40 protein-coding genes and 5 pseudogenes are annotated in these 48,944 nt (G+C 62.1%); 39 read left to right on the top strand and 6 right to left on the bottom strand.

The genetic code is table 11. The features are described from left to right. Nucleotides 1-900: 900 nt before the first annotated feature. The 15 genes from HV744_RS37780 to HV744_RS31450 all read left to right on the top strand — a co-directional run bounded on the left by HV744_RS37780 (nt 901) and on the right by HV744_RS31450 (nt 15,299). Nucleotides 901-1,548 (top strand): tyrosine-type recombinase/integrase, encoded by a 648-nt coding sequence (locus tag HV744_RS37780; RefSeq protein WP_246279283.1) that lies wholly within the window; start codon nt 901-903, stop codon nt 1,546-1,548. A gap of 164 nt (nt 1,549-1,712) precedes the next feature. After that, nucleotides 1,713-2,708, top strand: coding sequence for an IS5 family transposase (locus tag HV744_RS31515; RefSeq protein WP_175153231.1), 996 nt, complete (start codon nt 1,713-1,715; stop codon nt 2,706-2,708). 570 nt (nt 2,709-3,278) lie between these two features. Then, on the top strand, nt 3,279-3,728 hold the full coding sequence (locus tag HV744_RS31510; protein ID WP_175153230.1) for a RidA family protein: 450 nt from the start codon (nt 3,279-3,281) through the stop codon (nt 3,726-3,728). Nucleotides 3,729-3,742: 14 nt separating this feature from the next. Beyond that, on the top strand, nt 3,743-4,282 hold the full coding sequence (locus HV744_RS31505) for a 3-hydroxyanthranilate 3,4-dioxygenase (RefSeq protein ID WP_175153229.1): 540 nt from the start codon (nt 3,743-3,745) through the stop codon (nt 4,280-4,282). 203 nt (nt 4,283-4,485) lie between these two features. After that, nucleotides 4,486-6,087, top strand: a complete 1,602-nt coding sequence (locus HV744_RS31500) for an MFS transporter (protein WP_175153228.1) — start codon at nt 4,486-4,488, stop codon at nt 6,085-6,087. A gap of 36 nt (nt 6,088-6,123) precedes the next feature. After that, nucleotides 6,124-6,774 (top strand): flavin reductase family protein, encoded by a 651-nt coding sequence (locus tag HV744_RS31495; RefSeq protein WP_175153227.1) that lies wholly within the window; start codon nt 6,124-6,126, stop codon nt 6,772-6,774. 139 nt (nt 6,775-6,913) lie between these two features. Next, the gene (locus tag HV744_RS31490) at nt 6,914-7,876 is read left to right on the top strand and encodes a LysR family transcriptional regulator (protein ID WP_175153226.1); all 963 of its coding nucleotides are present in this window, start codon (nt 6,914-6,916) and stop codon (nt 7,874-7,876) included. Between the two features lie 109 nt (nt 7,877-7,985). Next, nucleotides 7,986-9,476 carry a 2-hydroxymuconic semialdehyde dehydrogenase gene (locus HV744_RS31485; protein WP_175153225.1) on the top strand — a complete coding sequence of 497 codons (1,491 nt, stop codon included), beginning with the start codon at nt 7,986-7,988 and terminating at the stop codon, nt 9,474-9,476. Continuing rightward, nucleotides 9,476-10,306, top strand: a complete 831-nt coding sequence (locus HV744_RS31480; RefSeq protein WP_175153224.1) for a 2-keto-4-pentenoate hydratase — start codon at nt 9,476-9,478, stop codon at nt 10,304-10,306. The genes HV744_RS31485 and HV744_RS31480 overlap by 1 nt, the downstream gene beginning before the upstream one ends. Further along, complete coding sequence (locus tag HV744_RS31475) at nt 10,300-11,241, top strand: acetaldehyde dehydrogenase (acetylating) (protein WP_175153238.1); 942 nt, start codon at nt 10,300-10,302, stop codon at nt 11,239-11,241. The genes HV744_RS31480 and HV744_RS31475 overlap by 7 nt, the downstream gene beginning before the upstream one ends. A 12-nt stretch (nt 11,242-11,253) precedes the next feature. After that, nucleotides 11,254-12,297 (top strand): 4-hydroxy-2-oxovalerate aldolase, encoded by a 1,044-nt coding sequence (dmpG, locus tag HV744_RS31470; RefSeq protein ID WP_175153223.1) that lies wholly within the window; start codon nt 11,254-11,256, stop codon nt 12,295-12,297. Further along, nucleotides 12,294-13,064: a 2-keto-4-pentenoate hydratase gene (locus HV744_RS31465; RefSeq protein WP_175153222.1), complete on the top strand. Its 771-nt coding sequence runs from the start codon at nt 12,294-12,296 to the stop codon at nt 13,062-13,064. The genes dmpG and HV744_RS31465 overlap by 4 nt, the downstream gene beginning before the upstream one ends. Nucleotides 13,065-13,131: 67 nt before the next feature. Then, complete coding sequence (locus tag HV744_RS31460) at nt 13,132-14,154, top strand: amidohydrolase family protein (protein WP_175153221.1); 1,023 nt, start codon at nt 13,132-13,134, stop codon at nt 14,152-14,154. A 31-nt stretch (nt 14,155-14,185) separates the two neighbouring features. Continuing rightward, nucleotides 14,186-14,680, top strand: a complete 495-nt coding sequence (locus HV744_RS31455; RefSeq protein WP_175153220.1) for a 4-hydroxylaminobenzoate lyase — start codon at nt 14,186-14,188, stop codon at nt 14,678-14,680. A 43-nt stretch (nt 14,681-14,723) separates the two neighbouring features. Next, complete coding sequence (locus HV744_RS31450; RefSeq protein ID WP_175153219.1) at nt 14,724-15,299, top strand: NADPH-dependent FMN reductase; 576 nt, start codon at nt 14,724-14,726, stop codon at nt 15,297-15,299. 240 nt (nt 15,300-15,539) lie between these two features. Here the strand turns inward: HV744_RS31450 and HV744_RS36880 are convergent, their stop codons facing one another. Next, a complete protein-coding gene (locus HV744_RS36880) occupies nt 15,540-16,361 on the bottom strand; it encodes a hypothetical protein (RefSeq protein ID WP_217469178.1) in 822 nt (273 codons plus the stop codon). Continuing rightward, nucleotides 16,316-17,017: a hypothetical protein gene (locus tag HV744_RS36875; RefSeq protein WP_217469177.1), complete on the bottom strand. Its 702-nt coding sequence runs from the start codon at nt 17,015-17,017 to the stop codon at nt 16,316-16,318. Before HV744_RS36875 ends, HV744_RS36880 begins: the two co-directional genes overlap by 46 nt. Before the next feature lie 1,383 nt (nt 17,018-18,400). Between HV744_RS36875 and HV744_RS31440 the strand changes: the two are divergent. The 6 genes and pseudogenes from HV744_RS31440 (at nt 18,401) to HV744_RS31415 (ending at nt 24,656) form a co-directional block, all read left to right on the top strand. After that, nucleotides 18,401-18,971 (top strand): annotated as a pseudogene (locus HV744_RS31440) (cupin domain-containing protein). Nucleotides 18,972-19,180: 209 nt separating this feature from the next. After that, nucleotides 19,181-20,797, top strand: coding sequence for a peptide ABC transporter substrate-binding protein (locus HV744_RS31435; RefSeq protein WP_175153218.1), 1,617 nt, complete (start codon nt 19,181-19,183; stop codon nt 20,795-20,797). Nucleotides 20,798-20,813: 16 nt separating this feature from the next. Beyond that, nucleotides 20,814-21,752, top strand: a complete 939-nt coding sequence (locus HV744_RS31430; protein WP_175153217.1) for an ABC transporter permease subunit — start codon at nt 20,814-20,816, stop codon at nt 21,750-21,752. A 3-nt stretch (nt 21,753-21,755) separates the two neighbouring features. After that, nucleotides 21,756-22,670, top strand: coding sequence for an ABC transporter permease (locus HV744_RS31425; protein ID WP_281363685.1), 915 nt, complete (start codon nt 21,756-21,758; stop codon nt 22,668-22,670). Between the two features lies 1 nt (nt 22,671). After that, nucleotides 22,672-23,664, top strand: a complete 993-nt coding sequence (locus tag HV744_RS31420) for an ABC transporter ATP-binding protein (protein WP_175153216.1) — start codon at nt 22,672-22,674, stop codon at nt 23,662-23,664. Beyond that, nucleotides 23,661-24,656 (top strand): ABC transporter ATP-binding protein, encoded by a 996-nt coding sequence (locus HV744_RS31415; protein ID WP_175153215.1) that lies wholly within the window; start codon nt 23,661-23,663, stop codon nt 24,654-24,656. The genes HV744_RS31420 and HV744_RS31415 overlap by 4 nt, the downstream gene beginning before the upstream one ends. Nucleotides 24,657-24,777: 121 nt before the next feature. Here HV744_RS31415 and HV744_RS31410 read toward each other — a convergent pair. Next, nucleotides 24,778-25,260, bottom strand: a pseudogene (locus tag HV744_RS31410) (transposase); the annotation flags it as partial. 69 nt (nt 25,261-25,329) lie between these two features. Between HV744_RS31410 and HV744_RS31405 the strand changes: the two are divergent. The 18 genes and pseudogenes from HV744_RS31405 to HV744_RS37770 all read left to right on the top strand — a co-directional run. Further along, a pseudogene (locus HV744_RS31405) lies at nt 25,330-26,055 on the top strand (IS3 family transposase); the annotation flags it as partial. Nucleotides 26,056-26,835: 780 nt separating this feature from the next. Next, nucleotides 26,836-27,344 (top strand): annotated as a pseudogene (locus tag HV744_RS31400) (helix-turn-helix domain-containing protein); the annotation flags it as partial. 368 nt (nt 27,345-27,712) lie between these two features. Beyond that, complete coding sequence (locus HV744_RS31395) at nt 27,713-30,457, top strand: TonB-dependent receptor plug domain-containing protein (protein ID WP_175153214.1); 2,745 nt, start codon at nt 27,713-27,715, stop codon at nt 30,455-30,457. Nucleotides 30,458-30,646: 189 nt separating this feature from the next. Next, nucleotides 30,647-31,345: an energy transducer TonB gene (locus HV744_RS31390; protein ID WP_175153236.1), complete on the top strand. Its 699-nt coding sequence runs from the start codon at nt 30,647-30,649 to the stop codon at nt 31,343-31,345. A 75-nt stretch (nt 31,346-31,420) separates the two neighbouring features. Beyond that, nucleotides 31,421-32,332, top strand: coding sequence for a MotA/TolQ/ExbB proton channel family protein (locus HV744_RS31385; RefSeq protein ID WP_175153213.1), 912 nt, complete (start codon nt 31,421-31,423; stop codon nt 32,330-32,332). 3 nt (nt 32,333-32,335) lie between these two features. Beyond that, nucleotides 32,336-32,758, top strand: a complete 423-nt coding sequence (locus HV744_RS31380) for an ExbD/TolR family protein (RefSeq protein WP_175153212.1) — start codon at nt 32,336-32,338, stop codon at nt 32,756-32,758. Nucleotides 32,759-32,766: 8 nt separating this feature from the next. Next, nucleotides 32,767-33,195 carry an ExbD/TolR family protein gene (locus tag HV744_RS31375; RefSeq protein ID WP_175153211.1) on the top strand — a complete coding sequence of 143 codons (429 nt, stop codon included), beginning with the start codon at nt 32,767-32,769 and terminating at the stop codon, nt 33,193-33,195. Nucleotides 33,196-33,211: 16 nt separating this feature from the next. Continuing rightward, nucleotides 33,212-34,414 (top strand): tetratricopeptide repeat protein, encoded by a 1,203-nt coding sequence (locus HV744_RS31370; protein WP_175153234.1) that lies wholly within the window; start codon nt 33,212-33,214, stop codon nt 34,412-34,414. 133 nt (nt 34,415-34,547) lie between these two features. Next, nucleotides 34,548-36,464, top strand: coding sequence for an extracellular solute-binding protein (locus HV744_RS31365; protein ID WP_246279282.1), 1,917 nt, complete (start codon nt 34,548-34,550; stop codon nt 36,462-36,464). Nucleotides 36,465-36,472: 8 nt separating this feature from the next. Further along, complete coding sequence (locus HV744_RS31360) at nt 36,473-37,525, top strand: microcin C ABC transporter permease YejB (RefSeq protein ID WP_091795321.1); 1,053 nt, start codon at nt 36,473-36,475, stop codon at nt 37,523-37,525. Further along, the gene (locus tag HV744_RS31355) at nt 37,479-38,594 is read left to right on the top strand and encodes an ABC transporter permease (protein WP_175153210.1); all 1,116 of its coding nucleotides are present in this window, start codon (nt 37,479-37,481) and stop codon (nt 38,592-38,594) included. The genes HV744_RS31360 and HV744_RS31355 overlap by 47 nt, the downstream gene beginning before the upstream one ends. Beyond that, a complete protein-coding gene (locus tag HV744_RS31350) occupies nt 38,591-40,258 on the top strand; it encodes an ABC transporter ATP-binding protein (protein ID WP_175153209.1) in 1,668 nt (555 codons plus the stop codon). The genes HV744_RS31355 and HV744_RS31350 overlap by 4 nt, the downstream gene beginning before the upstream one ends. Beyond that, nucleotides 40,251-41,687 carry a TldD/PmbA family protein gene (locus HV744_RS31345; protein WP_175153208.1) on the top strand — a complete coding sequence of 479 codons (1,437 nt, stop codon included), beginning with the start codon at nt 40,251-40,253 and terminating at the stop codon, nt 41,685-41,687. Before HV744_RS31350 ends, HV744_RS31345 begins: the two co-directional genes overlap by 8 nt. Further along, nucleotides 41,684-43,048 carry a TldD/PmbA family protein gene (locus HV744_RS31340; RefSeq protein WP_425497892.1) on the top strand — a complete coding sequence of 455 codons (1,365 nt, stop codon included), beginning with the start codon at nt 41,684-41,686 and terminating at the stop codon, nt 43,046-43,048. Before HV744_RS31345 ends, HV744_RS31340 begins: the two co-directional genes overlap by 4 nt. A gap of 4 nt (nt 43,049-43,052) precedes the next feature. Continuing rightward, nucleotides 43,053-43,634 (top strand): GNAT family N-acetyltransferase, encoded by a 582-nt coding sequence (locus HV744_RS31335; protein ID WP_175153207.1) that lies wholly within the window; start codon nt 43,053-43,055, stop codon nt 43,632-43,634. A gap of 4 nt (nt 43,635-43,638) precedes the next feature. Next, a complete protein-coding gene (locus HV744_RS31330; protein ID WP_175153206.1) occupies nt 43,639-44,181 on the top strand; it encodes a GNAT family N-acetyltransferase in 543 nt (180 codons plus the stop codon). Between the two features lie 13 nt (nt 44,182-44,194). Further along, nucleotides 44,195-47,398: a multidrug efflux RND transporter permease subunit gene (locus HV744_RS31325; RefSeq protein ID WP_175153205.1), complete on the top strand. Its 3,204-nt coding sequence runs from the start codon at nt 44,195-44,197 to the stop codon at nt 47,396-47,398. Nucleotides 47,399-47,617: 219 nt separating this feature from the next. Next, nucleotides 47,618-47,854 carry a hypothetical protein gene (locus HV744_RS37770; protein ID WP_246279281.1) on the top strand — a complete coding sequence of 79 codons (237 nt, stop codon included), beginning with the start codon at nt 47,618-47,620 and terminating at the stop codon, nt 47,852-47,854. On the opposite strand, the gene HV744_RS31320 is transcribed toward HV744_RS37770, so the two are convergent. The 3 genes and pseudogenes from HV744_RS31320 to HV744_RS31310 all read right to left on the bottom strand — a co-directional run. Next, nucleotides 47,822-48,160 carry an IS110 family transposase gene (locus HV744_RS31320; protein WP_246279280.1) on the bottom strand — a complete coding sequence of 113 codons (339 nt, stop codon included), beginning with the start codon at nt 48,158-48,160 and terminating at the stop codon, nt 47,822-47,824. The two genes, HV744_RS37770 and HV744_RS31320, sit on opposite strands and share 33 nt — an antisense overlap. A 316-nt stretch (nt 48,161-48,476) precedes the next feature. Then, nucleotides 48,477-48,620, bottom strand: a complete 144-nt coding sequence (locus tag HV744_RS38345; protein ID WP_343056487.1) for a hypothetical protein — start codon at nt 48,618-48,620, stop codon at nt 48,477-48,479. Nucleotides 48,621-48,834: 214 nt separating this feature from the next. Beyond that, nucleotides 48,835-48,944 (bottom strand): annotated as a pseudogene (locus HV744_RS31310) (IS6 family transposase); the annotation flags it as partial.

Here is a 48,944-nt window from a genome sequence, read left to right as displayed (position 1 = left end):
GGTAAGCGCGCGGGTCGATGCCATTGAGTTTGCACGACGCGATCAGCGAGTACATCGCCGCCGCCCGCTCGCCACCGCTATCGGAGCCGGCGAAGAGGAAGTTCTTGCGACAATGTACATAATTGCATTGTCGCAATAATGTGCAGCCGGAAATTATGCGAAGTTTGCTTAGTACGGCACGTCACGGGTGTCAGTGCGCCGCGCCTTGCGTGGATCGTTGGGTAGCAGCAAACTGCACATAAAAAAGTGCTTTCCTGTTTGGGTTGTTACCCATTCAGGAGAATCCTCATGGTCGGCTTGGTTCCTCTTCGTCCGCAGCCTCAGGCGTGGTTGTGGCGTAGCGTCCTTTGTCCTTTCGCAGAGCGCTACTGCGAGTATCTTGTTGAGACCGGTTACGCGGCCGGCACCGTCAACCGCTACGTGAGGTGCGTCGCGCACTTCGCGCATTGGCTTACAAAACATCGTATAGATGTCGCTCGCGTCGATGAACGAATTGTCTGCCGCTTCGTGAACGACCATTTGCCTCGATGCACCTGCCCGGATCCTATTCCAAGGAGTCGGACAGACGTCAGTGCGGCACTTCAGCATCTGCTGGTCGTCTTGGCTGCGCGCGCTGTTCCCCGGTTTCTGTGGACAGAACCGGATTCGGTCCAACAGGAGGTGTGTCGTTTCACTGAGTACCTTAAGGACGTTTGCGGCTTGGCCGATGGCACGTGCTATCAGCGTGGCCGAATCGTCCGCGATTTCTTGCATCAGCACTTTGAGCGAAGACGCGTCGACGTCGCGCAGTTGAGCATTCAGTCAATCCGTCGATTCGTGACGCGTTATCCTGGTGGGTGCAAAGCTGGAACAGCTCACGTAGCCTGCGTAACGTTGCGCAGTTATCTGCGATTCAGGAGCATGCAATATAACGACCGGGTCGAGGAGCTGATCGCGGCGGTGCCGAACGTAGCCGGATGGAGGTTGGCGGGTTTGCCCGAAACGCTGTCGGAAGCAGAAATCGAGCAGTTTCTGAGTTCCTTCGAGCGCGTAACGGCGTCAAGCTTGCGTGACTACGCAATGGCGCGCTGTCTGGCAGATCTTGGGTTGAGGGCTGCGGAAGTTGTGCGAATACAGCTCGACGATTTGAACTGGCGCGAAGGCACGCTCCAGATCCGTCGTACCAAATCGCGACGGGCGTACGTCATTCCACTGCCGGAACCTACCGGTCGCGCGATCGCCGACTACGTCCGGTTAGCCCGCAGGTCAACGACAACTTCCCGCTCTCTCTTTGTACGGCATTACGCACCTGCTGACGTTCCCTTGGGAACCGGTCGCGTCCATCAGGCGGTGCATGCCGCATATGTTCGCTGTGGTTGGACGGAGCAATCTGGAACTCATCTTCTGAGGCACAGCGTTGCCAGACGGCTGCTCCGTTCCGGCTCGTCGCTGAAGGAGGTTGCTGATGTACTGTGCCATCAAAGCATCGACACCACTGCAATCTACGCGAAGATCGACCTGCGAAACCTGGAGGCCGTGGCACTTCCCTGGCCGGGGAGCAGATCATGAAGCGGCCCATGAAATTGCCACGCACAATGCAATTGCTGGCGGAAACGTATCTCGCCGAGCGACGCAGTCTTGGCTTCGACCTTGAGATCTCAGGGCAGGCTTTGTTCGGAAGGGGGGCGCTTGTTATAGAATCGTAAGATCAAGGGGCGCGTGGAACAAAGCGGATGCCGTACAAAGCCAGACTCAAAGCAGGTCGGGAGCGTAAGCGCGAGAAGCCCGGCTACCGGGTAACGAACTGTCGTGAATATAACCAGAGCCTGAAGAAGCGCGGGAAAATCAGCCTCTATTTTCCCGAGGGCGATCTCAAGGCGCAATTCATCACCGCGTCGCCGTATGTGCGCGGAGTGTCTGGACGGCTGCCGTCGTACAGCCGGCCGTACGTTGAACTGATCTATACGTTCTACCGGCTGTTCGGCTGGGGAATGCGGCAGATCACCGGCTATATGGAAGATTACTGGACCACCCAGGGGCTGGACATTCCGGTGCCCAGCTTTGGCCATCTGAGTGATCTGTTTGCCGCGCTGGACGTCAAGGTCACGCAACGCTGCGAACGACTGGCGAGGCGGCTGGCCGACGGCGAGGACGTGAGCCTCATCATCGACAGCACGGGGATGAGTTTTGGCCGGGCCAGTGAGTGGTACGAGCAGAAGTACGGTAAAACAACGACGAAAACGCCGTGGCGCAAGATGCACCTGTCGATCGACGCTGCCATGAACGTGCATGCGATTACCATCACCGGCACAGACGTTTCGGATAGCGAAGGGATGGAGCGCGTGCTGCCCGCCGATCTCCCGGTTGACCGCGTGATTGCAGATGGTGCCTACTACAGCATCGAGCGGGCCGAGGCGCTGTCCCGCTCAGGCGTGCTCCCCATTATTCCACCGCCTTCTCACGCGGTGGTCCACGGCGAAGAACAGACGCAATGGCACGACGAGGTCGTTGGCTACATCAGGGAGAAAGGCATTTATGCATTTCACAAGAAATACGGCTATGGGCAGCGCTCGCTGGTTGAAGCGCAGATCTCCCGGATCAAGCGATGCATCGGCCCGACCCTGCTGACACGAAAAGTCGGGGCGCAGGAACGCGAGGGCGTGATCATCGCGAACATCCTTAACCGGTGGAACTCGTTTGGCAGGCCCGTTTCCATCAAAAATGGATAGTTGCGTCCGCAGTACGGAAATTCGGACCCTTCCGAACAAAGCCCCTACGATCAGGCATTCCAGAAGTTGCAGGGTCTCGCCGAAGCGTATGAAAACGCCAGGCGGGATGCCGTATTCCGGCGTCGTCTGGCGCAATTGATGTCGAGTCATGGCAAGCGGGGAGCCTGGCTTGCCCGGCTGCAAAAAGCGGGGTATTTGTGGCAACCCAAGTCTGAGTGCCTCCCTGGCCTGACCTGCTGAATCATTTCCGCAAATCTGGGATGAACACTGAGCCCAGATCGCACGCCCGGCATATATGCCAATTTTCGGCGATTTGACCAAGTCATAATAACTTGGACGCCTATGATAGGAAATTGTGCTTACCTTGTTCGCCCCCCGTGGGGGCGTCCATTCCATTAGTTGGTAGAGGGCTCGACTGCCGCCACACCGGTATTCCCAAATGTAATAGCGGTCGCCCAACGTTTGATTATCCTGCCGTCCGGCTACTGTCTAGACTCCATAACGTCAGGCGGAGCGGCGTCACCGCGAGCGGCGCTGTGCACACTTCAAAGACTGTCACAGGATAACGATATGGATCAGATAACTCAGAGTCGCGTGGTGGCCGGTAAGGCAACGCCGCGCGGGCGTTTTCCGCATGTGGTTCGCGCGGGCGATTTCCTGTTCGTGTCGGGAACCAGTTCGAGGCGACCCGACAACACGTTCATCGGCGCGTCGGCGGACAGCTTCGGCACCGCCAAAGTCGACATTCGCGAACAGACTCGTGCGGTGATCGAGAACATCCGCGATATCCTGCGTGCCGAGGGCGCGGACCTGTCCAATCTCGTCGAACTGACCACCTTCCTCGTCAACATGAACGACTTCGGCGGCTACAATGAGGTCTATGGCGAATACTTCGACGAAACCGGACCGACGCGCACAACGGTTGCGGTGCATCAGTTGCCGCATCCATTGCTGGCGATCGAAATCAAGGCGGTCGCTCATCTGCCGCCCGTGGACGCCGCGAGCAGCGGTAAAGCATAACCAGGAGAACGTGCATGTTGAAATACGGCAAGCCGTTCAACTTTCCGCGCTGGATCGAGGAGCATGCGCATCTGCTGAAGCCGCCGGTCGGCAACCAGCAGGTCTGGCAGGACAGCGACCTGATCGTGACGGTCGTTGGCGGTCCGAACCATCGCACTGATTTTCACGACGATCCGTACGAGGAATTCTTTTATCAGATTTCCGGTAACGCCTACCTGAATCTGATCGTCAACGGAAAGCGCGAACGCGTCGAACTGCGCGAGGGCGACGTGTTTCTGTTGCCGCCGCATATGCGTCACTCGCCGCAGCGGCCCGAAGCGGGCAGCGCCTGTCTGGTGATCGAGCGGCAGCGTCCGCTGGGCGCAATCGACGGGTTCGAGTGGTACTGCGGCAACTGCAATCAATTGGTGCATCGCGTCGAAGTGCAGTTGAAGAGCATTGTCACGGATCTGCCGCCGTTGTTCGCTGCGTTCTACGAGTCTGAAGAAAAGCGCCGGTGTCCGCATTGCGGCACCGTCCATCCGGGCCGCGATGCGGTTCCCCCGGCGCACTGATGACCCAGGCCGGCGCGTTCCCGCGCCGGCCATTTCCTCCTTTCCCGCGCCGCCACGCGCCGGTATTCCAGATTTGAATACCAGGCGGCCTATCTTTGATTACCGCATCTTTTTTCCTCTTCCTAGACTCCGCTCATGAGACGTACGGCGTGCTGCTTCAGCCGGATCATCGATGGACCAGAGATAAAGTAGAGAGGAGACTTATGAATGCTGAACTGGTAGCCCACGACGCGCCATACCGTGCGACACGGCGTGAAGAGATCAAGGTGGTGGCGGGCGCATCCGTCGGCACGGTGCTCGAGTGGTACGACTTCTTTCTGTACGGCAGCCTCGCGGTCTTCTTCAGCTCGCACTTTTTCCCGGCCGGCAGTGCGACGGCCGGGTATCTCGCATCGCTTGCGACGTTCGGCATCGGTTTCGTCATCCGGCCGCTCGGCGCGGTGCTGTTCGGCCGCTTCGGCGACAAGGTCGGGCGCAAGGCGACTTTCCTCGTCACGATCACCGTGATGGGCCTCGCCACCGTCGGGATCGGCGTGCTGCCCTCGTATCAGAGCATCGGCTGGGCGTCGCCGGCGCTGCTCATTGCGTTGCGGCTGCTTCAGGGTCTCGCGCTCGGCGGCGAGTATGGCGGCGCGGCGACCTACATCGCCGAGCATACGCAGCCCGGTCGACGTGGCCTCGCCACCGGTTGGCTGCAGACGACGGCGACGGTCGGCTTCCTGCTGTCGCTCGCGGTCACGCTCGTGTGCCGCGCGTTTGTATCCGGCGATGCGTTCGCGTCGTGGGGCTGGCGCCTGCCGTTTCTGGCTTCGCTGATCCTGCTGGCGATATCGGTCTATATCCGCACGACGCTGTCTGAATCGCCCGTATTCGCGAAGATGAAGAGCGAACACCGGCTGTCGGATTCACCGCTGCGCGACAGCTTTCTGGTCTGGCGCAACGTCCGGGCGATGCTGGTCGTGCTGTTCGGCGCGCAGGCCGCAGTCGGTGTCGTCTGGTACACGTGCAACTTCTATGCACTCTATTTTCTGACCACGACGCTCAAGGTGCCGACCAGCGAGGCGTACGGATTTATCGCCGTGATGCTGGTCTTCAGCTTGCCTCTTTACGTGCTGTTCGGCTGGCTGTCGGACAAGGTCGGCCGTAAGTGGATCGTGCTGGCCGGGTGCGGCCTGGCGGTGCTGACGTTTCTGCCGATTTTCACGCAGCTTTCGCAGGCGGTGAATCCGCGCCTCGTGCACTTTCAGCAAACGGTGCCGATCCGGCTCGCGGCGAACGATTGCAGCACCAGCCTGTTCGGTGCACCGGTGTCGGATTGCGACAAGGCGCGCGACTTCCTGACCCAGGCGGGGCTGTCCTATAGCGTCGAAAGCGGTGCGCCGGCCGGCGGTCTGGTGACGCACATCGGCGAGAGGCCGTTGGCGAGCTTCGATGCAACGGCCTACCGCAAGGCGCTGGTCGATGCGGGATACCCCGTCATGACCGATGTGAACCAGATCAACCGGCCGCTCATGTTTGCGCTGCTCGGATTGCTGATGATCTGGGGGGCGATGGCGTACGGGCCGATGTCCGCGTACTACGTCGAGCTGTTTCCTGCGAAGATTCGCTACACCTCGATTTCGGTGCCGTACAACATCGGTGCGGGTTACTTCGGCGGCCTCGCGCCGTTCATGTCGACCGCGCTCGCGGTGCGAACCGGCAACGTGTATTACGGCTTGTGGTACGCGATTATCGTCGGTGGCGTGTCGGTCGTGATCGGCGCATTCTTCATGCGCGAAACCATGGACGTCGACGTCAGCCAGTGAGCGGCGGCCGGACGACGTGACAGTAACGGAGGAGATATGACGCACATCGCGATGGCCGATCTGTCGACCATGCAGAAGTACTGGCTGACTACCGGAAGCGTCGGGCCGCGGCCCATCGCCCTGGTGACGAGCCTCAACGGAGACGGCGTTTGCAATGCGGCGCCGTACAGCGCCTTTAACTATATGGGGGAAAATCCTCCGCTCTTCGCCATCGCAGTAGATCACTACGGACCGGAGAGCCATCGCCCGGGCGAGATGAAAGACACGCTGAAAAACATCGTCGCGCGCGGCGAGTTCGTCGTCAACATGGTCGACGGGCCCATCGTCGAGCGCGCGGTATTGTGCGGCAGTGACTTCCCCGCCGATATCTCGGAGCCCGAGGCGGTCGGGTTTGCCGTTACGCCGTCGACTTCGGTGAGCGTGCCACGGATCGCCGAAGCGCCGATTGCGTGGGAATGCAAGCTCTTCAAGGTGCTCGAATTCTCCGAGCAGCGCTCGATCGTGTTTGGCGAGATCGTTGCCATGTACATCCGCGAGGATCTGCTCGACGGGGAGCGGCTGCGGGTGCATGTCGACCGCTTTGAGCCCTATGGCCGGCTGGGCGGCCCCAACTATTGCCGCACCACCGATCGGGTGAGGATAGCGGTGCCGACTTATATGCCCACGGTCGGGGCTGCCCGTGAGTGAGCTTTCCGGGGCGCCCGCGATTTTGTGTCCGTCTTGCGCAGCCCGGCAGGACCGATTGGAATCCGGCGACTTTTAGTTTGCTTCGTGCGTCGCACTGCTAACATCCGGAGTCATCCTTCTTCAGAACGACGGGCCCGCCATGCATCAGTATCCTCTCAGCAAGATTGGGCTGAGCCGCAATCTGAAACTCAGTCAACTGCTCATCTTCGACCGCGTGGTCGAAACTGGTTCGATCCTGCACGCTGCCAACGAAATGGGGCTGACGCAGCCGGCCGTGACGAAAGTCATTCAGGAACTGGAGTCCAACCTGGATGGCGGGCTGTTTGCCCGTTCGAGCCGCGGTGTCGTGCCGACGGATCTGGGGCGGGTGCTCGGGCGGCGCGTCAAGTCGCTGCTGGCCGAGTTCCGTCAGATGGCCGACGAACTCGACCGCTTCCGCTTCGGGACGGCTGGCCACATCGTGGTCGGCACTCTGATCTCGGCGTCCGCGCACCTGCTGCCGATGGCGATCACGCGCCTGAAAGCGCGCGCGCCCGACGTCCTCGTGACCGTTCGCGAAGGGCCGACCGCGCAGCTGTTTCCGTCGCTCGCAACCGGCGAACTGGACATCGTCGTCGGTCGTCTTCCAGAAGTCGAGCTGCCGCTTTCCGATGCCTTTCCGTTGACCCATCACGCGCTCTTCGAAGATTCACTGCTGATCGTTGCCGGCAGCCGGCATGTGCTCGGGTGCGGATCTGCTCCGTCGCTGCACGATCTCGCCGCGATGCCGTGGATCGTGCCGACCGTCGAGTCGCCGCTGCGCCATGTGGTGGAGCGGATGTTCCGCCATGCCGGACTGGCTTTGCCCACGGATCTTGTCGAATCGCTGTCGGTGTTGACGAATCTCGGGTTGTTGCTCGAAGCACCGCGCATCGCCGTGATGCCGCGGGTGGCGGCGACGCAGTTCGTGCAGGCGGGTCTGCTGCAGGTTCTCGATATTCCGGAGACCGAGTCGTTCGGCACCGTTGGCTTTTCGGTGCGCTCCAACAAGGAAATGAGCCCGGCTTGCGAGGCATTCGTCGAGTGCCTGCGCGAGGTCGCGTCGGCGTCGACCGAAGTCTGAGCACGGGCAGATATTCCAGATTCGTATATTGGCGGCGCAATATTTGATTATCCGGCGCCGGGGCGTCCTCCTAGACTAGCTGTAACCCATCCAGCTAGCAGGAGAGTTCATGAATCCCAATGCTCATGCGCAAGCGGCCCTGCCGCAGCGCCTGCGGCACTTCATCGACGGTCAGTTCGTCGACTCCGCTGAAACCTTTGCCAACCTGAGCCCGATTGACGGCCGCGAATTGTCGCGTGTCGTCGAAGCGGACGCCGCGGCAGTCGATGCCGCCGTCAAGGCCGCGCGCCGTGCGCAACAGGGGCCGTGGCGCGACCTCAGCGCCTCCGCACGCGCCGACTGGCTGCATCGCATCGCCGACGGCATCGAGGCGCGCTTCGACGACTTCGTCGCCGCCGAAGTCGCCGACACCGGCCGCCCGATTGCACAGGCGCGCAGCCTCGACATCGCGCGTGGCATCGCGAACTTCCGCACGTTTGCCGATCTGTTGCGCACCGCGCCCGGCGAGTTCTTCGAAACCGCGACCGACGACGGCGGAAAGCTGCTCAACTATGTGACGCGCAAACCGCTTGGCGTGGTCGGCGTGATCTCGCCGTGGAACCTGCCGCTGCTGCTTTTCACATGGAAGGTGGCGCCCGCTCTGGCGATGGGCAACTGCGTCGTCGCGAAGCCGTCCGAGGAAACGCCGACGTCGGCAACGTTGCTCGCCGAAGTCATGCGCGATATTCAACTGCCTGCCGGTGTCTTCAACCTGATTCACGGTCACGGCGCGAATGCGGCCGGCGAGTGGCTGACGCGTCATCCTGGCGTCGATGCGATCACCTTCACCGGCGAGTCGAAGACCGGCAGCGCGATCATGAAGGCGGTCGCCGACGGCGTGAAGAACGTCTCGTTCGAACTCGGCGGCAAGAATGCCGCGGTCGTGTTCGCGGACGCCGATTTCGACGCCGCTGTCGAAGGCGTGCTGAAGTCGAGCTTCACGAACGCCGGGCAAGTGTGCCTGTGCTCGGAGCGCGTGTACGTCGAGCGGCCGATCTTCGAGCGCTTCGTCGCGGCGCTGAAAGAGAAGACCGAAGCGCTCAAGATCGGCTCGCCATACGACGCGGGCACGACGACCGGGCCGCTGATCTCGAAGGGTCATCGCGAGAAGGTGCTCGGCTATTACAAGCTCGCGCTCGCCGAGGGCGCGACGGTCGTCACCGGCGGCGGCGTGCCGCAATTCGGCAACGCCTGCGACGAAGGCGCCTTCGTGCAGCCGACCATCTGGACCGGACTGCCCGACGACGCGCGCTGCGTGACCGAGGAAATCTTCGGGCCGGTGTGCCACATCGCGCCGTTCGACAGCGAAGACGAAGTGATCCGGCGCGTCAACGACAGCGCCTACGGTCTCGCGGCCAGCATCTGGACCACGCATCTGGCGCGCGGCCATCGTGTCGCGCAGCAGATCGAGACCGGCATCGTCTGGGTCAATGCGTGGTTCGTGCGCGATCTGCGCACGCCGTTCGGCGGCGCGAAACTGTCAGGCTTCGGGCGCGAAGGCGGCCGGCATTCGATGGACTTCTACTCCGAGCTGACCAACGTTTGCGTGAGGATCGCGTGATGACGACGGATCAGACACTGCAGGCAATCGCCGACACGCTGTGGCGCGCCCAGCAACAGCAGCCGTTCACGCCGTTCACGCCGGTCGCGCCGGTCCGCGATGCGATCGGCGCGCTCAACGGCAACGTGCTCGACAACGCGTACCGCGTTCAGCGGATCAATACCGAGCGGCAAATCGAGGCCGGCGCGCGGCTCGTCGGCTGCAAGATCGGCCTGACGTCGCGCGCGGTGCAGGCGCAACTCGGCGTCGACCAGCCCGATTTCGGCATGCTGTTCGACCACATGGCGTATGGCGATGGCCAGGAAATTCCGTTCGCCCTCACGCAGCAGCCAAGGGTCGAAGCTGAGATTGCGCTCGTCCTCGAACACGATCTCACGCATGAGCGGCACACGATCGCCGACGTCATCGGCGCGACCGCCTATGCCTTGCCGGCGATCGAGGTTGTCGGCAGCCGCATCGCGAACTGGGACATCCGCCTCGCCGATACAGTGGCGGACAACGCGTCGAGCGGCCTGTTCGTGCTCGGCAGCCGGCCGGTGAAGCTCGACGGGTTCGATATCGTCGGCTGCGGCATGCTGATGGAGTGCGGCGGTGATCAGGTCAGCGTCGGCGCCGGCGTCGCGTGCCTCGGCAACCCACTCAATGCGGCGGTCTGGCTCGCGAATACGATGGCGCGCGTCGGTGCGCCGCTGCGCGCCGGCGATATCGTGCTGACCGGTGCGCTCGGGCCGATGGCCGCGGTGCGGCCCGGCGACGTGTTCAGCGCGCAGATCGAAGGTCTCGGTGCCGTGCGGGCACTGTTCTCCAATCAAACGGAAGCTACATCGTGAAAGACAACGCTCGACTTTCCGTCGCGGTGATCGGTTCGGGCAACATCGGCACCGACCTGATGATCAAGCTGCTGCGTCATGCGCAACATTTGCGCATGAGCGTGATGGTCGGCATCGACGCGGCGTCCGACGGTCTCGCGCGCGCTGCGCGGCTCGGCGTCGCGACCACGGCCGACGGAATCGACGGTCTCGTCGCGATGCCGGAATTCAAGGACCTGAGTATTGCCTTCGACGCGACGTCAGCCGGTGCGCACCGGCGCCACGCGGAGATCCTCGCGCAGCACGGCGTCACCGTGATCGACCTGACGCCGGCCGCGATCGGCCTGTTCGTCGTGCCGGTCGTCAATCTCGACGCGCATCTGGCCGCGCCGAACATCAACATGGTGACCTGCGGCGGCCAGGCGACGATTCCGATGGTGAGTGCGGTATCGCGGGTCGCGCCGGTACATTACGCGGAGATTGTCGCATCGATATCGAGCCGCTCGGCTGGCCCCGGCACGCGAGCGAACATCGACGAATTCACCGAGACCACTTCGCGGGCGATCGAAAGCGTCGGCGGCGCCGCGGCCGGCAAGGCAATCATCGTGCTGAACCCGGCCGAGCCGCCGCTGATGATGCGCGATACCGTTTACTGCCTCGTCGATGAAGCGGCGGACCGCGACGCCATCGAGGCGTCGGTGCATGCGATGGCGCGCGACGTGGCCGCCTACGTGCCCGGCTACCGGCTCAAGCAGGCGGTGCAGTTCGACCCGGTCGCGATTCCGGCGCAATTCGCCGGCCGCTTCGGTCACGGCCGTGGTTTGAAAGTCAGCGTGTTTCTCGAAGTCGAAGGCGCGGCACACTACCTGCCGTCGTACGCGGGCAACCTGGACATTATGACGTCGGCCGCGCTGCGCACCGCAGAACAGCTCGCGGCCAGCCGGCTCGCAGCCTGAAGGGAAGATACGATGACGACTCTTGACCGGAAAATCTACGTCTCCGACGTGACCTTGCGTGACGGCATGCATGCCATCCGCCATCAGTATTCGCTTGACCAGGCGGTCACGATCGCGCGAGCGCTCGATGACGCTGGCGTCGACAGCATCGAAGTCGCGCACGGCGACGGCCTTGCCGGATCGAGCTTCAACTACGGCTTCGGCGCACATACCGACCTCGAATGGATCGCCGCGGTCGCGGCGACCGTGAAGCGCGCCAGGATTGCGACGCTGCTGCTGCCCGGGATCGGCACGGTTCACGATTTGCGCGCCGCCTACGACGCCGGTGCGCGGGTGGTCCGCGTCGCAACCCATTGCACCGAGGCCGATATCTCGAAGCAGCACATCGAGTACGCGCGCGAGCTCGGGATGGAGCCGGTGGGCTTCCTGATGATGAGCCACATGACGACGCCGCAAAAGCTCGCCGCGCAGGCGAAGCTGATGGAAAGCTACGGCGCGCAGTGCGTGTACGTCGTCGATTCGGGCGGCGCGCTCAACATGCGCGACGTCGCCGAGCGTTTCCGCGTGTTCAAGGACGTGCTCGATCCGGCGACGCAGACGGGAATACACGCACACCACAACCTGTCGCTCGGCGTCGCGAATTCGATCGTCGCGCTGGAGGAGGGCTGTGATCGCGTCGACGCTTCGTTGACGGGAATGGGCGCTGGTGCTGGCAACGCGCCGCTCGAGGTGTTCGTCGCCGCGGCCGACCGGATGGGGCTGAACCATGGTTGCGACGTGAAGAAGTTGATCGATGCGGCCGACGACATCGTCCGTCCGTTGCAGGAGCGGCCGGTGCGCGTCGATCGCGAGACGCTGGCGCTCGGTTATGCGGGCGTCTATTCGAGTTTCCTGCGTCATACCGAAGCGGCCGCCGCGAAGTATGGGCTGTCCGCGTTCGACATCATGGTCGAACTGGGCCGGCGTCGCATGGTAGGCGGCCAGGAGGACATGATCGTCGACGTTGCGCTCGATCTGCTGAAAGAGGCCGAAAAGCAAGCGGAGGTGGCACGATGAATATCGAAGCAGCGGCGCGACGCGTCGACGAAGCTGTGCTCAACGCGAGCGCGATCGAACAGATCAGTGCGACCGAACCGTTCCCGGTTGACGACGCGTATCGGATCCAGCGCGCGGCGATCGAACTGCGCAAACAGCGCGGCGAACGCACCATCGGCATCAAGCTCGGCTTCACGAGCCGCGCGAAGATGATCCAGATGGGCGTCGACAGCCTGATCTGGGGCTGGCTGACCGATGCGATGCTCGAGGAAGACGGCGCGCCCGTCGACCTCGGGCGTTTCATCCACCCGCGGGTCGAGCCGGAAGTTTGCTTCCTGACGATGCGCGACATCGACCGCCCGCTGACGGCGCTCGAGGCGCACGCGTATCTGGAAGCGGTCGCACCAGCGATGGAGATCATCGACTCGCGTTACCAGGCGTTCCGCTTCACGCTCGAGGATGTGATCGCCGACAACTGCTCGAGCTCGGGCTTCGTGGTCGGCGCGTGGTCGCGGCGCTTCGACGGTCTGCGCAATGCGGGCGTGCTGATGCGCTTTGACGGCAGGGAAGTGCAGGTCGGCTCGACCGGCGCGATTCTCGGCGACCCGCTGCGCTCGATTGTGCAGGCGTCGCGGCTCGCCGCCGACGCGCAGTGCGTGCTGCCGGCCGGCACGCTAATCATGGCCGGTGCGGCGACCGCCGCGCAGGCCCTGGAGCCCGGACTGCACGTGCAGTGCGTGGTGAGTGGCATCGGGCAGGCCGAATTCACGACGAAGAGTCGCGCCTGACAGGGGCAATTTCAGGCATCACTACAGGCATAACAATCAGGACAGACCTGAAAAGCGGAATACGGTTATGACATTGCGAATTGACATGCACTCCCATTTCTTCCCGCTGATTTCACGGGAAGAGGCCGCGCGAATCGACGGCGAGGACGCGCCGTGGCTCGCGCCGGCGGCCGACGGCGAGACCGGCATGATCATGACTGGCGACCGGGCGTTTCGCCCGGTCAGCCGTCCGTTGTGGGACCCCCTACGACGCATCGAGGAGATGGACGAACTCGGCGTCGACGTTCAACTGATGTGCGCGACGCCGGTGATGTTCGGCTATCGCTATCCGGCGAAGGTGGCGCTGCAATGGGCGCAGCGCATGAACGACCGCGCGCTCGACATGTGCGCCGCGACGCCGCAGCGCCTGATGGTGCTCGCGCAGGTGCCGCTGCAGGACGTCGAGATGGCGTGCGCGGAAGCGTCGCGTGCGTACGCGGCGGGGCATCGCGGCGTGCAGATCGGCAATCACGTCGGCCCGAAGGATCTCGACGACGAGAGCCTGATCCAGTTCCTCACGCATTGTGCGCACGAAGGCATTCCGGTGCTCGTGCATCCGTGGGACATGATGACCGACGGCCGCATGAAGCAATGGATGCTGCCGTGGCTCGTCGCGATGCCGGCCGAAACGCAGTTGAGCATTCTCTCGCTGATTTTGTCGGGCGCGTTCGAACGCATTCCGCGAGCGCTTAAGCTGTGCTTTGCTCACGGCGGCGGCAGCTTCGCGTTTCTACTCGGCCGCGTCGACAACGCATGGCGCGAACGTGACATCGTGCGCGAGAACTGCCCGCAACTCCCGTCGTCATACGTCGACCGCTTCTCGGTCGATAGCGCCGTATTCGATGCCGGTGCGCTAAAGCTGCTGGTGGACGTAATGGGCGAAGAGCGCGTGATGCTCGGTTCGGACTATCCATATCCGCTCGGCGAGCAGCACATCGGGCAACTGATTGACGATCACCCCGGCCTTAACGAGCGTGCCAAGCGGCACCTGCTTGGCGAAAATGCCCGCCGTTTTTTCGGTCTGCCAGAGTTGCAGCTGTCCGGCGCTTGATCATGTTCAATCGACCAATAGGAGACACATCATGTTGCCGTCAGGATCGCACAAAGAAGAAATGATGCAAGTGCTGAACCGGCTGTTCAATGAGATTCGCGCGCGCGCGCTCGACGCCGATCTCGAAACGCTTCTGAACCGTGAGTTTGGGGCCGGCAGCGAAACGTATGGGCAACTGACCCGGCTTTTGAAGCTCGGCATGGAGGAAGGCTGGGCCGCCTATGTGGAAGTAGAAGGCGCCGACTATCGCCGTGGGAGGATTGCCGAGCCGTCGCAAGAGACCGCGGAGATGAGCGTCGAGAGCGGCCTGTTGCACGACGTGAAAGGCCAGTACCACTGTCATACGACCGGCGAGATCAACATGATCATCCCGCTCGAGGAAGGCGCGCAGTTCTGTGGGCATGGAGCGGGCTGGCGCGTTTTCCCGCCACTCAGCGAACACTTTCCGACGGTAACAGGCAAAGCGCTCATGATGTATTTCCTGCCGGGCGGCAACATCGAATACCGTACCCCGCCGGCGGTATGAGTGCGCGGGCGAACCTCAATTTCATCTCATTGCCTGAATAATCATGAATATCAGAATTCTTGCCCTCAGTGGCAGTTCGCGTCGCGACTCGCTGAATTGGAAACTGCTGGGCATCGCGGCGCGCGGCGCGCTCAACGCCGGCGCCGAAGTGACGCCGGTTCGGCTCGCCGACTTCGAGCTGCCGCTGTATGACCAGGATCTGGAAGCCGAGCAAGGGCTGCCTGATGGCGCGAAGGCGCTTCAGACACTGGTGGCCAGGCACGATGCGCTGCTGATCGCGACGCCCGAATACAACGGTGGCTACACGGCATTGCTGAAGAACGCGATCGACTGGATCAGCCGGCCGCGCGAAGACGGTTCACCGGGCGTGGCACTGCTCGCCGGCAAGGTTACGGCACTGCTTTCTGCGTCGCCGGGCCAGCTTGGCGGCATTCGCTCACAGACGGGCATACGCGCGGTGCTCGACAAGCTCGGGATGCTGGTGATTCCGGAAGCGTTTGCGTTGAGCATCGCGCATGAAGCGTTCGACGCTGAGGGGCAATTGAAGGACAAGAACGCCGAGCGGCTTGTATCGGGTGTTGGCGCGGCGTTGTACCGAACGGCTTCGCGGCTGGGCTGAGTGGTCCAACTGGTTCTGGTGAACTCAGTCTTCGTGATCTCGTCGATCTGATGGCGGCACATACGACAGCGGAAAGCCTGGCTGAAGGGCGTTCCGACATTGCGGTTTCCGGATACCGCTGCGGGCGTGGTTCAGAAACCGCCGATTTTGGGTAACACGGACGAGCGGATCCTCGCCGCGGATGAGGACGGCGTTTAGTTAAGCAGTGCGAATCAGGTCGAAGAATTCGCCCCCTGGCGATCAGCCCTGGGGTTGCAGCTCGCCTAGCCCGAGCAGGGTGAGCCAGTGCGGGTGTGGCTGACCGGTCATCAGCTCGCGCGGGCTTTTGCCCTGGCGTTCGGCCCGGCGGCTGCGCACGAAGCGGCGGTGATTCAGAAAAAAGCGCAGCAGCTCGAGGTACGGCGCGCCCAGATGGCGGCGTAGCGTGAAGTAGTTGCGCAGGCGCGAGTTCAGGTTCTCGACGAGCGAACTGCTGCGCGGCGTGTGCGCCAGCGCGTCTGACACGGCGGCTAATATCGCGTGGAACGCGTGGCCTGGCACGGCGCGCAGACGCCCCCATTCCTGCCAGTAGGCGGGCGAGGTGCGCGGCTTGCGATGCAGCAGGCATGCGGCGCGCACGGCCTGTTCGGGCACCCCGGCAGCCTGGGCGATGGCCGCGAGTTTGCCGTCGAGCACGCCGGCGAACGCGAGCAGGTCATCGCGCTGGTTCTGCAGCGCCACGCGCAGCGGGCGGATGCGGCGCAGATCGAGCCGCTCGCGCTCACGCAACTGCTCTACGACGAAGTCGAACAGCATTTCGCGCGTGGCCAGTGGTGGCCCGGCCAGCGCCAGGATGTCGTGGCCGAGCCATTGGGCGAGCGTGCGGATGTCGCGCGCCAGGGCCTGCGCCCGCGCTTCAGCCTCGCGCGCCCGGCGCAACCTCTGGCCGTCACGCCGGGCGCAGCCACGGCTGCCCGGTCGGCTCACCCGCGCCTGATGCTTCAGGCGTTGCGAGCGCGCTCCCACAGCCAGCCGCTTCAGTGTGTTGGCGAGCGTCTCGCACTGGCGCTGGATATGGAACACATCGCCATGGCAGGGCGTCTCGCCCCACGCGGCCTGCTGCCCGGCGGCAGGCCCCGGCCCGCATCGGCAATCGTGTACTCGGGCGCGAGCCCCTGCTGCGCCGCCTCAAGCAGATGCACGCCCCACGTGTCGGCATCGCGATGGTCCTCGGCGGCCAGCAGGTAACAGTAGGTCGAATCCGCATCGACGCCGGCCAGCACCGGGCGATCGCCATGGAAGATCTCGTCATGCAGGCCCACGCGGATGCCTGAGAGGTCCTGGTCCCGGTTGATCGAGCCCGCCTGCTGCGCGGCCCATTGCATTACGTCATGGACGTGGCCTTCACTGATCGACAGGCCCAGCAGGTCGCGCACGAACTCGACCACGCCGCGATACGGACTGCGGCAGATCAGCGTGAGCGCGACGATCACCTGGCGCAGCCAGCGGGCGGTGACCGGCAGCGCGCACAGTACCGGCTCGGCTGCCTCAGGCGCGGGCGTGAAGGCATCATCCAGCGCCGCACCGGCCTTGCGTTTCTGCTCGTAGACGAACTTGCGGCTCACGGCGTGTCCATCGGCCAGCGAACTGATGGTGTGCCCGCCCGCCAGGGCCCGTACCGCGAGATGCTTGCGTTCACACCCAGACAGCTGCGCTGCCGCGCCAGCCGATCGATTCATCCGCGCCCCCAAGTGAAAAGTGAGCGTCGATTATCGACCATCGCGACCTCGCTATGCCGCTCGTCGTGTAACCCTACAGTGAACCACGCCCTTTTTTCAACCGACCTCACCTGCAACCAGTAGTTTGCCTTCGTCGCCCATCGCGAGCCGCTGGAGATAGCGCAATGCGCAGAGATCGCACCCATCTCGATCGAGAGGAGCTCCCGGCTCGCCGTGTGCTACATGCGCGACACAGCCCCGGCGAGAGATTCACCGGAGAGACCTAAGACGGTACTGCAATGCCGTGAGTCTCCGTCTGCCTTCTCGGTGAATGTGCGGGCATCGTGATTACCATTTTTGATATTACTGACATTGCTATCGTTATGGATTACATTGTCAGTTAAATTTACGCAAGGCGCAAAATTCTTAGCTCTGGAAACGTCGCGCGCCATCTCAACATGACTTCGCTTACCAGCCCTGTGAGTGAGCGCATCAAGATTTGAGTTGCGTGAGGCGACGGTAAGCGACGTTTTCGTGCAATGACAAGCTACTACCCATGTTGGGTATGAGTGAGAGTGAACTGACGTAGAACATCGAAGAGACGGAACAAATGACGCGGTTGACTGTTAACCAGAAGTTTTGGTGCATCGTGGCGCTTCTCTGGCTTGCGCCTGGCGTACATGCCATCACGAACGCGTGGATGAACCGGGGCGAACTGTTTGCGCGGCGAAAGAAGGAGCTCTCTCAACGGATGCGCACTGCGCTCGGCGTAATCGCGTTTTATAAGAAGAAGGCAGCCCACATAGTCTGTCGATCGATGATGCGATATATCGAGCGCTCCAACATCTCCGCGGACTCCGCTATGGGGCCGATAGCAGTGGCTAGTTTGGTGTCTACGATTCGAAGGCAAGGGCGTGGATTTGCGGTCGTCACCTCAAAGGTCCGCGCTTGCGCTGCGCAGCACTGGCGCCGCGCCGGAAATCAAGAGCTTGATTACCGACTCCATTGACCGCGAAGACTCGGGCTCGAGGCTCGTCGATGAACCGGGTCTGACGATTGCGGAAGGAAAAATCACGCGTTGACAATGCATCGCGTCGAGCCACTTTCGACCTCAACGAGCAAGCAGAAGGGCACTGTCGGGTCGAACGCGGATGATAATCGCTGAAGGAGTTCTGAGGGGAGGGGGTAGGGCAGGATAGACGCTACGGACCGCATTGGCCGTTGATTGGCCAATGTGGTTAGTTCGACACAGTCGCAATGGACGTGCCCAGTGTGACTTCGTCAGGAACGGTTGCACATGAAGTGGGCAATATCAGCTCGCGTCCTCCCATTTTTCCTTATCCTCAATTTCTTGGACTGAAGTTGCGTATCAACCAAATTTTGACGGACTAATTTAGCCTTATTATGGTCGCGACAATTGGGAAAGACACGGCACTTGCACTGGGGGGCAAGTGCCGCGCGCTGAGGCAAAGGCTGAGGCGCACGCTTGACGAAACAGCGACGGCGGGGGGTATTTCGAAGCCGTTCCTATCGCAGGTCGAGCGTGGTCTCGCGTCGCCGTCCATCTACTCGCTGGCAGGCATCGCGAATGCGTTGGGAGTGAAGATGCAGTATTTCGTCGATACGCCACGCGAAGAGCGTTCGGTGTGTCGAGCAAACGAGCTGAGGCTTTTTTGTTTTTGCAGACTCGGCGAATCTGTTTTCCCGGATGACCAATCTATCGGGGGGCCGTCAGTTGGACGCCATCCTTGCGATGGATGCCACCCGGGAAAAAAGAGTTCCGAAGTCACGACACATGCCGGTGAGAGTTCATCTATGTCATTGGAGGGCAAGTGTCGTTGATGCTGGAAGGCAAACCTTCGTGCTACGTGCGGGAAACAGCGCGCACTACGAATCGACGTTGCCGCGTAGCTGGGCCAATACTGCCCGCAAGGATTCGGTCGTCGTCTGGGGAGGTACACCGAGACTGTTTTAGAAGGCAGGCATTCGATCTAGGTTGGAACCGCTTCCGCAACGCTGAGGGGTGCGTGAAATTCCGCTGCAGGATGCCTGTAATAATAGTTGTAAGGAATCCCGCATGCCGTACACCGAACAAGGGCCACCGCGGCCCGCATCACGCGGATAACCGTTAGTGGCGTCCGCGCCGCTTACGTTTTTCTCCCGACTTTTTCTGCGAATCCAACCATGAAAACCCCGTTCGTCTACGCGGCGGCGCTGACCGCGCTTGTCCTCACGTTTGTCCCTTCCGCTTTCGCCGTCACGGTGCCCGCTGGCGTCACGCTCGCCGCCAGCCAGGAACTCACCCGCCAAGTGCCCGCAGAAACCGAATCGCTCGATCCCGCGCACATCGAATCATGGACCGGCAATACGATCGCGCTCGACCTGTTCGAAGGGTTAACGCGCATCGACGCGGCCGGCTCGGTGGTGCCGGGCGTGGCGCAATCGTGGACACGCACCGGGCCAGAGACGTGGGTTTTCAAGCTGCGCCACGATGCGCGCTGGAGCAACGGCCAGGCGGTCACGGCGGCCGACTTCGTCTACGCATGGCAGCGCGTGCTCGATCCGAAGACCAGTTCGAAGTACACCGTGCTGGTCGAGTTCGTGAAGAACGCCAAGGCGATCCTCGCCGGCAAGTCGCCGCTCACGAGCCTCGCCGCGCGTGCCATCGATCCCTACACGCTGGAAGTCACCACCGAAGTGCCCGCCGCGTTCTTCGCGCAACTGGCCGCCATGCCGACCATGGCGCCGGTCAACCGCGACGTCGTGACGAAGTTCGGCGGCGACTGGACGCGGCCGGGCAACTTCGTCGGCAACGGGCCTTACACGCTGACCGACTGGCAGCCGAGCAACCGTCTGGTGGGAACGAAGAGCAAGACATACTGGGACGCCAGCAAGGTCGTGATCACAAAAGTGACCTACCTGCCGATCGAAAACGACGAAACGGCGATGCGCATGTATCAGGCCGGCCAGTTCGACTACACGTACTCGATTCCGTCGGGCATCTATGCACAGGTGAGCAAGCAGTTCGGTCCTGAGCTGAAAACCGGCCTGCAGATCGCCACGTACTACTACAGCCTGAATAACGAAGACCCGGTATTCAAGGACAAGCGCGTGCGCGAGGCGCTGTCGATGGTGCTGGACCGCGACCTGCTGACCCAGCGTCTGACCGCGGACGGCGAACTGCCGATGTACGGTCTGATCTCCAAGGGCACGCAAGGCGCGGCCGTCTTCAAGCCTGACTGGGCGAGCTGGCCGATGCCCAAACGCGTGGAATACGCGCGCAATCTGCTGAAGGCCGCTGGCTACTCGGACACGAAGCCGCTCACCTTTATGCTCACCTACAACACCAACGACCTGCATAAGAAAGTCGCGCTGTTTGCGACCTCCGAATGGCGCACCAAGCTCGGTGTGAACGCCACGCTTGAAAACGTCGAACAAAAGGTGCTCTTCAAGCAGCGCCACGACGGCAAGGTTCAGGCTTCGCGCGACGGCTGGTTCGTCGACTACAACGACGCCATGTCGTATTTCGACTTGATCCGCTGCAACAGCGTGCAGAACGACCAGCGCTACTGCAACCCGCGAGTCGACAAACTGGTCGAGCAGGCGAACCAGCAGCTCGATGACGCGAAGCGCACCGCCCTGCTCACGCAGGCGCACGATCTGGCCATGAACGACTACCCGCTGGTGCCGCTCTTCCAGTACTCGGCGGACCGGCTGGTGAAGCCATATGTCGGCGGCTACACGTCGACCAACTATGTCGACCAGCGCGCCACACAAGACATGTATCTGATGAAGCACTAAGCGCAGGAGGACTGCCATGCTGGCCTATACGCTGCGCCGCACGCTCTGGGCGATCCCGACGATCCTCGCCGTGATCACCGCGTGCTATCTGCTGCTGCACCTCACCCCGGGCGGCCCGTTCGACACCGAGAAGCAACTGTCGGAGGCCGTGCTCGCGAACCTCAACGCCAAGTATCACCTCGACGAACCGTTGCCTCTGCAGTACGTCCACTACCTCGTCTCGCTGCTGCACGGCGACCTCGGACCGTCGTTCCGCTACGCCGACTGGACCGTCAACGATCTGGTATGGAAGGCGCTGCCGGTGAGCCTCGGCGTGGGCGGCGTGTCGGTGCCGATCGCGCTCGTGATCGGCGTCGCGCTCGGCACGGTGGCCGCCGTGCGGCGCGACCGCTTCGTCGATCACTTCGTCATGGTGCTCGGCAATATCGGCAACGTGGTACCGCCGTTCGTACTGGGTCCGGTGCTGGTGTGGGTCTTCGCGATCCTGCTGAAGACCTCCGAAGGACACGGCTGGCTGCCGGCCGGCGGCTGGGGCGAAGGCGAGTGGCGTTATCGCGTGCTGCCGATCGTGCTGCTCACCATCATCAACGTTGCTGCGATTGCCCGCGTGATGCGCGGTAGCATGATCGAAGTGCTGTCGGGCAACTTTATCCGCACGGCGCGCGCCAAGGGTTTGCCGGGCAGCACGATCGTGCTGCGCCACGCCATGAAGCCCGCGCTGATGCCGGTGGTCTCGTTGCTCGGCTCGATCTGCATCTCGTCGATCACCGCGGCGGTGGTCACCGAATCGGTGTTCGCGCTGCCGGGCCTCGGTCAACTCGTCGTCAACGGCGCGATCAATCGCGACTACACCCTCGTGCTCGGCCTCGTCGTGCTGACGACCGCCGTCGCCGTGCTGTTCAATCTGCTGGTCGACCTCGCGTACGCGTGGCTCGACCCGCGCATCCGGTACTGATCCATGCCTCGCTCTCTTCAATCGACTGTCGCGGCGCTCGATCCGCTTGCGTCCATCGCCAAGGCGCCGCGTTCGCGCGGCCCACTCGCTACCGCCATGTGGCGTTTCGTGCGCAACCGCGCCGCGTTCGCCAGTTTCGTTGTGCTGCTGCTGATCGTGATCGCCTGCGTGGCCGGTCCGTGGTTCTTGCCAAACGCTCCGATCGATAGCGACTGGAGCGCGATCAGCCTGCCGCCTACCCTGCAGAATATGCACTGGTTCGGCACCGACGAACTCGGCCGGGACCTGCTTGCGCGCACGCTGCAAGGCGGGCGCGTGTCGCTCGAAGTCGGCCTGCTCGGCACGCTCGTGTCCGGGCTGATCGGCGTGGCGTACGGCGCGACCGCGGGTTATCTGGGCGGTCGCGCCGACGCGGTGATGATGCGTATCGTCGACATGATGTACGCTATCCCCTACATGCTGATCGCGATCCTGATGATGACGATGTTCGGCCGCGCGTTCTATCTGGTCGTGCTCACTATCAGTGCGTTTTCGTGGCTCGACATGGCGCGCGTGGTGCGCGGCCAGACGCTGTCGTTGCGTTCGCGCGAATTCATCGACGCCGCAAAGGCAATCGGCGTGAGTTCGCGTTCGATCATCGCGCGTCACATTGTGCCGAATCTGTTTGGCGTGGTCGTGGTGTACGCCAGCGTGACGGTGCCGAACATCGTGCTGACCGAATCGGTACTATCGTTCCTCGGTCTCGGCGTGCAGGAACCCATGACGAGCTGGGGCGTGCTGATTCAGGACGGCGCGCAGAAGCTCGAATCGACGCCCTGGCTGCTGCTGTGCCCTGCCGTGATGCTGTGCGTCACGCTGTATTGCGTGAATTTCGTCGGCGACGGTTTGCGCGACGCATTCGACCCGAAGGACCGCTGACATGCCGCTACTCGAAGTCAAAGACCTCAGCGTGCGCTTTACGCGCCGCGAAGGTGTCCCGGTCGACGTGGTGCAAGGCGTGTCGTTTTCGCTGGAAGCGGGCCGCACGCTCGCCATTGTCGGAGAATCGGGCTCGGGCAAGAGCCAGACCGTGATGGCGCTGCTGGGCCTCTTGGCCAGCAACGGCAGCGTGTCCGGCAGCGCTGCCTATCGCGGCGAAAACCTGCTGACCATGAACGAAGCGGCGCTGAACCGGATTCGCGGCGATCGCATCGGCATGATCTTTCAGGACCCGATGACCTCGCTTAACCCGTTCCTGACAATCGAACGGCAGATGACCGAGACGCTGCAGCTGCACCGCAAGATGTCGCGCCGCGAGGCGCGCCGCCGCGCGATCGAAACGCTCGAATCGGTGCGCATTCCCGATGCCGCGCGGCGCATCAACACGTATCCGCACGAATTTTCCGGCGGCATGCGGCAACGCGTGATGATCGCGATGGCGCTGCTCTCTGAGCCCGAAATCCTGATCGCCGACGAACCCACCACCGCGCTCGACGTGACCGTGCAGGCCCAGATCATCGAGTTGCTGCGCGAACTGAACAGCGAGCGCGGCACGGCGATCATTCTGATCACGCACGACATGGGCGTGGCGGCCAGCCTGTGCGACGACGTGATGGTGATGTACGCCGGCCAGACCGTCGAGCAGGCGAGCGCGGCCGCGCTGTTCGCGGCGCCGTCGCATCCCTACACGCTCGGTCTTTTGAACGCGCTGCCGCGTCTGACCGACGATAACGACGACCGTCCGCTGCAAACCATCCCGGGCAATCCGCCGCTGCCCGGCGAAGTCGGTGCCGGTTGCGCATTCGCGCCACGCTGCACGTTCGCCGAGGAGATATGCCGCGCGACATGCCCGGCGCTCGAACCGATCGAGGGCGAAGCACATGCGCTGTGCGCGTGCCATTGTCCCGTCCAGGCTATGGTGGAGGTGCTATGAGCGCTCAGGAAACCCTGCTCAAGGTCGATAACCTCAGCGTGCATTTCAGCATCGCGCAGGGCGGCTATCCATGGTCGAAGAAAGCGACACTGCGCGCGGTCGATGGCGTGTCGTTTGATGTTCGTCGTGGCGAAACGGTCGGCCTCGTCGGAGAGTCCGGCTGTGGGAAGTCGACGCTCGCGCGCGCAATTATCGGCCTTGCGCCCCTCACGTCAGGCTGCGTGCAGTGGAAAGGACGCGAGTCGGTGAAAGGAGCGTCATACGGTACAGCACAGAGTAGCCGCGATGTACAGATGATTTTTCAGGACCCGCTCGCGTCGCTCGATCCGCGCATGATGATCGAACAGATCGTCGCGGAGCCGCTGAAAACGCATCAGCCGCAACTCGGCCGTGAGGAGATACGCGTGCGCGTGCGGATGATGCTCGAGCGCGTCGGGCTGAGCAATCATCATCTGCGCCGCTATCCGCACGAATTCTCGGGCGGCCAGTGCCAGCGCGTGGGCATCGCGCGCGCGTTGATCGGCGAGCCGCAACTCGTGATCTGCGACGAGCCGGTGTCGGCGCTCGATGTGTCGATCCAGGCGCAGATCGTCAATCTGCTGCGCGATCTGCAACGCGAACTGTCGCTGTCGTTGCTGTTCGTCGCGCACGATCTGGCCGTCGTGAAAGCGATCAGCCAGCGCGTGCTCGTGATGTACCTGGGCCGTGTGATGGAGTTCGGCGACAAGCGCGACGTGTATCGCGAGCCGCAGCATCCGTACACGCGGGCGCTGCTGTCGGCCGTGCCGCTGCCCGACCCGGCTGCCGAGCGCGCGCGCAAGTATGTGCTGTTGCGCGGCGAGATTCCGTCGCCGCTCAAGCCGCCTTCGGGCTGCGCGTTCCGCACGCGCTGTCCGGATGCGATCGATGTCTGCGCGCACGAGCGGCCGGCTGCAAGCGCAACGGGCATCGGTCATACGCAGGTCGCCTGCATACGTGCTGTCATGACCTGAAATCCCTTTGGCTTCACGCAAACCTTTTCCACGACGCAGCTATCCGCTGCGCCGAGGGAGGCATTCGCTCGCGCGACGGCGGGAACGGGCTGGAAAGCGCGGCACGGCCGACCGCCGCGCCGTCAGGCATACCAGTGGCGTACTTCGTCAAGCTCGGTGCTGAAATCAAGGTGGCGTCGACAACCGACCACGCCCTCAACATCGACCATTCTCTCTCAGGATCTCATTGACCAGGGCCAGCGCTTGAGCTGCCAGTCCGTGCGCTTCGAGAAGATGGCGGAGCCGAAGAATCGTGCGTTCGTCCGGCAAGCGCGTCATGCCACCTGTCGAGCCCCGCGAACTCGCGACACAGCGGCGTGTCGTAAAGCGCTTCTTCCATCGTTGGGTCCGACAGGGCCGAACCACTGCCGCAGAAAATGAATCTGCAGCATCGTCGCGATCGGGAACGGCTGTCGTCCAGTTTTACCGTCGGAAAGTGCGGCTCGGTCAGCACAATCAATCTCAACCATGGCAGAACGCGCCGCATCACGTCGAGCAATTGCCGCTTGCGCGTACGTTTCGTCGACAGATCCAGACCGAGACAAAATGGTGTTTTATTGGCTATCCTGATTAACTACGTTCTTCTCAGAATACTTCCTACGCAAGTCAATGCACGGACTCTTGCAGACCGTCCCTGACAAACATCAAGGCGACTTACGTACAGGTCAAAGGCGAGTAAGGTTGGCCGCGCATGTGCAAGGAGCTACTCGCACGTGACGTTCGCGTTGGCAAGGAGCGGGTTCGCAAGCTGATGGCGCAGCACCGCCTTCGACGCCACAACACGCGCAAGTACATCGCAACGACAAACTCGAGCGACGATTTGCCTGGCGCGCCAAATCTGCCGGAGTGCAACTTCACTGCGACTGCACCGAACCGGGTTAGACGCGGGATATCACCTATCTCGCCTGAGCACACCTAGCGGTCATCATCGAACTGTTCAGCCGGCGGGTGGTGGCCTGGTCGATGCATCGGCGCATGAAGGCTGAGCTGGTCACGGACGCGTTGCGTATGGCGTGGTACCGCCGCCGCCTTGAAGCCGGCGTGATCGCGCATATAGACCGGGACAGCCAAGTACTGCAGCGGTCTGTTCCAGGAAACGTTGAGGGCCTATGGCATGCGTTCGTCCATGAGCCGAGGCGGCGATTGCGGGGGACGAGGCTCGACTGAGAGTCTGTACGGTTCGCTGAAAGTAGTCGGCATCCACGAACGACACTTCGCAACGCGGCGTAGCGCAATGGACGAGGTGATTGATTGGCTGGGTTTTTACAATGGGCGCCGGTTACACCCGGCACTCGACAACGTCAGTCCCATGACATTAGAGCGGAACTGGTTCGCGGATCGGCGAGGCGAAGCCGCATGATTCCCCCAGCTATGGGACTCGTCAATCACAACGTGTTGGCGTTAGGTGACACTTCAATCAGGGGAGATAAAAACGTCATATTATTTTTGACAAGGCTACAATCTGCACACTGAAGAGGCTGTGAAACGAAATCTGCTTGGCGCTGCTCTCTACCGCATAGATCTCGTGGCACGCTTCGTTGAAAGGTGCGAATTCACCAACGTCATCCCAAATTCCGGCGAATGCTTTCTGAGTCGCAGTGCTTTATGCATAGGCATCGACGGAGTCCCGCAGGTTGACAGTGCTGTATTCGCATCGATCAAGAAACAGTTTGACGCGAGATTTTGTTTTGCTATTGTCTTTCCCCAAGAAATTGCAAGCTAGAGAAAGAACGCGTTCGTTTGGCTTTCGCTTAGCCTTGCGTTACTTGTTGTAGATTTAAGAAGTGCATTAAGTTGACGTTGGTAGGCTGTCGCAATGCGCGAGCACGACTGCACGTCCGTTCTGCGGCAATGCAGCTGGTGGTATGTCGATCGATTGGCAGTTTCAATACAGTTATGTATTTCGGAATCCTACGAACATGATTTCGTGGAAATGCGTACACCGATGATGAGGGAGGCCTATTTTTGAGCCTCGCGTACAGGCTTCGGATTCTGTCCGACCGTATCGGCAGGCACGATGGTTGCTGCCCCGTTCCGCTCTAACGCGGCGAGCAACGACGGCAATGAATGGCTCCGGCGTGCGAAGGGTTGTACTAGGGGAAGCAGGGAAGCGGCATTAACTTATATCAAACAAATTCTGATGATCGAATTCGATAAGGCATATGCGGATCTCGCGCTGGGTAGAAAAATTCGCACACTTCGACAGAGACTCGATCGTACACCCATCGAAACTGAGATGGTGGCAGGCATTTCGAAGCCCTTCCTGTCCCAAGTTGAGCGCAGTCGGGCAATGCAGTCAGTCACCACGCTGGGCGATATTGCGCATGCGCGTGTCGCCTCGGCAAATCCGTGTGCGGGGTCGAGGGCATCCGTTCCTTTCGGTTTGCCGATCCGTACAATCTATTCGGATGGTTGATTAATATGTCGGCTGGTATAAAGCTGGAGGCCGCTCTGGCGAATATGCGTGAGCGTCGACAGGCGTTGGAGATCAAGGCCAAAGCGGAAGGAGAGTTCGCGGGTAATTGAAGGAGCCAAGTTCGTCTTGACAGCCGGCGATGCCACGCATTACGAGTCGACGATTGTGCATGGATGGCCAATACCGAAGATGAAGAGTCCGAGTTTGTCTCGGTCTGGACATCGGAGTTGTTTTGCCGAGCTCTTCTGCTTGAAGAGAAAGCATTTCCGCAATCGCGAGTGCAACTACAGGCGTGATCGGGATGATCGGCGAAGACGTTGGGGTGAAAGGATGCGACATGATTGATCAAAAATGTAGGGTTGACGAGATGTATATGAAGCACTCCGAAATGATGTATCAAGAAAAAGTATCCTAGGGTACGGTTGTTGGACGCCCGTCTGTCGAATTTCATATGGCGGCGTCATCGATGTGCTTGTGAAGTTGTACTAGTGCCGGCAACTTGGCAGAACATCGCGCGCGTTCGCCGTATATCAAGCGGAGAGGACCACACGTCCCTCTTTGAAAAACAGGTATGGGCTTACTGGCAAGAGAGAAGGGGAAAATGAAACAACGGACATTGGCGCTGGCCATCAGAAGAATACTATGGGCTGAATTGACGTTGGCGGCGGCCTTCGGCACGTCGGCTTTCGCGCAGAGCGCGCCGGTGACGACGGACCCTGGCGCTGTGCCGGCGGCGGCCGCAGGCGACGCCAACGGCACGCAAAACACCGGCACGGCGGCGTCGACATCAAACGGTGCCGCAAAGCAAAACGTCAAGAAGCTCGACAAGTTCGAGGTGACGGGCTCGCTAATCCGCACCTCGGATAAGGTCGGCAACACGGAAGTTCAGGTCATCACAGCCAAGGAAATTCAGCAAAGCGGCTATACGACGGTTGCCGGCTTCCTGCGGGGGATGTCCGCCAATGCCGCGAGCAGCTGGGGCGAGTCGACGCAGAGCAGTTCGGCGCCGGGCGGTGCCGGCATCGCCCTGCGGGGGTTGAGCGAGAAATACACGCTGGTGCTCGTTGACGGACAACGTGTCGCCAATTACGCAAGAGCCGTCAACTTTACCGACACGTTTTTCGATGTCAATACAATTCCGTTGAACATCGTCGATCGCATCGAAGTCGTGAAGACGGGCGCCGTTTCCGTATACGGTTCCGACGCGATCGCGGGCGTCATCAACATCATCACGAAGAAAAACTTCCAAGGCCTGCAGCTCGACGCGCAACTGGGCAAGGCGCAACATCCGGGCGACGGACAGGGCAGCTTCAGCGTGCTCGGCGGTTTGGGCAACCTGGCCTCGGACCGCTTCAACGTTACGGCTGCGGCGAGCTATTACCGCGACAGCGGTTCGACGCTCGCCGACCGCGACATGACAAGCCAGCAGGACTTCTCGCAGTACCCCGGTGGCATTTCCAAGCCGCTTGGCCTAGATCAACAGTCGTTCTGGGAAACGCCCAGCGGGCACGCCGCGCTTTCACCTTGCCCGACGGGAAGCAGCGCAGCGAACACGTCCGGTGCATCGTGCACCTACAATACCGCCAACACATATTCGTTGCAGCCGGCGGTCACGCGCTTGAATGCAAAGGTGCGCGGCACCTTCAAGATCGACGACACCACGCAAGCGTACGCGGGCTTCTGGGCGAGCCGCAACGAGACGCTGAACCTCAATGGCGCGGCGTCGGTCACAAGGAACACGAACGTCTACGACCCGTCCTCGGGGACCGTCTCCCAGATTTCGCGAAGCGTGCCGGCGTCGAACCCGTACAACCCTTACGGAACGGCGACGGACATCAACCTGACGTTCCCGGATTACACCAAGACGACGGACACCGTTTCGACGTACTGGATGGCCAATACTGGCGTCAAGGGTTCGTTCGATGCCGCGAAGCTGGGCAACTGGGACTGGGCTCTCGAGTACGCCCATTCGCAGAGCGTCGTTTCCAGCACGTACGGCAACGTCGTGAACGTCGCGGGGTACGAGAATATGCTCCAAAACGGCACGTATAACTTCTCGAACCCGTCCGCCACGCCCAACGGCCTGAACGGCGTATTGCAAGACGACAATCAGCTGTCGGTTTCCAAGCTCGACAGCGTCACGGCGAAGACTTCGACGAGCAACTTGTTTACGCTTCCGGGCGGCTCGGTCGGACTCGGACTTGGCACGGAGTTTCGTCACGAATCGGCGTCGATCAATCCACAGACGTACGCGTCTGAGGGCGTGACGGCACCTGCGAACGTGCAGACCGTCGACGGTTCCCGCAACGTTGCCGCCGCGTTCTATCAGGTCGACATTCCGATCGTCCAGCACCTGACCTTCACGCAGGCTGGTCGTTACGACCACTACAGCGACTTTGGCGGGGCGTTCTCGCCGAGCTTCGCTCTGCGCTTCCAGCCGGTCCAGATGCTGACGACGTATATGTCGTATAGCCGTGGTTTCCGCGCACCGACGCTGATCGAAAACTCGCAGGCCGTCTACCTCGGGCACCAGAACCTCGTCGACCCGTATGATCCCAGCGGCCCGACTCATCGTTACGTCACCGAGCGCACGACCGGCAATCCGAATCTGCAGCCCGAACATACGAAGAACTACAACATCGGTTTCCAGCTTTCGCCGGATCCCTATACGGATTTCGGTGCTGCGTTCTACAAGATTCGCATCGACGACGTGATCGGAACGGATGATCCGAACGCGGTGCTGCAGAAGAACGACCCATCACGCGTCATTCGCAACGCTGACGGCACGCTCTCGTACATGAACATGCCGTTCCTGAACCTCGGTTCGCTCGACACCTACGGATTCGACTTCAACTTCCGCAAGTCGCTGCCCACGAGCTACGGCACGTTCACGCTGGCCGGCGACTGGACCTACGTCTGGCGCTTCAAGCTGCGGAACACGGACGGCACGTCGCAGGATTTCGCCGGCAACAATTTCGCCTTGTTGCAGCCGTTCGGTGCGAGCAATCCGCGGTGGAAGGGCAATACGAGCGTGAGCTGGGATTACCGCGGCCTGCTGACGTCGCTGACGTGGCAATACACCGGCCCCTACACGAACGCGGTTGCCGATGAATTCGGCGACGGTGGCACATTGTCGGTCGCTTCGTACAGCCAGTTTAACTTGATGTTCACATACCGGGGAATCAAGCACTGGACGATCTACGGAGGCGTCAACAACATTTTCGACAAGAAGCCACCCTTCGACGTGGAATGGCAGAGCTCGCCGAGCTACAACACGGGTTACGACCAGTCGTTGTACTCGAATATTGGCCGCTTCTTCCAGGTCGGAGCTTCGTACCGGTTCTGATGTGTTGAGAGCAGTGAGCTAGTGAGCTAGTGGGCTGCCGCCTCTTTCCCGACGGCAGGAAGTGGCAGCCCGGGTGTTCGAGCAAGTCTCAGGAAGTCCCCGTGATCGGCCTGGTCCCGCAGTCGTTGCACGACAAGCGCCGCAATCACGGAACAAGGCGATTCACGCCGGGAGGATCGAAGGGTGGGTATGAAACTGGAAGGGCAAATTCCGGCGGCAACATCGCGAGCCGCAACGCTCGGACGGCCTCGCGAATTCGGGAAGAAGCAGCAAAATCCCGCGCGCCGCTTCAGCGGTATCGCAGTCGTCATCGTGTTGCACGTCGTGCTGGTCTACGCGCTGCTCAATGGCCTTGCCACTAAGGTCGTGCACGTCATCCAGCATCCGATCGAAACAAAGATCATTGAGCCGGTGAAACCGCCGCCTCCGCCGCCGTTGCCGACTGTGCAAATGCCGCCGCCCAAGTTCGCGCCGCCGCCTCCGCCGTTCGTGCCGCCGCCGGAGGTCTCGGTCCAGGCTCCGCCGCAGCAGACCATTGCGCACCAGACGACGCCCGTGCAGTCGGCGCCCGCCGTGCCGGTCGTACCGATGGCGTCGGTGCCCGTGAAGGCGCCGAGCACGGCTGTCGGCATCGTGTGTCCGAACTCCGACGAGATTCGCGGCTCGATGGTCTATCCGAAGGAAGCGCAGGAAAACGGCGACACCGGCGAGGTGCTCATCGAGTTCACCGTCGATCCGGAAGGTCACATTACGGGTGAGCGCGTGGCGAAGTCGTCCGACCACGACGGCCTGGACACCGCCGCTTTCAAAGCGGTCAAGCGATTCAATTGCATTTCCCAAGGTCAAGCTGTCCGGGTACAGGTGCCGTTCTCGTTCAACCTGAATTGAACGTCGACGGTCAGCAGCAACCGGTACTGATTGGTTAAACAGTTTCACAAGTTCAACGATTGAACTGGAGCAGACATGAAGAAGCGTTCTCTCGCCGCAGTCGCGGTCAGCATGTTGTTCGCCGTAGCCACGGTGAATACCCTCGTAGTCCCGCAAGCCTATGCGCAGGCCAGCGACACCATCGCTTTGGCTTCGGCGCCCGCTGCAGCCATACCGCAAACTGCGGGGGCGACGACCGACCAGCCGATGCCGCCGCCCGCCTCGGCCACGTCGGAAACGGTAAGTAACCCGTACGGTCTCGGCGCGCTCTGGAAGAATGGCGACTTCGTCGCACGCTTCGTGCTCATCCTGCTGGTGATCATGTCGATGGGCAGTTGGTACATCATGATTACCAAGTTCGTCGAGCAATTCCGCGCCAATCGTCGTGCCAAAAGCGCGGACGAACAGCTGTGGGCTGCCCCGTCGCTGACGGAAGGCGCGAAGCTGCTTGAGGAATCGTCGCCGTTCCGCTTCATTGCTGAAACCGCCATCGAAGCCGGCGAACATCACGACGAAGCGCTGCTCGAAGCCGTCGACCGCAACACCTGGATCGACGTCTCGGTCGAACGCGCCATCACCAACGTGTCGAACCGCCTGCAGGACGGTCTCGCCTTCCTCGGCACGGTCGGCTCGACGGCGCCGTTCGTCGGCCTGTTCGGTACGGTCTGGGGCATCTACCACGCGCTGACCGCGATCGGCATCGCCGGCCAGGCATCGATCGACAAGGTGGCGGGCCCGGTGGGCGAAGCGCTGATCATGACGGCGATCGGTCTGGCCGTGGCCGTGCCGGCGGTGCTGGGCTACAACTTCCTCGTCCGCCGCAACAAGTCGGTGATGGAGCGTGTGCGTGCCTTCGGCGCGCAGCTGCATACCGTACTGCTAGCCGGCAGCAAGCGTCCGGTGCGCGCCGCGGGCCGTAAGGCGCCGCTTGCCGAACAGGTGGGGTAAGCCATGGGCATGAGCGTTGGGCAAGATGGAGATAGCGACGAAGTCATCTCCAATATCAACACCACGCCGCTAGTCGATGTGATGCTGGTATTGCTGATCATCTTCCTGATCACGATTCCCGTGGTGACGCATACGGTACCGGTGCAGTTGCCGAAAGAGACGACGCAGCCGCTGCAGACCACGCCTAAAAGTATCGTGATCGCGATCAACCGCGATGGCGACTTCTTCTGGAACGAGAAGCTGGTCGATGCACCGACCTTGGTGGACCGTCTCAAGACCGTGTCTGTCATGACGCCGCAGCCCGAGGTCCATGTTCGAGGGGACCAGAGCACGCGTTATGAATTCATCGGTCGCGTCATTACCGCGTGCGAGCGTGCCGGCATCGCCAAGGTTTCGTTTATCACTGAGCCGCCGGCACGCGGCTAGGAGGCGTTATGGGCATGAATGTATCTTCGGGCGGCGGTGCTGAACCGGATGTGATGGTCGATATCAACACCACGCCGCTGATCGACGTGATGCTGGTGTTGCTGATCATGCTGATCATCACGATTCCGATTCAGACGCATGCCATCAAGATGAACTTGCCGGTGGGCAACCCGCCCCCGCCGCTGACGCAGCCGGAAGTGGTGCAGATCGATATCGACTTCGACGGCACGACGACGTGGAACGGCGTACTCGTCCCCGACCGCGCTGCGCTCGAGGCCAAGCTGTCCCAGGTCGCGGCCACGCCGGTACAGGCCGAGATTCATCTGCGTCCCAACAAGCTGGTGCCGTACAAGGACGTGGCCGAGGTGATGGCCTCGGCGCAGCGTCTGGGCGCGACCAAGATCGGGCTGATCGGCAACGAGCAGTACATGCAATAAGGAAGTGAACGTGCCAATGATCCATCAACGCTTCAAGCGTGCCGCGCTCGCGGCCGCTGTCTTGGGTTTCGCCGCGCTGTTCGCGCTGCCGGCGGCGTCGTATGCCGCAGACACGCTGCGACCGGATGTGGCCAAGCCGCTGAACGCCGCGCAGGACCTGTACCGGGCTCACAAGTATCGGGACGCGCTGACCAAGGTCGCCCAAGCCGCCGCCGTGCCCGACAAGACGCCGTATGAAAGCTATATGGTAGAGGAAATGCGCGGCGCCGCGGCGGCCGCGGCAGGCGATTCGGCCACGGCCGCCCAGGCCTACGAAACCCTGTTGAGCTCCGGCAAGCTGACGGGCGCGGACGAGCAGCGCACCACCGCGGCGCTCGCGAGCATCTACTTCCAGCAGAAGAACTACGCCCAGGCCATCAAGGTCGTGCAGCGTTATCTGAAGGCGGGCGGCAACGATCCCGACATGCGGACCTTGCTGATGCAGTCGTATTACCTTTCGAACGACTGCGTCAACGTGGTCAGCATGCTCAAGCCCAGCGTCGATGCGCAAGCACGCGCCGGGCATGCGCCCGACGAGTCGCAGTTGCAGTTGCTGGGGACTTGCGCGCAACGCGCGAAGGACGATGCGACCTACCGCGGCGCGCTCGAGAAGCTGGTCGCGTATTACCCGAAGCAGTCGTACTGGGACGATTTGTTCCAGGCGATCCGCAGCAGGCCGGGCTACTCGTCGCGCCTCGATATCGACACCTATCGTCTGCGCCGCGCGACCGGCTCGTTCGGGACGGTTGACGATTACATGGAGATGGCCCAGTTGGCGATCGTCGCGGGCAGCACGGCCGAAGGCAGGCAGGTCATCGATCAGGGCTTCGCTTCCGGCGTGCTGGGGCACGACGCGCAAGCGGATCGCGAGAAGCGGTTGCAGGCGCTGGCGGCAAAGCGCGCACAAGCGCCGGCTGATAGCGCGAACCCGGTCGCGCCGGTCGCCGCCGGGTTCAACCTGGTGTTCGCGGGTCAGGCCAAGCAAGGTCTCGAGATGATGGAAGCGGCGATCGCCAAGGGCGGGCTCGATCATCCAGACGAAGCTCAGTTGCATATTGGCGTGGCCTACTACGTCGCAGGCCAGAAGGCGCGCGCCGTACAGGCATTCCACGCCGTCAAGGGCAGCGACGGCTCGGCTGACCTGGCACGTTTGTGGGTGCTGGTCGCCTCGAAGTGGTAAGGCGATGGGCTGCTTGTCTTTAAGTCACGCTGTGCCTCCAGCAATGCTAGCGACGGCAGGCTGCCGTCCAGGCGTCAATCCGATGAACAGTGTGCCGGTGATCCGCCGGCGCGCGTTTCCACGCACTCCAATAATGAAACTTGTGAGGTTTCGCCGGCGCTTCGGCTTGGCGCGACGGCACGGATCGTTGCGGCCGGCGTACTCCGCGCTGCTGGTTGCGGCGCTCTGCGTCGGACATGCGCTGCCCGCGTCCGCGGAGCTGGCGCTCGCGCAATATGACCAGCCCAAATACCCAGCAAATTTCACGCATTTCGATTACGCGAATCCCGACGCGCCGGCCAACGGCACGCTGAGTTTCGAGAACTATAACGAACTGCAGACTTACGATTCGCTGAATCCGTTTCTGGTGCGTGGCGCGCCCGCACCGGACATTCTGAATCTGATGTTCGACACGCTGATGCAGCGCAGTTGGGATGAACTCGCGTCCGAGTACCCGCTGATCGCGAAAGATGTCGAGGTCGCGCCCGACCTGAGTTCAGCGACATTCCACCTCAATCCCGCCGCACGCTTCTCCAATGGCGATCCGATCACCGCTGCCGACGTCAAATACTCATTCGACACATTGACGAGCCCGAAAGCCTCGCCGCTCTTCAACGCGCAATTCTCGGTGATCAAAAGCGCGACCGTGATCGACAAAAGCACGATCCGCTTCGATTTCAAGCATGCGGAGCGCGGCGCACCGTTGATTGCCGGCGACTTGCCGATCTTCTCGCCGAAGTGGGGCATGCAGCCCGGCGGCAAACGCCCGCCCTTCGACCAGATTGCCGCCACGCCGCCGATCAGCAGCGGCGCGTACCTGATCGAGGAGCGCAAGAACGACAAGCAGATCGTGTATCGCCGCAATCCGAACTACTGGGCGACCAATCTACCGTCGCGACGCGGCATGTTTCGTTTCGAGCGCATCACCTTCAAACTGTATCGCGACCATTACACGCAACTGGAAGCGTTTAAAGCCGGCGATGCCGATGCCGTGGTCGAATACAGCGCAACACAATGGGCGCGCAAATACGTCGGCAAGAACTTCGATAATGGACTCTTGAAGAAGGGCGATTTCGCCGACGGCCCGGCGCAGATGCAAGGCATGCTGATGAATATGCGCAAGCCGATGTTCCAGGACCCGCGCGTGCGCCACGCGCTGACGCTGGCTTTCGACTACGATTGGATGAACCGGATGATGTTCTACGGTCAATACCGGCGCACCAGCAGCTATTTCGAAGCGAGTCCGTTCGGCGCGACCGGCATGCCGGGCCCGAAGGAACTGGCCTTGCTCGAACCGTTGAGAGGCAGCGTGCCGCCCGAAGTGTTCGGTCCCATGCTCAAGCAACCCACCACGATCGCGCCGGATTCCTTGCGCGGAAACTTGCGCGTGGCGCGCGACCTGCTGGCGCAAGCCGGCTGGCACTATCGCGATGGCGCCTTGCGCGATGCCAACGGCGCGCCGATGATGATCGAGATCATGGACGATCAGCCCGGCGTGGATCGTCTGATCCTGCCGTATATGCAGGCGCTCGGCATGCTCGGCATTCAGGCGCATATGCGCGAGATCGACAGCGCGTTATACGAGAAGCGGTTGGACAACTTCGAGTACGACATGACCACGTTCATCTACCCGCCGGTGACGATTCCCGGCGCGGAATTGACGCGCCGTTTCGGCAGCGCGGCGGCGTCGGAAGTCGGCTCGGAAAATTATCCGGGCATCCGCTCCAAAGCGGTCGACTCGCTCATCCATGCGGCTCTCTCCGCCGACAATCTCGAGGACCTGGAAGCGGCGACCCGCGCACTGGATCGCGTGCTGATCTATTCGTTCTACCTGGTGCCGGAGTACTACGCACCGGGCGCGCGAATTGGCTACAAGTCGACGCTCGGCCATCCGGCGATGGTGCCGATGTCGTATCAATACGAAGACTGGGTGATCGACTACTGGTACACGAAAACGCCGGCCGCCCAGACCACATCTTCCAGCGCGGCTTCGGCCGCTACGGCCCACTGAGGCACAGCATGCTTGCCTACATTCTCAGACGATTGTTGTTGATGGTGCCGACCCTGCTCGGCGTGGTCACGCTGACCTTTGTCGTCACGCAGTTCGTGCCGGGTGGGCCGGTCGAACAGGTGATGACGCAACTCCGCCACGGCGCTGGCCGTGGCGGAGAGGCGGGGGCGGGCGGCGGCGGTTATCACGGCAGCCAGGGCGTCGATCCGCAGCAGATCGAACAGATCAAGAAGCAGTTCGGCTTCGACAAGCCGCCGCTCGAACGCTATCTGCTGATGCTCAAGCGTTACGCGACGTTCGATCTCGGCCAGTCCTACTATCAGCACGACAGCGTGTGGGACGTCATCAAGTCGAAGCTGCCGGTATCGATCACGCTCGGGTTATGGACGGTGCTGCTCACGTATCTGATATCGGTGCCGTTGGGGATCGCGAAAGCGGTGCGCAACGGCTCGCGTTTCGATACTGTCACAAGTGTGCTGGTGCTTGCCGGCTATGCGATTCCCGGTTTCGTCCTCGGCGTGTTGCTGCTGATGCTCTTCGGTGGCGGCACGTTCTGGCAGGTGTTTCCGATGCGCGGTCTTACATCGGATAACTTCAACGATCTCAGCGCGTTCGGCAAGGTGCTCGACTATCTGTGGCACATCGTGCTGCCGGTCACGGCCTCGGTGGTCGGCAACTTCGCGATCGTCACGATTCTGACCAAGAACACGTTTCTCGAGGAAATCGGCCGGCAGTATGTGTTGACCGCGCGCGCCAAGGGCGCACCGGAGCGTGACGTGCTGTGGAAACACGTGCTGCGCAATGCGGCGATTCCTCTGCTCACCGGTTTGCCTGCGGCTTTCGTCGGCGCGTTTCTGAACGGCAATCTGCTGATCGAAACGCTGTTCTCGCTCGACGGCATGGGCCAACTCTCGTACGACTCCGTGATCCGCCGCGATTATCCGGTCGTGCTCGGTTCGCTGTTTCTGTTCACGCTGATTGCCCTCGTAACCAAACTCATTGCTGACGTCTGCTATGTCCTCGTCGACCCCCGCATCCAATTCAACCGCCTGGACCGCTGACGCGGCCGGCGCGGCGCACGCGGCGTCGCCGTCTCCGTGGCGGCGTACGTGGCTGCGCTTCAGGCAGCAGCGCCTCGGCTACTGGAGCCTCGTGATCTTCGTGTCGCTGTTCGCGATCAGCCTGCTCGGCGAGGTGTTGTCCAACGATCGTCCGTTGCTCGTCCGCTACGAAGGGCACTACTACTTTCCGATTGTGAAGGAGTATTCGGAGACGTTGTTCGGCGGCGACTTCCCGGCGAAGGCGAATTACCTCGATCCGTATATCCGTTCGCGGCTCGAATCGAACGGCAACTTCGCGATCTATCCGCCGAATCATTTCCACTACGACACCATCGACTATTTCGCCGCGCATCCGTATCCGGCGCCCCCCACCGCGAACAACTGGCTCGGCACGGATCAATTCGGGCGCGACGTATTGGCGCGACTGCTGTACGGCTTCCGCTTGTCGGTGCTGATGGCGCTGGCGCTCACGGTGTCCGGCGTCGTGGTCGGCGTGCTGACCGGCGCGGTGCAGGGCTTTTACGGCGGACGCACCGATCTGATCGGCCAGCGCCTGATCGAAATCTGGAGTTCGATGCCCGACCTATATCTGCTGATCATCTTCGCGTCGATCTTCGAGCCCACACTGTGGCTGCTTTTCATTTTGCTATCCATGTTCGGCTGGCTCGTGCTATCCGATTACGTGCGCGCCGAATTTCTGCGCAACCGTTCGCTCGATTACGTGAAGGCCGCGCGCACCATGGGTCTTAACAATTGGCAGATCATGTGGCGCCATGTATTGCCGAACAGCCTGACGCCGGTGATTACCTTTCTGCCGTTTCGCATGAGCGCCGCGATTCTCTCGCTGACCAGCCTCGATTTTCTCGGCCTGGGTGTGCCGCCGCCGACGCCGAGCCTCGGCGAATTGCTACAGGAAGGCAAGAATAATCTCGACGCATGGTGGATCTCGATGTCGGCGTTTGCCGCGCTGGTGATCACGCTGCTGTTGCTGACTTTCATGGGCGACGCATTGCGCAATGCGCTCGACACGCGCTCGCGCGGTTCGGCTTTTGGCGGAGGTCCGCGATGACCACCACTCAAACGCCGCTCGCTCGGCCGCTGCTGGAAATCGACCGCTTCTCCGTGCGTTTCGGCGACAAGGTCGCCGTGCACGAACTCAGCCTGTCCATCGCACGCGGCGAGCGCGTGGCGCTCGTCGGCGAATCGGGTTCGGGCAAGAGCGTCACCGCGTTGTCCATTCTGCGGCTCGTCGAGCATGCTGAATTGAGCGGGCGCATGTTGCTCGATGGCGAAGACCTGCTGCAAAAAACCGAGCAGCAGATGCGCGGGCTGCGCGGCGCGGATGTCGCGATGGTGTTTCAGGAACCGATGACCGCGCTCAATCCGCTCTTCACGATCGGCAAGCAGATCGCCGAGAGTTTGCGTTTGCACGAAGGTTTGCGGCCGAACGCGGCGCGCGAGCGCGGCATCGAGTTGCTCAAACGCACCGGCATTCCCGAACCGGAACGGCGCATCGACAGTTTTCCGCACCAGTTGTCCGGCGGTCAGCGGCAGCGCGCGATGATCGCGATGGCGCTCGCGTGCCGTCCGCGTTTGCTGCTCGCCGACGAACCCACCACGGCGCTGGACGTCACCGTTCGGCAGCAGATCGTCGATCTGTTGATCTCATTGCAGGAACAGGAAGCGGCTGAACGCGGCATGGCCGTGCTGCTGATCACGCACGACCTGAATCTCGTGAAGCGTTTTGCGCAGCGCGTCGCGGTGATGGAGAAGGGCGTGCTGGTCGAAACCAAGACGACCGAGGCGCTGTTCGCGAGCCCGCAGCATCCATACACTCGGCGGCTGCTCGACAGCGATGCGCAACGCGCGGTCGAGCCGGTCGAGGAGGGCGCGCGCCGGCTGCTCGAAGTGCGAGGGTTGGCCGTCGATTACCACACATCGGCGAAAGGCTGGCGCTCCATGTTCGGGCGCTCCACGTTCCGTGCTGTGCATGACGTCGATCTGAACGTGCGGCGCGGCGAAACGCTGGGCATTGTCGGTGAATCGGGCTCGGGTAAATCGACGCTGGCCGCCACCGTGCTCGGTCTGCAACGACCGGCCGCCGGTCATATCCACATCGACGGCTTGCCGCTGTCCACGCTGAAGACCGCGAGTTCGCGCCGTGTGCTGTATTCGCGTATGCAAGTCGTGTTTCAGGACCCGTTCGGCTCGCTGTCGCCACGCATGACGGTGGAGCAGATCATCGGCGAGGGTTTGGCCGTGCATCGGCAGGAAGTGGATGCGAAGGCGCGGCGCGCACGCGTCGCCAGCCTGCTCGAAGAAGTCGGCATGCCCGCCGACGCGATGCTGCGCTATCCGCATGAGTTCTCCGGCGGCCAGCGTCAACGCATTGCGATTGCGCGCGCGCTGGCGGTCAAGCCGGAATTGCTGGTGCTCGATGAGCCGACCAGCGCGCTCGACGTTTCGATCCAGAAACAGGTGCTGAATCTGCTGACAAATCTGCAGAAAAAGTACAAGCTAAGCTACTTGTTCATTACGCACGATCTCGCGGTGATGCGAGCCATGGCGCATCGCGTGATCGTGATGAAGTCGGGACGCATAGTCGAAGCCGGCGACACACTCGATGTGTTGCACGCACCCTCGCATCCTTATACCCAGTCGCTGTTGGCCTCGTCGCTCAATGTGCCGGAGCCGGGCGTCGCCGCGACTCAGACGGAACACGCTAATGATTGACGAACGTTGGGCGCGGGCCGCCCATACGCTGAAGAGCCGCGCGGCGTTCTGGTCGCTGCGCATTGTCGACGAACAGATCGACGATCACGAGATCCGCAACGACATCGCCCAGCCGCTGCGCACGGTGCGCGATCGCGGCGCGATGCTGATCGCCTGGGTGGGCGCGGGCGCCGGCTACGCGGCGACTGCGAATCTTTCGGCCGCGGGTTTGCAGGCGGCGCTCGATATGGCAACCGCGCGCGCGGAAGCGAGCGCAGCCTTGTCGCTGATCGACCATCGCGAAGTCGCGCGCCCGACCGCGAGCGGCGAGTACATTTCGCCGAATGCGCAACGCGCGTTGCCGAGCCGCGCCGAATGGCTGGAGCTTCTCGGCGCGGAATGCGCTGGCGCGAACCTCGACGAAAAAATCGTCGAGCGGCTGGCCGCGGTGCAGATCACGCACACCGATCAACTCTACATGACCGGCGACGGCGTGCGGATCGACCAGCAGTTCCGCTTCGTGATGCCGCAGTTGAGCGTCGCCGCGCACGCGAACGGCGACACCCAGGTACGCACGCTGGGCGGCAACTACGGCACGCTCGGACAGGGCGGCATGGAAGTGCTGACGCGCTTCGGCTTTGAAGAGTCGGGCGCGCGCGTCGCCAATGAGGCGCTGCAATTGCTGGCCGCGCCGAATTGCCCATCGGGCAAGCGCGATCTATTGCTGATGCCCGACCAGATGATGCTGCAGATTCACGAATCGATCGGCCATCCGCTGGAACTGGACCGCATTCTCGGCGACGAGCGCAACTTCGCGGGCTGGAGCTTCGTCAAGCAGGACATGTTCGGTTCGTATCGCTACGGCTCGGAACTGCTGAACGTCACGTTCGATCCCGAACTGCGCGAGGAAGCGGCAGCCTACGCATTCGACGACGACGGCACCGAAGCGCACAAGCAGTATCTGATTCGCAATGGCGTGCTGGAGCGTCCGCTCGGCGGCGCGCTATCGCAGCAACGCGCCCGCATGCCCGGCGTCGCGAATTCGCGCGCGTCGAACTGGAACCGGCCGCCGATCGACCGCATGGCGAATCTGAATATCGAGCCCGGCGAGAGTTCGTTGGAGGAGATGATCGGCAACATCGAACACGGTATTCTGATGCGCACCAACACGTCCTGGTCGATCGACGACCATCGCAACAAATTCCAGTTCGGCTGCGAGTTCGGCCAGTTGATCGAGAACGGTCGACTCACGCAGGTCGTCAAACAGCCGAATTATCGCGGTATTTCGGCGAATTTCTGGCGCAGCCTGAGCGCGGTGGGCAACGCGGCCACGCGCGAAGTGTATGGCACCTCCATGTGCGGCAAGGGCGAACCGGCGCAGATCATTCGCGTCGGCCATGCATCGCCGGCCTGCGTGTTCAGCAACATCGACGTGTTCGGAGGCGCATGATGGGCCAGTTCATCGCTTCGCGCGCTGCTACGTCGGTGGATTGGCAGGGGCATTTCACGTCGCTCGCCGATGCAATCGAGCGCCTTCAGCAAGCTGGCGAAACCACGCTCAGCTCATTTGCCGGCGAGCAGTCCGACTTCGTTCGGTTCAATTCGGGCAAGGTGCGGCAGACCGGCAGTGTATCGCAAGGCAAGCTGACCTTGCGTCTGATCGACGGCGAACGCCAGGCTTATTCCACGCTGACCGTGTGCGGCGATCTGCAACAGGATCTCGACGAAGTGAGCGCCACGCTCGCCACCTTGCGCGAAGGTCTGCGCGACGCGGCGGACGATCCGCATCTGCTGTTCGACACGTCGAAGTGGGAGCGCACCACGCAGCGCCCCGGCCAACTGCCTAATCCCGACGGCCTCGCGCGCATCGTCGCGGAATGCGCGCAAGGGCTCGACTTCGTGGGCTTCTATGCGGGCGGCACGATAGTGCGCGGCTTCGCATCGACGAACGGCAGCCGCGGCTGGTATGAAGTGGACAACTTTAATTTGAGCTGGTCGCTATACGACCCGAGCGGCCGCGCGATCAAAACCAGCTACGCCGGCGATGACTGGAGCGATGCCGTGTTCGCGCGCAAAGTCGAGCAGGCCGCGACCCGTCTTACCATTCTGGCGTGCATGCCGCGCACATTGGCGCCGGGACGTTACCGTTCCTATCTGGCGCCCGCCGCGCTCGCGGAACTGCTCGGCGTCACCGCATGGAGCGGCTTTTCCGCTCGCGCCCAGGCGAGTTCACGCAGCGAGTTGTACAAGCTGCATGTCGGAGAAATCGTAGTCGACCCGCGCGTAACGATCAGCGAAGATCTGAGTCTCGGTGTCACGCCCGGCTTCAACGACGACGGCTACCTGCGTGACAGCGTTCCTTTGATCGAGGCCGGCCGCAGCGTCGAACGCCTGACCAACGCACGCAGCGCGCGCGAGTACGGTTTGACGCCCAACGGCGCGCTCGCCAACGAGTCACCGGCCGCGCTCTCGATGCAAGCGGGCGATCTGCTGGAAGAAGACGTGCTCGCGAAGCTCGATACCGGGCTCTACATCGGCAACCTTTGGTACGTGAACTTCTCGGACCGCATGAATTGTCGTCTTACCGGCATGACGCGCTTCGCGACTTTCTGGGTGGAGGACGGAGAAATCGTCGCACCACTCGAGGCCATGCGTTTCGACGACAGCCTGTACCGTTTGCTCGGTAGCGAACTCGAACAAGTCGGCGCGCAAGCGGAACTGCTATTGAGCGACTCGACATGGGGCGAGCGTGCCACGGGCGGCATGCAATTGCCCGGCATTCTGGTGAGGTCGTTCGAATTGACGTTATGAGCCTATGGATCGACAAAAAAGAACAGATTCAAAACCTGAGAGCTTGCCAGAGGGCCTGACGCTGCGCGCGTTGCGCGTGGCCGACACGGAACAGTTCCACGCAATGCTCCAGTTGCCCGCGGCGATGAACGGCAATCCGCAGATGCCGTTTCGGACCGTTGCCAGCACGCGCGAGTACCTGCAGAAACTCGAGGCGCCCGAAATCGCGATCGCGGCGACTGTCGGCGGCACGCTGGTCGGTCAGGCGAGCATCAGGCCTTTCAAGGGGCGCCGCGCGCATGCCGCATCGCTTGGCATTGGCGTGCACGACGCATGGCAGCGGCGCGGCATCGGCCATGCCTTGATGGTCGAACTACTCGATCTGGCCGATAACTGGCTCGGTCTGCGCCGCCTCGAGTTGCATGTCTACACCGATAACCATGCAGCACTCGCGCTATACCGTAAGTTCGGCTTCGAGATCGAAGCGCGTCAGCGCGGCGCAGTATTACGCCGTGGCGTGCTGATCGACTGCTATTTCATGGCGCGGTTGCGCGAGCCGGCGCCGTGGATGTCGCCGCTACCGGCCGCCTATCGCGCAGCGGAATAAGACTATGAACGAAGAAAGGTTGCCGGACGACGTAGCGCGCGCCAAATGTATTATGGTGCGCGCGCTCGAATCGTCGGACATGGACGCGTTCGCCGAGATCATGAGCCTGCCTGGTGTGCGGCGCGGCACGCTATCGGTCGGCTATCGCAGTCCTGAGCAGCTCGCCGCGTGGTACGAGCGGCGCCTCAAAGGCGGCGTGAACGTGTGCGCGATTATCGACGGGCGCGTGGTCGGCCATGCCGGGTTGGAGGTACGCCGGTCTAGCTGCTGCGGGCACTTAGGCCTGTCCGTGCACGACGCGTATCGTGGGCGCGGTGTCGGCTCCGCGCTTCTGCAAGCGCTGACCGACTGCGCGGATGCGTCGCTCGGTTTGCGCCGCATCGACCTCACGGTGTTTTCCGACAACGCGCCGGCCATTGCGCTGTATCGCAAGTTCGGCTTTGTCGAAGAAGGCCGCTCGCGCGGTTATGCCATGCGCGATGGCATCCTGGCCGACGTGCTGCATATGGCCCGTCTTGTCGAAGCGCCGCGCCTCCAGACAATCTGAACGGATCCTTTGAGTGCCATTTTTCTTCATCGACCGCCCGGTCTTCGCATGGATCGTCGCGCTTGCCATCGTCGTGGCGGGCGCGCTCGCCATTCCGCTGCTGCCTGTGGCGCAGTACCCGCGCCTGGCGCCGCCGCGCATCGTCATTTCCGCCACTTATCCGGGAGCCTCGACCGAGGTCGTGGACGCGAATGTCGGCAGCATCATCGAGGAAAGTCTCGATGGCGCCGACAACATGCTGTACTATGAAACCACCAGCGACAATCTCGGCGACCTCGAAATCGATGCGACCTTCGCGCCCGGTACCAATCCGGATCTTGCGCTGGTCGATATCCAGAACCGGCTCAAGCAGGTCGAGCCGCGTTTGCCGCAGCAGGTCGTGCAGCAGGGCATCAGCGTGTTCAAGGCGGCCAACACGTTCCTGATGCTGGTCGCGCTGAGTTCCACCGACGGCACGCGCGACTCCGTGCAATTGAGCGACTACCTGAGCCGCTACGTGTTGCGCGAGCTGAAGCGCGCGCCGGGTGTGGGCTCGGCCCAACTCTGGGACGCCGATGAAGCGCTGCGCATCTGGCTCGATCCGATGAAGCTGCGCGAATACGGCCTCGGCGCAGCCGAGGTGAACGCCGCCATCGCCGCACAGAATGCGACAGTCACCGCTGGCACGCTCGGCGACGCGCCATTCGTACCGGGGCAGCAAGTGACGGCCTCGGTGAGCGTGAAGGGCCAATTGATCTCGCCGGCCGAATTCGGCCAGATCGTGCTGAAGGCTCGGCCCGACGGCTCGGCCGTGCGCCTGCGCGACGTCGCGCGAGTCGAGCTCGGGCGTGACAACTACTCGTACTATTCGCGCCTGAACGGCAAGGCCGCAGCGACGGTCGGGATTCAGCTTGGTCCGCGCGGGAACGCGCTGGAAACGTCGAACGCGATTCGCGCGCGGCTTGCCGAGTTGGCGAAAGGGTTGCCTTCGGGCGTCTCCATCGAAATCCCGTTCGACAACGCGCGCTTCGTGCAGATCGCGATCCACGAGGTTCTTGTCACACTCGCGGAAGCGGTGGCGCTGGTGTTCTTCGTGATGTGGCTGTTCCTGCGCGATCTGCGCTACACACTTGTGCCGACCGTGGTGATTCCGGTCACGCTGATGGGCGCGTTTCTCGCCATGTATGCGTGCGGTCTGTCGATCAACGTGTTCACGATGTTCGGCCTCGTGCTCGCCATCGGCATTCTCGTCGACGACGCGATCGTGGTGGTGGAGAGCGTGCATCGCGTGATGGAAGAAGAGGGCCTGCCGCCACGCGAGGCCACGCGCCGCGCCATGTCGCAGATCGGTGGCGCGATCGTCGGCGTGACGGCGGTATTGACGGCGGTGTTCGTGCCGATGGCGTTCTTTCCCGGCGGCGTCGGCGGGATTTACCGGCAATTCGCGGTGGCGATGATCGCGTCGATGGTGGTGTCGTCGTTCATGGCCTTGTCGTTGGCTCCCGCGTTGTGCGCGAATCTGCTGAAGGCGCATGCGCAATCGGTGCGTCAACGCGATGCGCGCCTCGGCATGCTCGGTTTCGCGGCGCGCGCGGCAAGCCGCTTCACGTCCGGCTTCGATCGCGCCGCGCGTGGCTATCGCGGGCTGACCGCGCGCACGCTGCGCCGCACTGGCCCGATGCTGGCCGTCTACGCAGTGCTGGTCGGCGCGTGCGGCGTGCTCTACTGGCAGATGCCCGGCGGTTTTCTGCCGAGCGAGGACGAAGGGCAGTTGCAGGTGACGGTGCAATTGCCCGCGGGCGCCACCCAGGCACGTACGCTGGCCGTGGTGCAAAGCATGGAACAGATTCTCCATGCCGAGCCCGCCATCGCGAACGTCGCGAGTGTGATCGGCTGGAGCTTTTCGGGCAGCGGTCAGAACGTGGCGATGGGGTTTGTCGAACTCAAGGACTGGGACAAGCGCGATATCGATGCACGGGCCCTGCGCGACCGGCTCAACGCAAAGTTCGACAAGATTCTGGACGGTAACGTCGAGGCGCAATTGCCGCCTTCGGTGCCGGGACTCGGACATTCGGACGGCTTCGTATTCCGCCTCGAGGATCGCGGCGGCGTGGGGCTCGACGCGCTGAAGGCCGCGCGCGAGCAACTGTTCGCGCAGGCCAAGGCGAGTCCGGTACTGGCTTCGGTGCACTCGGAAGATCTGCCTGACGCGCCGCGCGTCGAGCTCGTCGTCGATCGCGCGAAGGCGTACGCGCTCGGTGTGTCGTTCGATCGCATCGCCGACCTGCTGGGCAGCACCTTCGGCTCGACCTATATCGACGATTTCCCGGCCGCCGGCCGCATGCGCCGCGTGATGATCGCCGCCGACGCCGCCACGCGCATGACCGAAGACGATCTGCTCGCGCTTTCCGTGCCAAACTCGACGGGCGGCATGGTGCCGTTCTCGGCCATCGCGACGCGTCAGTGGACGATCGGCCCGGTGATGCTGACACGCTACAACGGCTATCCGTCGCTCGACGTGAGCGGCCACGCGGCGCCCGGCTACAGTTCCGGCGCGGCCATGGCGGAGATGGAGCGGCTTGCCACGTCGTTGCCGGTCGGCGTGCGCTATGACTGGGTCGATGCAGCGCGCGAGGAGACCGCGGCGGCGAAGCTCACGCCGCTACTGATCGGACTGTCGTTGCTGGCGGTGTTCATGGCGCTGGCCGCGCTCTACGAAAGCTGGACGATCCCGCTTGCCGTGCTGATGGTCGTGCCGCTCGGCGTGATCGGCGCGGTCGCCGCGGTGCTGTTGCGCGGCATGCCCAACGATGTGTACTTCAAGGTCGGCATGATCACGGTGATCGGCCTCGCGGCGAAGAACGCGATTCTGATCGTGCAGTTCGCCCGCGATCTGTACCAGCGTGGCCTGCCGTTGACGCGCGCCGTGACCGAAGCCGCGGGCGCGCGTTTCCGGCCGATCGTGATGACCTCGGCGGCGTTTCTGCTCGGCGTCGTGCCGCTCCTGATGTCGATCGGCGCGGGCGCCGAGAGCCGCCGCTCGATCGGTACCGGCGTGTTCGGCGGAGTTGTGGCGGCGACGCTGCTGGGCCTCTTCTTCGCGCCGGCGGCATTTCATGTGGTGATGTCCGTGACGCACCGTAGGCGACGCTTGGCGGCGACAAAGCGCCTGCGGCGAGAGCGGGCCGTGGCGCGGGAGCGGCGCTCGCATGGTGAACAGCAAATGGAATTGCGGTGAGGTGCGCTTACCGGAGGCTGCGTTGCTTTATTTGTGTTAGCGCTTTCTTCGGTCGGGAGGGTTTTGTCGCAGTAAGAATCGAGAGGGCATTGTCAAGTTGGCGGGTACAGACCGAATGGTTCTGATAGTGTATTGGCGTCCTAATCAATCGGCGTTGATACTGTCTTCGGCCATACTTCAGCGTTGCCATGCCGTGAAGCGCGCCTAGAGTTCGATTCGATGACACCAGGCATTCATCCGGTGTCTGGGCAACCGGCCCACCTGTGCGCCATCGAGGCGCCTGACCTCCAGCCCGTGCATCTGTGCGCCAGTATCTCGCGCGAACAGGTTGCCGATCGCGACAATCTGGGCGGTGCGGCACTGCCCGAGCTGCATCCGTTTGCGTCCAAGGTCACGCACCTGCCGTCCGTCTGCGGGGTAGATCTAGCCTTCTGGCAGCAGCCCGAAGCGCTGTAATTGTGCGAGATGGGCCGCATCGGTGAAATCACCACTGTATTTCAGCCCCTCGTACTGCCTGATCGCTGCGGGGTTGGCCAGATGCACATGGTATCCATCCGCAAGCAGCGCATCGACCAACAAGTACCAGTTGTACGTCGCTTCGACGACCACACCTTCCAGTTCTTCGCGATGCGGTGCCAGCACGGCGCGGCTCTGCAACGCGTCGTTGGGCACCTGCCGCTGATAGATGATGTGGTCCACGTCATCGCTGACCACGACCACACTGTTGTTCGAGTGCAGGTCGATTCCGCTAAAATTTTTCATACCGGCCTCCTGTGCATCACGTCGGTGTCGCAACCCTGACTCTACGCCAGCCGTCCTACCGGAACGGCGCGAGGCCGGCTATATGATTATCAGTGCCGTTCGAGCGCCTCGTTGATCCGCGCTCTTTCCTGCGGCGCGATTTTCACTTGTCCACGATGGAACAACCTGCTTAGGACGGCCGTCGATCAACCTCACGATTACCTATTCATTCTGACCGGTCCGTCATTACCTGCACAGTAATTCTCCGATTCTTCCAGAACAGGTTGTGCACCCGCGACTGCAGGTGCCGCAAAAATTCTGGATCAACGCGCTGGAATCACAGTAGGACCGCGGGCCTGGAGCCATCCCCGGGAATATGCTCGATGCCGTCAAACGGGGGAAACCCATACTTGACCAGGAACTCCTTGATGTCATCGTCTGCAATATCCGCGTCGATGTTGTCTACCAACAGATCTGCCATGATGTTTCTCCATCCGTGCACTAAGAAGCTGTTGCGAAATTAAGTTTTGGGTCTGTTAACTTTCCTGGCTTGGTGTTAACTTTCTGTCTTGTTTTGCCTGACAGGAAGCGCTGCCTGAAGAACTCATAGACGACGAATTGTGGTCACTCATCGAACCACGGCTCTGTCGCAGTAAGAGCGTTGGGATAAACTGATGAGCTGTGTTGAGGACTGCTTACGTTAGCAACGAGTAGAATTGCTCAGCAGGCGTCTGGGTGGTGGCGCTGCTTTTCATTTGCCCTTTCATGATCATATGCATCGTCTCGATGCCGCCGAGAATGATGC

The organism is Paraburkholderia ultramafica (genome assembly GCF_902859915.1).
Lineage (GTDB): Bacteria > Pseudomonadota > Gammaproteobacteria > Burkholderiales > Burkholderiaceae > Paraburkholderia > Paraburkholderia ultramafica.
This window is presented reverse-complemented; position numbering and strand designations above follow the sequence as displayed.

Excerpts from the sequence above, each read along its gene's own strand:
- HV744_RS37780 (WP_246279283.1), top strand. The coding sequence starts at position 901 with ATGCAATATAACGACCGGGTCGAGGAGCTGATCGCGGCGGTGCCGAAC.
- HV744_RS31515 (WP_175153231.1), top strand. The coding sequence starts at position 1,713 with ATGCCGTACAAAGCCAGACTCAAAGCAGGTCGGGAGCGTAAGCGCGAG.
- HV744_RS31510 (WP_175153230.1), top strand. The coding sequence starts at position 3,279 with ATGGATCAGATAACTCAGAGTCGCGTGGTGGCCGGTAAGGCAACGCCG.
- HV744_RS31505 (WP_175153229.1), top strand. The coding sequence starts at position 3,743 with ATGTTGAAATACGGCAAGCCGTTCAACTTTCCGCGCTGGATCGAGGAG.
- HV744_RS31500 (WP_175153228.1), top strand. The coding sequence starts at position 4,486 with ATGAATGCTGAACTGGTAGCCCACGACGCGCCATACCGTGCGACACGG.
- HV744_RS31495 (WP_175153227.1), top strand. The coding sequence starts at position 6,124 with ATGACGCACATCGCGATGGCCGATCTGTCGACCATGCAGAAGTACTGG.
- HV744_RS31490 (WP_175153226.1), top strand. The coding sequence starts at position 6,914 with ATGCATCAGTATCCTCTCAGCAAGATTGGGCTGAGCCGCAATCTGAAA.
- HV744_RS31485 (WP_175153225.1), top strand. The coding sequence starts at position 7,986 with ATGAATCCCAATGCTCATGCGCAAGCGGCCCTGCCGCAGCGCCTGCGG.
- HV744_RS31480 (WP_175153224.1), top strand. The coding sequence starts at position 9,476 with ATGACGACGGATCAGACACTGCAGGCAATCGCCGACACGCTGTGGCGC.
- dmpG (WP_175153223.1), top strand. The coding sequence starts at position 11,254 with ATGACGACTCTTGACCGGAAAATCTACGTCTCCGACGTGACCTTGCGT.
- HV744_RS31465 (WP_175153222.1), top strand. The coding sequence starts at position 12,294 with ATGAATATCGAAGCAGCGGCGCGACGCGTCGACGAAGCTGTGCTCAAC.
- HV744_RS31460 (WP_175153221.1), top strand. The coding sequence starts at position 13,132 with ATGACATTGCGAATTGACATGCACTCCCATTTCTTCCCGCTGATTTCA.
- HV744_RS31455 (WP_175153220.1), top strand. The coding sequence starts at position 14,186 with ATGTTGCCGTCAGGATCGCACAAAGAAGAAATGATGCAAGTGCTGAAC.
- HV744_RS31450 (WP_175153219.1), top strand. The coding sequence starts at position 14,724 with ATGAATATCAGAATTCTTGCCCTCAGTGGCAGTTCGCGTCGCGACTCG.
- HV744_RS36875 (WP_217469177.1), bottom strand. The coding sequence starts at position 17,017 with ATGAATCGATCGGCTGGCGCGGCAGCGCAGCTGTCTGGGTGTGAACGC.
- HV744_RS31435 (WP_175153218.1), top strand. The coding sequence starts at position 19,181 with ATGAAAACCCCGTTCGTCTACGCGGCGGCGCTGACCGCGCTTGTCCTC.
- HV744_RS31430 (WP_175153217.1), top strand. The coding sequence starts at position 20,814 with ATGCTGGCCTATACGCTGCGCCGCACGCTCTGGGCGATCCCGACGATC.
- HV744_RS31425 (WP_281363685.1), top strand. The coding sequence starts at position 21,756 with ATGCCTCGCTCTCTTCAATCGACTGTCGCGGCGCTCGATCCGCTTGCG.
- HV744_RS31420 (WP_175153216.1), top strand. The coding sequence starts at position 22,672 with ATGCCGCTACTCGAAGTCAAAGACCTCAGCGTGCGCTTTACGCGCCGC.
- HV744_RS31415 (WP_175153215.1), top strand. The coding sequence starts at position 23,661 with ATGAGCGCTCAGGAAACCCTGCTCAAGGTCGATAACCTCAGCGTGCAT.
- HV744_RS31395 (WP_175153214.1), top strand. The coding sequence starts at position 27,713 with ATGAAACAACGGACATTGGCGCTGGCCATCAGAAGAATACTATGGGCT.
- HV744_RS31390 (WP_175153236.1), top strand. The coding sequence starts at position 30,647 with ATGAAACTGGAAGGGCAAATTCCGGCGGCAACATCGCGAGCCGCAACG.
- HV744_RS31385 (WP_175153213.1), top strand. The coding sequence starts at position 31,421 with ATGAAGAAGCGTTCTCTCGCCGCAGTCGCGGTCAGCATGTTGTTCGCC.
- HV744_RS31380 (WP_175153212.1), top strand. The coding sequence starts at position 32,336 with ATGGGCATGAGCGTTGGGCAAGATGGAGATAGCGACGAAGTCATCTCC.
- HV744_RS31375 (WP_175153211.1), top strand. The coding sequence starts at position 32,767 with ATGGGCATGAATGTATCTTCGGGCGGCGGTGCTGAACCGGATGTGATG.
- HV744_RS31370 (WP_175153234.1), top strand. The coding sequence starts at position 33,212 with ATGATCCATCAACGCTTCAAGCGTGCCGCGCTCGCGGCCGCTGTCTTG.
- HV744_RS31365 (WP_246279282.1), top strand. The coding sequence starts at position 34,548 with ATGAAACTTGTGAGGTTTCGCCGGCGCTTCGGCTTGGCGCGACGGCAC.
- HV744_RS31360 (WP_091795321.1), top strand. The coding sequence starts at position 36,473 with ATGCTTGCCTACATTCTCAGACGATTGTTGTTGATGGTGCCGACCCTG.
- HV744_RS31355 (WP_175153210.1), top strand. The coding sequence starts at position 37,479 with ATGTCCTCGTCGACCCCCGCATCCAATTCAACCGCCTGGACCGCTGAC.
- HV744_RS31350 (WP_175153209.1), top strand. The coding sequence starts at position 38,591 with ATGACCACCACTCAAACGCCGCTCGCTCGGCCGCTGCTGGAAATCGAC.
- HV744_RS31345 (WP_175153208.1), top strand. The coding sequence starts at position 40,251 with ATGATTGACGAACGTTGGGCGCGGGCCGCCCATACGCTGAAGAGCCGC.
- HV744_RS31340 (WP_425497892.1), top strand. The coding sequence starts at position 41,684 with ATGATGGGCCAGTTCATCGCTTCGCGCGCTGCTACGTCGGTGGATTGG.
- HV744_RS31335 (WP_175153207.1), top strand. The coding sequence starts at position 43,053 with ATGGATCGACAAAAAAGAACAGATTCAAAACCTGAGAGCTTGCCAGAG.
- HV744_RS31330 (WP_175153206.1), top strand. The coding sequence starts at position 43,639 with ATGAACGAAGAAAGGTTGCCGGACGACGTAGCGCGCGCCAAATGTATT.
- HV744_RS37770 (WP_246279281.1), top strand. The coding sequence starts at position 47,618 with ATGACACCAGGCATTCATCCGGTGTCTGGGCAACCGGCCCACCTGTGC.
- HV744_RS31320 (WP_246279280.1), bottom strand. The coding sequence starts at position 48,160 with ATGAAAAATTTTAGCGGAATCGACCTGCACTCGAACAACAGTGTGGTC.
- HV744_RS38345 (WP_343056487.1), bottom strand. The coding sequence starts at position 48,620 with ATGGCAGATCTGTTGGTAGACAACATCGACGCGGATATTGCAGACGAT.